The 56,119-nt window shown below is 46.8% G+C and carries 46 protein-coding genes, 2 rRNA genes and 1 other RNA gene; 45 read left to right on the forward strand and 4 right to left on the reverse strand.

Annotated elements, in window-relative coordinates; genetic code table 11:
- Together AB840_RS06555 and rrf are read left to right on the forward strand one after the other, a co-directional pair.
- Positions 1 to 190: ribosomal RNA gene (locus tag AB840_RS06555) — 23S ribosomal RNA — on the forward strand; the annotation flags it as partial.
- Positions 191 to 299: 109 nt separating this feature from the next.
- A 5S ribosomal RNA gene (gene rrf / locus AB840_RS06560) occupies positions 300 to 416 on the forward strand.
- A gap of 384 nt (positions 417 to 800) precedes the next feature.
- Here rrf and AB840_RS06565 read toward each other — a convergent pair.
- Together AB840_RS06565 and AB840_RS06570 are read right to left on the reverse strand one after the other, a co-directional pair.
- Positions 801 to 2,243, reverse strand: a complete 1,443-nt coding sequence (locus AB840_RS06565) for a sensor histidine kinase (RefSeq protein ID WP_048514040.1) — start codon at positions 2,241 to 2,243, stop codon at positions 801 to 803.
- Positions 2,227 to 2,910: a response regulator transcription factor gene (locus AB840_RS06570; RefSeq protein ID WP_048514041.1), complete on the reverse strand. Its 684-nt coding sequence runs from the start codon at positions 2,908 to 2,910 to the stop codon at positions 2,227 to 2,229. The genes AB840_RS06565 and AB840_RS06570 overlap by 17 nt, the downstream gene beginning before the upstream one ends.
- A gap of 539 nt (positions 2,911 to 3,449) precedes the next feature.
- Here AB840_RS06570 and AB840_RS06575 point away from each other — a divergent pair.
- From AB840_RS06575 to AB840_RS06730, 32 genes are all read left to right on the forward strand, one after another.
- Positions 3,450 to 3,614: a DUF362 domain-containing protein gene (locus AB840_RS06575; protein WP_048514042.1), complete on the forward strand. Its 165-nt coding sequence runs from the start codon at positions 3,450 to 3,452 to the stop codon at positions 3,612 to 3,614.
- Between the two features lie 135 nt (positions 3,615 to 3,749).
- Positions 3,750 to 4,187 carry a signal peptidase II gene (gene lspA / locus AB840_RS06580; protein WP_048514043.1) on the forward strand — a complete coding sequence of 146 codons (438 nt, stop codon included), beginning with the start codon at positions 3,750 to 3,752 and terminating at the stop codon, positions 4,185 to 4,187.
- 10 nt (positions 4,188 to 4,197) lie between these two features.
- Entirely contained in the window at positions 4,198 to 5,115 is a 918-nt protein-coding gene (locus AB840_RS06585; RefSeq protein WP_048514044.1) for an RluA family pseudouridine synthase, read from the forward strand.
- Between the two features lie 14 nt (positions 5,116 to 5,129).
- Positions 5,130 to 5,669, forward strand: coding sequence for a bifunctional pyr operon transcriptional regulator/uracil phosphoribosyltransferase PyrR (gene pyrR / locus AB840_RS06590; RefSeq protein ID WP_048514045.1), 540 nt, complete (start codon positions 5,130 to 5,132; stop codon positions 5,667 to 5,669).
- A 193-nt stretch (positions 5,670 to 5,862) separates the two neighbouring features.
- Entirely contained in the window at positions 5,863 to 6,852 is a 990-nt protein-coding gene (gene dhaK, locus AB840_RS06595) for a dihydroxyacetone kinase subunit DhaK (protein WP_048514046.1), read from the forward strand.
- A gap of 67 nt (positions 6,853 to 6,919) precedes the next feature.
- Positions 6,920 to 7,516, forward strand: coding sequence for a dihydroxyacetone kinase subunit DhaL (dhaL, locus tag AB840_RS06600; protein WP_171969755.1), 597 nt, complete (start codon positions 6,920 to 6,922; stop codon positions 7,514 to 7,516).
- A gap of 64 nt (positions 7,517 to 7,580) precedes the next feature.
- Complete coding sequence (dhaM, locus tag AB840_RS06605) at positions 7,581 to 7,958, forward strand: dihydroxyacetone kinase phosphoryl donor subunit DhaM (RefSeq protein ID WP_048514048.1); 378 nt, start codon at positions 7,581 to 7,583, stop codon at positions 7,956 to 7,958.
- 127 nt (positions 7,959 to 8,085) lie between these two features.
- Positions 8,086 to 9,036 carry an alpha/beta hydrolase gene (locus AB840_RS06610; RefSeq protein WP_048514049.1) on the forward strand — a complete coding sequence of 317 codons (951 nt, stop codon included), beginning with the start codon at positions 8,086 to 8,088 and terminating at the stop codon, positions 9,034 to 9,036.
- A 146-nt stretch (positions 9,037 to 9,182) separates the two neighbouring features.
- On the forward strand, positions 9,183 to 11,465 hold the full coding sequence (locus AB840_RS06615) for an adenosylcobalamin-dependent ribonucleoside-diphosphate reductase (protein ID WP_048514050.1): 2,283 nt from the start codon (positions 9,183 to 9,185) through the stop codon (positions 11,463 to 11,465).
- 364 nt (positions 11,466 to 11,829) lie between these two features.
- On the forward strand, positions 11,830 to 12,903 hold the full coding sequence (serC, locus tag AB840_RS06620; protein WP_048514079.1) for a 3-phosphoserine/phosphohydroxythreonine transaminase: 1,074 nt from the start codon (positions 11,830 to 11,832) through the stop codon (positions 12,901 to 12,903).
- Positions 12,904 to 12,937: 34 nt separating this feature from the next.
- Complete coding sequence (serA, locus tag AB840_RS06625) at positions 12,938 to 14,530, forward strand: phosphoglycerate dehydrogenase (protein WP_048514051.1); 1,593 nt, start codon at positions 12,938 to 12,940, stop codon at positions 14,528 to 14,530.
- A 9-nt stretch (positions 14,531 to 14,539) separates the two neighbouring features.
- Positions 14,540 to 15,184, forward strand: a complete 645-nt coding sequence (locus tag AB840_RS06630; protein ID WP_048514052.1) for a histidine phosphatase family protein — start codon at positions 14,540 to 14,542, stop codon at positions 15,182 to 15,184.
- A 55-nt stretch (positions 15,185 to 15,239) separates the two neighbouring features.
- On the forward strand, positions 15,240 to 16,523 hold the full coding sequence (gene serS / locus AB840_RS06635; RefSeq protein WP_048514053.1) for a serine--tRNA ligase: 1,284 nt from the start codon (positions 15,240 to 15,242) through the stop codon (positions 16,521 to 16,523).
- Positions 16,524 to 16,775: 252 nt separating this feature from the next.
- Complete coding sequence (gene glpX / locus AB840_RS06640) at positions 16,776 to 17,741, forward strand: class II fructose-bisphosphatase (protein ID WP_048514054.1); 966 nt, start codon at positions 16,776 to 16,778, stop codon at positions 17,739 to 17,741.
- A 238-nt stretch (positions 17,742 to 17,979) separates the two neighbouring features.
- Positions 17,980 to 19,254: a UDP-N-acetylglucosamine 1-carboxyvinyltransferase gene (gene murA / locus AB840_RS06645; RefSeq protein WP_048514055.1), complete on the forward strand. Its 1,275-nt coding sequence runs from the start codon at positions 17,980 to 17,982 to the stop codon at positions 19,252 to 19,254.
- Complete coding sequence (gene mreB / locus AB840_RS06650; RefSeq protein WP_290438990.1) at positions 19,220 to 20,308, forward strand: rod shape-determining protein; 1,089 nt, start codon at positions 19,220 to 19,222, stop codon at positions 20,306 to 20,308. The genes murA and mreB overlap by 35 nt, the downstream gene beginning before the upstream one ends.
- Before the next feature lie 16 nt (positions 20,309 to 20,324).
- Positions 20,325 to 20,618 carry a hypothetical protein gene (locus AB840_RS06655; RefSeq protein ID WP_048514056.1) on the forward strand — a complete coding sequence of 98 codons (294 nt, stop codon included), beginning with the start codon at positions 20,325 to 20,327 and terminating at the stop codon, positions 20,616 to 20,618.
- 18 nt (positions 20,619 to 20,636) lie between these two features.
- Positions 20,637 to 22,625 (forward strand): SpoIVB peptidase S55 domain-containing protein, encoded by a 1,989-nt coding sequence (locus AB840_RS06660; RefSeq protein ID WP_048514057.1) that lies wholly within the window; start codon positions 20,637 to 20,639, stop codon positions 22,623 to 22,625.
- A 306-nt stretch (positions 22,626 to 22,931) separates the two neighbouring features.
- On the forward strand, positions 22,932 to 23,696 hold the full coding sequence (locus tag AB840_RS06665) for an MlaE family ABC transporter permease (protein ID WP_048514058.1): 765 nt from the start codon (positions 22,932 to 22,934) through the stop codon (positions 23,694 to 23,696).
- A gap of 9 nt (positions 23,697 to 23,705) precedes the next feature.
- Positions 23,706 to 24,458 (forward strand): ABC transporter ATP-binding protein, encoded by a 753-nt coding sequence (locus tag AB840_RS06670; protein WP_048514059.1) that lies wholly within the window; start codon positions 23,706 to 23,708, stop codon positions 24,456 to 24,458.
- Positions 24,455 to 25,690, forward strand: coding sequence for an MlaD family protein (locus AB840_RS06675; protein ID WP_048514060.1), 1,236 nt, complete (start codon positions 24,455 to 24,457; stop codon positions 25,688 to 25,690). The genes AB840_RS06670 and AB840_RS06675 overlap by 4 nt, the downstream gene beginning before the upstream one ends.
- 48 nt (positions 25,691 to 25,738) lie before the next feature.
- The gene (locus AB840_RS06680; protein WP_078791727.1) at positions 25,739 to 27,322 is read left to right on the forward strand and encodes a TolC family protein; all 1,584 of its coding nucleotides are present in this window, start codon (positions 25,739 to 25,741) and stop codon (positions 27,320 to 27,322) included.
- 168 nt (positions 27,323 to 27,490) lie between these two features.
- Entirely contained in the window at positions 27,491 to 31,780 is a 4,290-nt protein-coding gene (locus AB840_RS06685) for a translocation/assembly module TamB domain-containing protein (RefSeq protein WP_048514061.1), read from the forward strand.
- 17 nt (positions 31,781 to 31,797) lie between these two features.
- Positions 31,798 to 32,433, forward strand: coding sequence for a sigma-70 family RNA polymerase sigma factor (locus AB840_RS06690; protein ID WP_048514062.1), 636 nt, complete (start codon positions 31,798 to 31,800; stop codon positions 32,431 to 32,433).
- 141 nt (positions 32,434 to 32,574) lie between these two features.
- Positions 32,575 to 33,183: a hypothetical protein gene (locus AB840_RS06695; RefSeq protein WP_048514063.1), complete on the forward strand. Its 609-nt coding sequence runs from the start codon at positions 32,575 to 32,577 to the stop codon at positions 33,181 to 33,183.
- Between the two features lie 12 nt (positions 33,184 to 33,195).
- The gene (locus AB840_RS06700; protein WP_048514064.1) at positions 33,196 to 35,508 is read left to right on the forward strand and encodes a BamA/OMP85 family outer membrane protein; all 2,313 of its coding nucleotides are present in this window, start codon (positions 33,196 to 33,198) and stop codon (positions 35,506 to 35,508) included.
- A gap of 27 nt (positions 35,509 to 35,535) precedes the next feature.
- A complete protein-coding gene (locus AB840_RS06705) occupies positions 35,536 to 36,819 on the forward strand; it encodes a hypothetical protein (RefSeq protein ID WP_234984885.1) in 1,284 nt (427 codons plus the stop codon).
- 21 nt (positions 36,820 to 36,840) lie between these two features.
- Complete coding sequence (locus AB840_RS06710; protein ID WP_048514065.1) at positions 36,841 to 37,326, forward strand: OmpH/Skp family outer membrane protein; 486 nt, start codon at positions 36,841 to 36,843, stop codon at positions 37,324 to 37,326.
- A gap of 10 nt (positions 37,327 to 37,336) precedes the next feature.
- Positions 37,337 to 38,269: an OmpH family outer membrane protein gene (locus AB840_RS06715; RefSeq protein WP_048514066.1), complete on the forward strand. Its 933-nt coding sequence runs from the start codon at positions 37,337 to 37,339 to the stop codon at positions 38,267 to 38,269.
- A gap of 16 nt (positions 38,270 to 38,285) precedes the next feature.
- Entirely contained in the window at positions 38,286 to 38,705 is a 420-nt protein-coding gene (locus tag AB840_RS06720; protein ID WP_048514067.1) for an OmpH family outer membrane protein, read from the forward strand.
- Positions 38,706 to 38,721: 16 nt separating this feature from the next.
- Positions 38,722 to 39,753, forward strand: coding sequence for a UDP-3-O-(3-hydroxymyristoyl)glucosamine N-acyltransferase (gene lpxD / locus AB840_RS06725; RefSeq protein WP_048514068.1), 1,032 nt, complete (start codon positions 38,722 to 38,724; stop codon positions 39,751 to 39,753).
- Between the two features lie 10 nt (positions 39,754 to 39,763).
- Entirely contained in the window at positions 39,764 to 40,681 is a 918-nt protein-coding gene (locus AB840_RS06730) for a lysophospholipid acyltransferase family protein (RefSeq protein ID WP_048514069.1), read from the forward strand.
- 47 nt (positions 40,682 to 40,728) lie between these two features.
- Here AB840_RS06730 and AB840_RS06735 read toward each other — a convergent pair whose 3' ends face one another.
- Complete coding sequence (locus AB840_RS06735) at positions 40,729 to 41,496, reverse strand: HAD family hydrolase (protein ID WP_234984884.1); 768 nt, start codon at positions 41,494 to 41,496, stop codon at positions 40,729 to 40,731.
- Positions 41,497 to 41,702: 206 nt separating this feature from the next.
- Between AB840_RS06735 and tkt the strand changes: the two genes are divergently transcribed.
- The 11 genes from tkt (at position 41,703) to AB840_RS06785 (ending at position 55,476) form a co-directional block, all read left to right on the forward strand.
- Positions 41,703 to 43,700 carry a transketolase gene (gene tkt, locus AB840_RS06740; RefSeq protein ID WP_048514070.1) on the forward strand — a complete coding sequence of 666 codons (1,998 nt, stop codon included), beginning with the start codon at positions 41,703 to 41,705 and terminating at the stop codon, positions 43,698 to 43,700.
- A gap of 154 nt (positions 43,701 to 43,854) precedes the next feature.
- A non-coding RNA gene (gene ssrS / locus AB840_RS16020) (6S RNA) lies at positions 43,855 to 44,034 on the forward strand.
- Between the two features lie 86 nt (positions 44,035 to 44,120).
- Positions 44,121 to 45,440 carry a replication-associated recombination protein A gene (locus AB840_RS06745; RefSeq protein WP_048514071.1) on the forward strand — a complete coding sequence of 440 codons (1,320 nt, stop codon included), beginning with the start codon at positions 44,121 to 44,123 and terminating at the stop codon, positions 45,438 to 45,440.
- Between the two features lie 19 nt (positions 45,441 to 45,459).
- Positions 45,460 to 47,952 (forward strand): FtsK/SpoIIIE family DNA translocase, encoded by a 2,493-nt coding sequence (locus AB840_RS06750; protein WP_048514072.1) that lies wholly within the window; start codon positions 45,460 to 45,462, stop codon positions 47,950 to 47,952.
- 78 nt (positions 47,953 to 48,030) lie between these two features.
- Positions 48,031 to 48,429: a helix-turn-helix domain-containing protein gene (locus tag AB840_RS06755; protein ID WP_234984883.1), complete on the forward strand. Its 399-nt coding sequence runs from the start codon at positions 48,031 to 48,033 to the stop codon at positions 48,427 to 48,429.
- 9 nt (positions 48,430 to 48,438) lie between these two features.
- Positions 48,439 to 50,316: a YgiQ family radical SAM protein gene (locus AB840_RS06760; RefSeq protein ID WP_078791726.1), complete on the forward strand. Its 1,878-nt coding sequence runs from the start codon at positions 48,439 to 48,441 to the stop codon at positions 50,314 to 50,316.
- A 15-nt stretch (positions 50,317 to 50,331) separates the two neighbouring features.
- The gene (locus tag AB840_RS06765; protein WP_048514073.1) at positions 50,332 to 51,375 is read left to right on the forward strand and encodes an ABC transporter substrate-binding protein; all 1,044 of its coding nucleotides are present in this window, start codon (positions 50,332 to 50,334) and stop codon (positions 51,373 to 51,375) included.
- A gap of 1 nt (position 51,376) precedes the next feature.
- Positions 51,377 to 52,711: a 30S ribosomal protein S12 methylthiotransferase RimO gene (gene rimO, locus AB840_RS06770; protein WP_048514074.1), complete on the forward strand. Its 1,335-nt coding sequence runs from the start codon at positions 51,377 to 51,379 to the stop codon at positions 52,709 to 52,711.
- 14 nt (positions 52,712 to 52,725) lie between these two features.
- Complete coding sequence (locus AB840_RS06775) at positions 52,726 to 53,979, forward strand: competence/damage-inducible protein A (protein WP_048514075.1); 1,254 nt, start codon at positions 52,726 to 52,728, stop codon at positions 53,977 to 53,979.
- 9 nt (positions 53,980 to 53,988) lie between these two features.
- Complete coding sequence (gene recA, locus AB840_RS06780) at positions 53,989 to 55,050, forward strand: recombinase RecA (RefSeq protein ID WP_048514076.1); 1,062 nt, start codon at positions 53,989 to 53,991, stop codon at positions 55,048 to 55,050.
- A gap of 3 nt (positions 55,051 to 55,053) precedes the next feature.
- Positions 55,054 to 55,476 carry a regulatory protein RecX gene (locus tag AB840_RS06785; protein ID WP_048514077.1) on the forward strand — a complete coding sequence of 141 codons (423 nt, stop codon included), beginning with the start codon at positions 55,054 to 55,056 and terminating at the stop codon, positions 55,474 to 55,476.
- Positions 55,477 to 55,792: 316 nt separating this feature from the next.
- On the opposite strand, the gene AB840_RS06790 is transcribed toward AB840_RS06785, so the two are convergent.
- Positions 55,793 to 56,119, reverse strand: a 327-nt coding sequence (locus AB840_RS06790) for an IS30 family transposase (protein WP_048514078.1), incomplete at its 5' end; no start/stop codon positions are given.

Raw genomic sequence — 56,119 nt, forward strand, 5'->3', positions numbered from 1 at the left:
TGCAGCTGGGTAGCTACGTTCGGGACGGATAAACGCTGAAAGCATCTAAGCGTGAAACCAGCCTAGAGATGAGGTTTCTCATTACGAAAGTAAGTAAGGTCCCATGAAGACGACATGGTAGATAGGCCGGGAGTGGACGTACAGTAATGTATGGAGCGGACCGGTACTAATAGACCGAGGACTTGACTTAAGCAAAGAAGCAATAGAAAGAACCATGTAGATGGTGTAAGAGTTAGACGGGTAGTTAAGGTCCGAAATACTTTTCGATGTAGTTGTCAGGATACGAATCCTGAAACGAATTCAGTGGTGATGGCTGCAGGGACCCACCTGTTCCCATACCGAACACAGCAGTTAAGCCTGCAAACGCCGAAAGTACTTGGGTGGAAGCGCCCCGGGAGGATAGGAAGCCGCTGATTCAGCAGAAAAGACACGCACAGTGATCATATTGTGCGTGTCTTTTGTTTTATGAAATATATTGGGAACATATACTATACTATACTATATTCCGGTATTTGCTTCCCGGCGAGGCTGCCGTAGGCGGCTCAGAATAGCACTCTGCTGTCAAAGGCACAGTATGTTGCTTTTTGATAGGGTGTATGGAGAGCTGATAGGCGTTTTTTTACGTTGCGGCAGTTGCGGTTCTGAAAAACGGTATCATACGAAACAGGAGATTCTTATGAAGAATCTCCTGTTTCGTATTTCATTGAGTACGTAGCTTCATAGGAAATACTGCCGATCGATATAGTGACCGGCAGTAATAAAAAATAGTATTCTTTTTCTTGGCACATAGCTTATATATTCTATTGTTTCTGCTCCGGTTTCTTTATCGGGAAGATTGCCATGATTGTTGTGCCCTTATGCAGTTCACTTTCTAGCTTGAGCTTGGCATTATTTCCTTTTGCAATGTATTTGGCAATAGACAGTCCCAAACCAGAACCGCCTGTTTCCTTGGCCCGGGATTGTTCGACTCTGTAAAAGCGTTCAAATACCCGATCCCAGTCTTTTCTTGGAATTCCAATTCCCGTATCGGTGATTTTATAATATACTTCTTTTTCGTGTATTTCACAGGATAAATAAATTTTTCCTTTGGGTGGTGTATATTTTATGGCATTATCAATAAATATACGCAGCATTTGTTTTACGCTGCCTGGTTCGGCATAAATTGTTTCTGATTCATTTTTTGTCACGATGATATCATGATTGGCGTCGATGAGGTTAATTTCATTATATACTTCCAGCAGCAGCTGGGCCGTGTTAATGTCCATAAAGTGCTTGGCGAGTGTGCCGCTGTTGGAGCGGGCAAAGAAAAGCAGTCGTTCAATAAGCTGACGCATGTATTCCGTTTCTGATTTTATAGCGGTAATTCCTTCTTGCAGCACTTCCGGGTCCTTTTTACCCCAGCGATCCAGTAAGTCTGCATAACCGGCGATTACTGTAATCGGGGTACGTAATTCATGAGAAGCGTCACTGATAAACTGCTGCTGCTGCTTATAGCCGTATTCGATACGGTCCAGGGCTTGATTGATGGTGACGGCTAAGTCGTTTAATTCATTTTTATTGTTTGATAAAATAATACGGCTGCCCAGTTTGTTGACTTCTATCTTTTTTACGGTGTCGTTGATAATATGCAGTGGTGCCAGTGATTTTTTCATCAGATACATACCGGTAAATACGGTAAGGATCAGGCTGATCAGAACAGATGCCAGCAGTTGTTTAGATAAAAGTGATACAAAGTTATTTTCTTTGTCCGGCTGGCGGGAGAAGCGGAGATAATAGATTTTTCCGTTTTTGTCGTACCATTTTTTATAGTATGAAAATTCAGATGCCTCATTACCTTGGATAATCGTGGGCAGAGGGGTGTCTTTTTCATTTCGTATATCATCGTCAATATAGCGGTCGCTCCATTTTTTAATAGTATGAGTAGGGCCGTTATCTAAAATTATTTTTCCGGCTCCGTCGTAAATTTGGAGATTTACGAAAGGTGGGAGATTTGAACGTATAAATACAGATGAATCTATTTTTCCATAAGAGTCCAAATAGCTGAGGGTAAGTTGTGCGCTGTTGTTTAAATCATCCTTTATCGAATCATCCATAATATAATGGACACTGGTTACTGTAATGACAGATACAATCAAAAGAATAAAAAACACAATGAATGAATACAGCAGAACCATTTTTGCAAATATCGGCAAGGGAGCTATTGTAGAATAGCGGACTAAAACACTTTTAATCTTTTGCCACATATCCAACTCCTCGGATTGTATGAATGTATTCCCGTCCTTTTTTTGAACCGATCTTACTTCGGATATACCGGATATAAACGTCTACCACATTGGTATCACCGACATAATCATATCCCCACACTTCTTCAAGAATACGGTCACGTGTCAGGACGATGTTTTTGTTGCGGATTAAATAGGTCAATAGCTCAAATTCTTTTTTTGTTAAAATTACGGTATGCTCTCCAACAGCAACTTCATGGCGCTCCAAGTAAAGTGTCATATCCTGAAGCTGCAGAAAATTTTCACCAGATGGCTTGATTTCCCGTTCCCGCAGGAGAACGCGGATGCGGGCAAAGAGTTCTTTGCTGTTGAAAGGCTTAGTTAGATAGTCGTTAGCTCCCAGATCCAGGCTGGTGACCTTTGTTTCAATATCATCTTTGGCAGACAGCATCATAATAGGAACATTTGATAGCTCGCGTGTGCGCTGGCAAATCGTTAAACCGTCCAGATCAGGGAGCATAACATCCAGCAGAATAAGATCGAAATGGTCTTGTCCGATACGATCCAGCGCGGCCGCTCCATTAGATTCTACGCTGCATTCATAGCCTTCATGCTCGAGTTCCATTTGAATGAAACGGGCGATTTGTTTCTCGTCTTCGACGATTAAGATTTGCGTTTTTTCAATCATGCAAAAATCCCCCTTGGTACAGTAAGTTTTGTCGTAACATTTTATCCTAGTTATTATTATACATTATCTATACTAATTTTTGTACTCATATTTGCGGATAAGGCATGAAAAGGGGATCTAAAATTTAATCTAATTTTAATCTAATTTTAATTTACTTTTAAAAATAACCTGCTATGATAAGAATGTAGAAAAGATCATCTACAAATGTTGAAGATATAAGTTGTTCATATACCCCTCGAACACCCCTATCTTATCATCTTCAACTATAAGGCATTGTCTTCCCCCGATAATGTCTTGCTATAAAAAAAAGGAGCCGGCTCCCCTCGCTGGCTCCTTTTTATACGTGTTCCCGGGAAATGCAGTAAATAATTGAGGAGAATTTTTTTCTGATAAATTTTTGACGGTAGGTCCTGTAAAGCCAGTAAATATCTATATCCTCACTGATTTAGTATTCATTGACATTTTTATATATTCGTGTAATAATGAGAAAGACAAAGGGGTCTTCCCCTTGAAACGTTGTGAGTTTGGAGGTGAAAACAATGCATGTAATTTCTGACGAATGCGTAAAATGCGGTTCTTGTGCTAGTGCTTGTCCTACAGGTGCTATCGAAGAAGGCGAAACGAAGTATGTTATTGGCGACGCTTGCATCGATTGCGGTTCTTGCGAATCCGTATGTCCTACAGGTGCTATTTCTGCTGAATAATATCAACGAGAATGTGATAAAAGGGAGACATCTATATGTCTCCCTTTTTATTTGAATTTTATAGAGTTCTATGATAGGATAAAAGCACTGTAAGAACTAATTATGCTTGATGATTAATGATTTAGGAGGCCTTTTGTGCAGGTTTTATATATTGCGTTTATCGTGGTTTTGTTGGATCAGGTCAGTAAATTGAGTATTCGGGAATGGATGATACTCCATGAATCAGTTCCGGTCATTCCGGGATTTTTTCATATTACATATATTTTAAATCGTGGCGCGGCATTTGGCATTTTGGAAAATCAACAATGGCTTTTCATGGTTATTGCTGTAATATTGTTTCTTTTATATGGGATTTTTAGAAAAAGAATACCCAACGATTTTATCGTGCATTGCGGTGTGGGAATGCTGTTGGGCGGGGCATTTGGCAATGCTCTGGATCGGGGATTGCATGGTGCCGTTACCGATTTCTTTGATTTCAGAATTTGGCCAGTGTTCAATATTGCGGATATCGGCATTGTTGTAGGCGTATGTTTATTGCTATGGTATAGCTGGACTCAGGGTTCAGAAAAATGAGGATGCTAAAATGGATGAAAAAATATTGCAGGTGACGGAAGAAGCGGCAGGTATGCGTGTAGATGTCTACTTGACCCAGGCACTGGATATTTCTCGCAGCTTTGCCCAGCAGATCGTACAGCGCGGCGAGGCACAGGTTAATGATAACATCGTGAAAGCTAAGTACCGCCTGCATGATGGTGATACGGTATGTATCCGAATGGAAAGTCCAAAAGAGTGGACCGCCGAGGCGGAAAACCTTCCTCTTGCGGTCATCTATGAGGATGCGGATATGATCGTTATCAACAAGGCGCGCGGCATGGTTGTCCATCCCGCAGCAGGAAATTATCGGGGCACCTTAGTTAATGCTCTCTTGTTTCATTGCAAGGGCGGACTTTCTGGGATTAACGGCGTGATACGGCCGGGAATTGTTCATCGTTTGGATAAAGATACCTCCGGAGTTATGGTAGCGGCTAAAACCGATGCGGCCCATCGGGGACTGGCGCAGCAGATTAAGGAGCATAAGGCACGGCGGACATACTGGGCACTGGTTCATGGCAATATTGCGGAAGACAAGGGTGTCGTTGATGCGCCGGTGGGCAGACATCCCAAGGATCGTATAAAAATGGCAGTGACCTTTAAGGGCGGCCGTCCGGCTGTTACTCATTTTAAGGTTTTAAAACGATATGGCGCATGTACTTGGATTGAATGCCGCCTCGAAACCGGGCGAACGCATCAGATTCGTGTGCATATGGCATATATCAATCATCCTGTCATCAATGATCCGTTATACGGATATAAAAAAGATGCGTTTCCCATTGAGGGACAGGCTCTTCATTCCCATTGTCTGGATCTGGTGCATCCCATCAGCGGACAGCAAATGCATTTTGAAGCGCCGTTGCCGCAGGATTTCCTGGATTGCCTGAAGCGGGCAGAGAAACATATCTAGGTGAGGTGTACAATATGTGGAAAGATAAGACACTTTTGATGGATGAAAAGGCAATGGGGCGGGCTATCCGGCGTATTGCTCATGAAATTATTGAACGGAATAAGGGCTTGGAGCATACCGTTCTCGTAGGAATTCATACACGGGGCGTGCCGTTGGCTCAGCGGTTGAGCAGGGAGCTGTCATGTATTGAGGAACGTTCTGTTCCGGTATATGACCTGGACGTTTCGGCATATCGGGATGATCAGAAGAAAAGCATGATTAATACTGTTGGCAGCGGACAAAAACGTTTTGATGCTGATGGCAAAACTGTCGTGCTGGTTGATGATGTCTTGTTTACCGGACGGACTGTGCGTGCAGCATTGAATGCAATTATGGAATTGGGGCGTCCCCGTTTTATTGAATTGGCGGTGCTTGTTGATCGAGGACACCGCGAGCTGCCTATACGGGCGGATTATGTAGGGAAAAATGTACCTACTTCACGGCGGGAGGATGTTTCTGTCCAATTGGGAGAAGTAGATGGTCTGGACCAGGTTATTTTACGAGAAGCGGAATGAAGGTCAATCTGCCGTTAACTGCCAGTGAATGCAGTTAACGGCAGATTTTTATGTTCGAGTAGAGAGTAGTTTTTGTTGGCAGGACGCAGCTGCACCTGTATAGTAAAGGTTCTTGAATTTTGTGGAATAAATGGTATATACTAAATGAAAATATAATAAACGTATGTATCGATGCAAATAAGGAGGGAATGCAATGAAGAAGATCATAAACGATGTGGCGTCCGTTGAAGAACAGATGATACAGGGGCTTGTCAAGGCCGCGCCAGATATGCTTCGCAAGTTGGAGTATGGGACGATTGTTGTCCGTGCGCAGCGAAAACAGGGACAAGTGGCATTAGTGAGCGGTGGTGGCAGCGGACATGAACCGGCTCATGCCGGGTATGTTGGCAAGGGTATGCTGGATTGTGCTGTGGCGGGAACCGTATTTACTTCGCCGACGCCGGATCAAGTGCTGGAAGGTATCAAGGCAGTGGCGACTGATCAAGGCGTATTATGCGTGGTCAAAAATTATACGGGTGATATCATGAATTTTGAAATGGCTGTTGAAATGGCCGCTGATGAAGGAATCAAGGCCGAATATGTTGTCGTCAATGATGATGTGGCTGTAAAGGACAGCTTGTATACAACAGGCCGGCGCGGCGTGGCCGGCACGATTCTCGTTCATAAAATTGCTGGTGCCAAGGCTGAAGAGGGGGCGGATCTGAAGGCGGTAAAGGAAGTGGCCGAAAAAGTTATTGCTAATGTCCGTACGATGGGGATGGCAATTGCGCCATGTACTGTGCCGGCAGCTGGAAAGCCAGGCTTTGAGTTGGCGGAGGATGAAATGGAAATTGGCATTGGTATTCATGGTGAACCGGGAACGCATCGGGAAAAATTGGCATCTGCTGATACGATTGCTAAAATGCTCGTAGATCATATTCTGGCGGATATAGATTATAAGGGGCAGGAGATCGTGCTGATTGTTAATGGAATGGGTGCGACACCGCTTATGGAATTGTATATTGTAAATAATTTTGTGCACGATTATTTGACGAAACAGGGAATTACCATCTATGACACAATGGTTGGAAATTATATGACCTCCATTGAAATGGCAGGCTTTTCGCTTACGCTGCTGCGGCTGGATGATGAAATGAAATCTTTATATGATGCAAAAGCGCATACATTAGCGTGGAAAAAATGAAAATACTGCTGTTTTTGTCAGAAGGGAGTGAGTTAAAACGATTGATGCAAAGAAGTTGATTGAAATCATGCAGGCTGTTGCGGTGAAGATTGAAGAAGAAAAGGACTATCTTACGGAACTCGACAATGTCATCGGTGACGGTGACCACGGAATCAATATGGCCCGCGGCTTTAAGGCGGTGGAGGAAAAACTGCCATCATTGGCAGGAAAGGATATTGGTATCATTTTAAAGGGCATTGGCCTGCAGCTGGTGTCGAACGTTGGAGGTGCGTCAGGGCCATTATATGGGACGGCTTTCATGAAGGCCGGAGCAGCTTGCACCGGCTTGGTATCAATGGATGCTGTAGCGTTCGTACAGGCCATGGAGGCCGCGGTCCAAGGGATAGAAATGCGCGGTAAGGCACATGAAGGAGAAAAAACAATGCTGGATGCGCTGTGCCCGGCTCTGAAAGCGCTGCGGCATGGAGTCGACAGCGGTAAGACTGCCAAGGCTGCGCTGGCTGATGCGGTGGCAGCGGCAGAGCAGGGCGTGGCATATACGCAAACGATTATTGCGACGAAAGGCCGTGCCAGTTATTTAGGTGAGCGTAGTCTGGGGCATCAAGACCCGGGCGCAACGTCGTCTTTATACATACTGCAGACTATACTGGCGCATCTTTCGTAAGCTTAGCATTAGAATAGGTGGGGCAGCTGTCCGGCTGCCCTGTTTTTTCATTGAGGAGGTTCGTATGGTAGGAATTGTCGTGGTGTCTCATAGCCAAAAGTTGGCAGAGGGAGTTGTCGAACTGGCTGGTATGATGGCGTCTGAAGTACCCGTTGCAGCCGCTGGAGGGCTTGATGACGGCGGTTTGGGAACGAGTTTTGAAAAGATAAGTAATGCCGTCAATAGGGTGTATTCTGATGATGGCGTGGCACTTATCATGGATATGGGAAGTGCTGTTATGACTGCGGAAATGGTCATGGAATCTATGGAGGACAGAAAAATAAAAATGATCGATTGCCCTATTGTAGAAGGCACTGTAATAGCCGCTCTGGAGGTTCTTAGCGGTACGTCGCTGGAACAGCTGCAGGAAAAAGTAGCAAGTGCGGGAGAGAAAAAATTCTGATTTAGGGACCATGCCGGGAAAATACATATCTTGACCTGGTGTACGATATAGGGTGTAGAATAGTATTTGTTTTGAAATAGGTATAGCAGGCATTGGCAGATAAAATGAAAAGAAAGGTGTGATCTGCGTGCTGCAGCGTTTTGTTACATGGATTATCCGATTATGCATCGTTTTGCTTATCCTGATTATAGTTGCCGGTTCCTATGTGGGAAATGTGGCCTATCAGGAATTTCGTACGGCCCAGTGGGATCATATATTGGGCATTGAAAATCATACCCGGGATGTTTCGGTTATACATCAATGGGAGGCTGCACAGGATTGGGAGGCAGTACATATTATGAGTACGGACGGCCTTGTTTTGAGGGGGACATACATTGAAAATTCTGTAAAATCCAGTAAAACGGTCATTCTGCTTCATGGCTTATATCAGAATCGTTCTATGTGTCTTCCCTATGTCTCCATGTACCGCAATCTGGGGTATAATGTACTGCTGATTGATCAGCGGGGACACGGAGACAGTGGCGGTGACCATACCGATTGGGGACTGAGTGAGGTAGATGATATTGCCGGCTGGGTGCAATGGCTGAAGCGCAGAAATCCCAATATGCAAGTCGGGCTGCACGGCATATCATTAGGCGCAGCAATGGCTTTGTTATATGCTGGCAGCAGCCATGGAAATTCTATTGCCTTTGTCGTATCTGACAGCGCCTATGGTAATATTATTTCATTGGGAAGGGAAAAGCTTTTCCATGTATCAGGCGATCAACAGGCCATCTGGGGTTACAATATATTAGATGTTTTTTTTCAGGGCGCCATGTTTTTTCATACGCATAAGCTGGTAACCGATATTGAACCAGCTCAGGCGGTACGGTCAGTTACGGTGCCTATCCTGTTTCTTCACGGTGCTGATGATCAACTTGTGCCGGTCAAAACGGCAAGAAGCTTATATGATCAATGCGGCAGTGCCGATAAGTACTTGCATATCTTTGCAGATTCCCCCCATGCTGTCGGGCTGGAGACAGATAAAAGAGAATATATTCATATTGTTACTGCTTTTTTGGAGCATGCTGAGCATTAGAGAATCCTTAAAGAGAGGTCTTGACGACTTTGATCTATCCTGTTATCATAAATTCAATATGTAATGAAACATACTATATGTAGTGATTTGTGAAAATATATATGCAACATTTAGAAGACAGGGAGATATTAAGGAGGATTTTCAATATGGATGAAAAAGAATGGCTGGGCGAACACAATCAACTTGGCATAGATATTTGGAAGCATAAGTACTGCAATAATGACGAAGATTTTGAACATTGGGTGAATCGGGTCAGTGGACATGATGCGGCAGTAGCAGCCTTGATAAAGGAACAGAAATTTTTATTTGGCGGACGAATTTTAGCTAATCGGGGATTGGAATATGAAGGAAAAAAAATTACCTTATCCAACTGTTATGTCATGACTCCGCCGGAAGATAATATTGAAAGTATTTTTGACCGCGCCGGGAAACTGGCGCGGACATATAGCTATGGCGGCGGCTGCGGCATTGATATTTCGGGCTTGAGTCCCAAGGGAGCGCGTATCAACAATGCAGCTAAAGAAACAAGCGGTTCAATTTCCTTTATGACGCTGTATTCTCTGGTAACAGAGCTTATCGGACAAAATGGCCGCCGCGGGGCGCTTATGATCTCCATCGACTGCTCACATCCGGATGTATTGGATTTCATTCGTTTAAAAACAGATTTGAATAAAGTGACGAAGGCAAATATTTCTATCCGCCTGAGTGATGAATTTATGGAGGCGGTTCAGAAGAAGGATCAGTTCCGTCTCCGATATACCAGGAAAGAGACCGGGCAGGTGGTGGAAAGTATGGTTCGGGCTGCCGATGTATTCCGGCTTATTGCCGAAACGAATTGGGATTATGCTGAACCGGGAGCGCTGTTTTGGGACCGAATTCGACAATGGAATTTATTGGCTCATACGAAGGAGTTTGCTTTTGCCGGTGTCAATCCATGTGCAGAAGAGCCACTGCCGGCGGGAGGTTCCTGCCTGTTGGGCAGTATCAACTTAGCCAATTTTGTCAATTCGCCTTTTTCGGCAGAAGCGGTCTTTGATTTTCCTGAATTTAAACGGTGTGTAACAGTTGCTGTGCGGGCTATGAATGATGTCCTTGATGAAGGGCTGCCGCTGCATCCTCTGCAGGAACAGCGGGACAGTGTCAAAGCCTGGCGTCAGATCGGTCTTGGCATTATGGGATTGGGAGATATGCTTATCAAGATGGGTATTACGTATGGCAGTGAACAGGCCGTCGCTTTTTGTCATGACCTTGGGTTTGCTATGGCGGATACGGCAATAGCGGCTTCCGCAGAATTAGCCGGAAGCCAGGGCTCCTTTGCCATGTGCCACGTTGATGAGATTATGAGTACGCCGTATTTTAAAGCCAACACGACAGAACAAACGGCTGCGCTGGTGCGGGGAAATGGATTGCGCAATTCTCAGCTGCTGACAATTGCGCCGACGGGAACGCTTTCTACCATGTTGGGGATTTCTGGTGGCATAGAACCGATTTATGCTAATTTCTACGAACGAAAAACAGAGTCTCTTCATGGTACGGATGTATATTATAAGGTATATACGCCGATTGTTGAACGATATATGAAGACCTATCACATTACGGATGATTCTAACCTTCCGGAATGTTTTGTAACTGCTCTTACGCTGGATTATCGTGAACGGGTAGAAATGCAGGCGGCATGGCAGCAGCATATTGATGCCTCTATCAGTTCGACGGTCAATGTGGCGAACGGCTTTACCGTAGAGGATACGGAACAGCTGTATCTGTTAGCTTATGAAAAGGGCTGCAAGGGACTCACTATCTTCCGGGATGGCTGTAAACGTGCCGGAATTTTGACTACTCATACTGATAAAAAAATGGTGCCGATTGCCGGAATGGGTCTGGAACGAGGTGAAATTGTCAGCATTGATGATAATGTCATCGGAAAAAAAAGAAAGCTGGTCACTGGCTGCGGCAGTCTGCACTGTATTGCTTTCTTTGATCCGGAAACAGGGGCACTGCTGGAAACCTATTTGAGCAAGGGATCGACTGGCGGCTGCAATAATTTTATGATTGGTCTGTCACGGATGATTTCTATCAGCTCCCGTGCCGGGATTGATATTTACACGATTGTTGATCAGCTTAATTCAACGGGGAACTGCCCGTCCTATTCTGTACGCCGGTCTACGCGCGGCGATACTAGCAAAGGAGCCTGCTGCCCTATGGCAGTAGGGAATGCGCTGCTGGATATGTATAATGAAGTGCAGGAGGAGCTGCGGCAGTCCTCTGCTGCCGCAGGCGGGGCTCCGCCGCTCAAAAAGATGCCGGCAAAACCGAAGGCGGATAAAAAAGTGACGGCAGAAAGTATTTTTTGTCCCCAATGTGGGGAACCTCTTGTTTTTGAGGGTGGCTGTAATACCTGCAAAAACTGCGGTTGGAGCAAGTGTAATTAGAGGAAAAAGCGGGTTTTAATAAATTTGTATAGAGAGAGGGCATAATCAAAATCAATGCAGTACATACTGATGGCCGGATGTTATGTCTTGACAGATTACAGAAAGCTGTTTATAATGAATCTAATTTTATAGAGTGCGATGAAGGAGAAGCAAATTATTCCTCTTTACAGAGAACTGCCGGCAGGTGCAAGGCAGTAAGAGGATAAAGCGTTCCGCTCCGGAGCGGCAAATGATGAATTTGACGGGTACGCCCGATACAGCGGTTCAAGTTGGCCGTATGGCAAGTTGGGTGGCAACGCGGGAGATATACTCTCGTCCCTTTGATGGGACGGGAGTTTTTTTTTTGTTGGAGGGGTGTGACGAAATGAAACGGGTTTATAATTTTAATGCAGGCCCTTCGGCTATGCCGTTAGAGGTGCTGAAACAAGTGCAGGAAGAGTTTCTTGATTTTGCCCACACAGGCATGAGCATTGTCGAAATCAGTCATCGCAGTGCGGCGTATCAAGCGATGCAGGATGATACTGTATGTATGCTGCGCCGGCTGCTGAGGATACCCGATGGGTATCATATTGTGTTCATTCAAGGGGGCGGCAGTATGCAGTTTATTATGCATGCAGCTAATTTTCTAAAACACCGCGGTGCGTATATCAATACCGGCGTGTGGTCTGATAAAGCGATGCAGGCAGCGGCCTTTTACGGAGAAACCTATGAAGCGGCATCTAGCAAGGCAGATCATTTTACATATATTCCCGAGGCCGGGTCAGCTGTGATAAAGCCGGATACGGATTATGTGTATATAACCTCAAATAATACGATTCATGGTACCGAATGGCATGATTTTCCTTCCTGTAACGTACCGTTGTTTTGCGACATGTCCAGTGACTTTTTAAGTCGGCCTGTTGATATTTCACGATTTGACCTTGTGTACGCAGGTGTTCAAAAAAATGTCGGTCCTGCCGGCGTTGTTGTAACCATTATCAAGGATAGCCTGCTGGTACAGGCTAATTCCCAGCTGCCGCTCATGCTTCAGTATAAAACCTACGTGGACCATGATTCGACGTACAATACGCCGCCGGTATTTAATATTTATTTTGTCAATAAAGTACTTCATTGGCTTGATGCGCAGGGAGGCTTGAAAGAAATAGAAAAGCGCAATATACAAAAAGCGCATATTCTGTATCAAGTCATTGATGAAAGCGATGGTTTTTACAAGGGGCATGCAGTGCCGCAGTCACGCAGCCGCATGAACGTGACGTTTAATCTGCCAACACCGGCATTGGAAGCAGAATTTGTGGCACAGGCAGCCGAAGCGTCTCTTATCGGGCTAAAAGGGCACCGTTCCATTGGCGGCTGCCGCGCATCTATTTATAATGCCGTAACAGAAGAAGGATGCCAGGCGCTGGCAGCTTTTATGATGAAATTTCAAAAGAACCATTAAACTATAATTGCAGATGATCTGGGAGGATATGCACATGAAAATTTTAGTCAGTGATGATGTTTCTGTAAAAGGGGTAGAACTGCTGCGGGAACATGGATATGAAGTAGATGTTAAGACGAATCTGGATGAAACTGGGCTGATCGAATGCATTGGTGAATATGACGGTCTGGTTACGCGGTCTATGACCCATGTGACGGCTAAAGTCATTGATGCTGCAAAAAAGCTCAAGGTAGTTGGACGTGCCGGTGTGGGTGTAGACAGCATCGATTTGAGGACGGCTACTTCCCGGGGAATTATTGTTGTCAATGCGCCGACGGCTAATACAGTTGCAGCAACAGAACATACCTGTGCAATGATTATGGCGATTACACGCCATATTCCGCAGGCCTATAATTCTCTCATGGCTGGCGAATGGCATCGCGAAAAATTTACCGGCATCCAGCTCAAGAACAAAACTATCGGTATTATCGGTGTCGGACGGATCGGTTCCCGCATTGCCAAACGCATGCAGGCGATGGAAATGCGTACTATCGGCTATGATCCTTATATTCCCGAAGAACGGGCGAAACAGCTTGGAGTTGAATTAGTGGATTTGGATACGCTGCTGCAGACTTCTGATTATATTACGATGCATACGCCTCTCACCAAGGAAACAAGGGGCATGATCGGGGCAGAGGAAATCGCTAAAATGAAGGACGGGGTCCGGGTTATCAATGTTTCCCGCGGTGCCGTTCTTGACATATACGCACTGGCAGAGGCATTGAAAAAGGGACATGTAGCCGGCGCAGCTATTGATGTATTCCCCAAAGAACCGCTGACCAAGGATATTAATCCATTTATCGGCATGGATAATGTCGTTATCACTCCGCATCTGGGAGCTTCGACGGTAGAGGCTCAGATAGGTGTTTCCGTGGACGTGGCAGAGGGTGTGATGGCTGCGCTCAACGGTGAACCCGTTGCTACGGCTGTCAACATGGCGCCAGTGCCGCAAAACGTATATAACGTGATTCATCCATATTTTGAGTTGATGGAACGAATGGGAATTCTGGGGGTATACTTGTCGGAAGGCCCTATGAATGAAATTCAGGTCGAATATACGGGCGAATTAGCGGAAACGGAAACACGGCTTTTGACGACGGCAGTTTTAAAAGGAGCGCTTAATCCGATCCTGCAGGATTCGGTTAATTTTGTTAATGCGCCGGAAGTAGCAAAATCACGCCATATCTCTGTTAAAGAAATCAAATCTCACGATAAAGGCTATTTTCTGGATGCTGTCACGGTGCGTATCAAGACGGCAAAGGGAGAACATTCTCTTGTGGGCATGCTGTTTAACAAATCAGAAGCTAAAATAGTTCAGATTGATGAATACCGTGTTGACTTTACTCCAGAAGGCTATTTGCTGCTGGCACCGCATATTGATCAGCCGAATATGATTGGCCAGATTTCCACTATTCTTGGACAAGCACACATCAATATTGCAGGCATGCAGGTAGGACGGATGACGAAGACTGGTACCAATATCATGGCTATTGCGGTTCAAGACGATATTCCCAACGATATTATGCTTAAGCTGCGGTCAATTAATGGTATTCTTGATATGAAGCTCATACACTGCGACATACACTAGGAGGTAATCATGGTACGTATCATACTTATTCGGCATGGCGAAACACAGTGGAATATTGAAGGACGGTATCAGGGACAGGAGGATACGCAACTGAGTGAAAGAGGAATATTGCAGGGACATATGGTAGCTGAAGGGCTGCGAAACATTTCTATTGATGCGGCTGTATCCAGTCCATTGGAACGCTCATATATGACCTGTTCCTTTTGCGCAGAACTGCATCATCTGACAGTCCAAAGAGATGAGCGTCTGCTGGAAATCAATCACGGTGCGTGGGAAGGTTGTCTGGCCGATGAAATAAAAGCTCGTTATCCAACTGAATTTCAGCAGTGGCACACAGCGCCGCAGCAGGTTACTATGCCGGGTAAAGGTGGAGAAAGTCTGGAGGACGTGCGGGTGAGAGTACGGGATGCTTTTAATGACTATGCGCACCGGTATGACGGCAAAACTCTTCTCGTAGCCGCTCATGATGCGGTCAATAAGGCTGTTATCTGTGATGTTATGGGGCTTGACATGAGCCATTTTTGGCAGATTAAGCAGGATAATACCTGCATCAATGTATTGGAATGCCAGCAGGGACAATGGCGTATTGTCTTATTGAATTCCACGAATCATATGGGGTATTTGTTCAGTGGTATTGAACAAAAAGGACTATAACGTGTATAATAAATAATACATCGCAGTATGTGTATTTAAGGAGGAGCGGAATCGTATGTTAGATACAAAATTTATTCGGGAACATATAAACGAAGTAAAAGAAAACGTCAAAAACCGGAATGCAAAAGCTGATATTGATGCCTTTGTTGAATGGGAAGGGCAACGCCGTCAGCTGTTGCAAAGGGTTGAAGCTATGAAAAATCAGCGCAATACAGTGACCCAGGAAATCAGCAGGCTTAAGAAAAACAAGGAAAATGCAGATGTACAGATCGCTGCCATGAAAACTCTCGGTGATGAAATTGATAGTTTGGACAAACAGGTCGGGGAAGCGGAAAAGGCCATGCGGAATATCCAGCTTATGATTCCCAATATGTGTCATCCTTCTGTTCCGGTGGGAAGAGACGATAATGATAATCCGGAAGTACGCAAATGGGGAGACTTGCCGGCATTTGATTTCCAGCCTCTCGAACACTGGGAAGTTGGTGAAAAATTGGGCATTCTTGATGCTGAACGAGCTGCCAAGGCAGCAGGGGCACGCTTTTATTACTATATGGGTGCCGGTGCGCGTTTGGAACGAGCTGTGTATAACTTTATGCTTGACCAGCATACGGAAAAGGATGGATACACAGAAGTCATTCCTCCCTATATTGTCAATGGTAATTCCATGACCGGGACAGGTCAGCTGCCAAAATTTCATGAGGATATGTATCGCTTGGAAGTAGAAGGCACGGAAATGTACCTGATTCCGACAGCAGAAGTACCTCTGACAAACTACTATCGCGGTGAAATCCTTGATGGCGCTAAGCTGCCTATATATTTTACAGCCATGACACCGTGCTTCCGAGCGGAAGCGGGATCTGCCGGACGCGATACGCGCGGGCTTATTCGCCAGCATCAATTCCACAAAGTTGAAATGGTCAAATATACAACACCGGAAACCAGCTATGATGAGTTGGACAAGCTGACCCGGAATGCAGAGGATATTCTGAAAGCCCTTAAGCTGCCTTATCATGTGGTCTGCTTGTGTACTGGCGACATTGGTTTTTCGGCAGCTAAGACTTTTGATGTGGAGGTATGGTTTCCGGCACAAGGGAAATATCGTGAAATTTCTTCATGCTCGAATACCGAAGACTTTCAAGCACGACGCGCCAATATTCGATTCCGCCGTACGTCAAAATCCAAACCGGAATACGTGCATACACTGAACGGTTCTGGGCTGGCGGTTGGCCGTACCGTAGCGGCTATTCTGGAAAATTACCAGCAGGCGGATGGTTCTGTCCTTGTACCGGAAGCGCTGCGCCCTTACATGCGTTGTGATGTGATCACCAAAAGAAAGTAGGTAGGTCTTTGCTGCTGATCTCGGCTATCTTGCAGCAGCGGGTGGTTCCGGATCCTTAAACCGCTGTCCTTCCGCTTTTGAAATAAAGTATACTACATATAAATCGTATATACGGCAGGATTTTTGCTGCTTTCTGTAGAAATATGTTGACATGAAAGCAGACAAAGGTCCTGCCGTTTTTTTACAGTTGGTTTGGATCCGGCGGCTGGTGACAAGAAATACCGGTCGGAAATTGAATCAGGAGGTGTAGCTATGGATCGTGTTTTGACATTGGAGTTTGTTCGGGTTACAGAAGCTGCTGCAGTCAAGGCGGGCCGTCTCATGGGCAAGGGAAATAAAATGGGAGCGGATCAGCTGGCAGTAGATGGCATGCATGCTATTTTGTCCAGTGTACCTATTGAAGGTACTGTTGTTATTGGTGAAGGTGAATTAGATGAAGCACCGATGCTGTACATTGGCGAACAAGTCGGAGCCGGCGGTACGCCTGTGGATATTGCCGTAGATCCGCTGGAGGGAACCAACCTTACGGCCAAAGGACAAGACGGATCGATAGCCGTCATAGCTATTGCCGGCAAGGGAAATCTTCTTCACGCACCGGATATGTATATGGAGAAGTTATGTGTTGGACCGCGAGCAAAAGGATGCATTGATTTGCAAAAGCCCATTGCTTATAATCTGAGCCGTGTTGCAGAAGCCTTGGAACGGAGTGTTGATGATCTGACCGTCGTTATACTGGATCGGGAGCGCCATCAGGAGATGATTCATGATTGCCGTGCTGCCGGTGCCCGCATTAAGCTGATTACAGACGGTGATGTATCTCCAGCCGTCGATGTGGGAATTGAGGGATCCGGGGTTCATGTATTGATGGGAATAGGCGGTGCCCCGGAGGGAGTGCTGGCGGCAGCGGCGCTGAAATGCCTGGGCGGGGATATGCAGGCCCGTTTGATTCCGTATACGGAAGCGGAACGGCAGCGGTGCTTTGAAATGGGAATTGCCGATTTGAATAAGGTAATGGGAATTGATGATTTGGTAAAGGGTGACGACTGCATCTTTTCAGCTACGGCGATTACCAATACACCGATGATGCAGGGGGTGCAGTATTTTGGCGGCGGTGCGCGTACGATGTCTGTTGTCATGCGGTATAAAAGCGGGACGATCCGATTTATTAATACCTTCCACCGGTTCCGTAAAGATGCAAAATGGAGTGTTCATTTGTAGAAAATCAGTAAATTATGCAGTTAATATACAGCAAAGCAGCAGCAGTTTCTTAAAAGAGCAGCTGCTGCTTTTGCCTGTCTTTGGTAAGCTGTCAATTTCGGACAGCCCCTTTTCGTTTTTTCTCTTTTATGGTACAATGACTTGATAGTAAATATAGTAAAACAGCTGGGTAAGGTCAGACTCATTCTTTGCTCAGGTTAACCATATAATATTCGAATTTTATTAGGAGGCACCAGAATTGGAGAAACTTGTTATTCATGGTGGAAAACCCTTAGAGGGTACTGTTCGCATCAGCGGGGCTAAAAATGCCGTGCTGCCTATCATTGTTGCATCTATGCTGGGAGGGGCGAAAAGCACGTTGACGGAAATACCGAAATTAGATGATGTGCATACTGTCTGTGATGTTATCAGCTCTTTGGGTGTTCATATAGAAAATCCTCAAAAGGGAACCTTAGTTATTGATGCACGTGATTTAAATGCTACTTCTGCACCGTATGATTTGGTACGCCGTATGCGCGCATCTTTTTTAGTTATGGGACCGTTATTGGCACGAAAGGGACGAGCGAAAATTTCATTGCCCGGCGGCTGCTCGATTGGAGCCAGACCTATTGATCTGCATTTAAAAGCTTTCGAAGCGATGGGAGCCGTTATTGATCTGGAAAACGGTGATATTGAAGCATATGTACCCAACGGTTTGAAGGGGGCTCAGATTTATCTTGATTTTCCCAGCGTTGGAGCAACGGAAAATGTCCTGATGGCAGCTTCTATGGCAGAAGGGCGGACTGTGCTGGAAAACGCGGCAGAAGAGCCGGAAATCGTCGATTTGGCAACCTATTTAAACAGTATGGGGGCCAATATCCGTGGCGCCGGCACCAATATTATCCGCATTGAGGGCGTCAAGGAACTGCACGGCGCTGTGCATTCCGTTATTCCCGATCGAATTGAAGCTGGAACTTTTATGGTTGGGGCGGCCATGACGGGCGGAAACATTTTTGTGGAAAATGCCTTATCAGAACACCTGAAGCCGATTATTTCAAAGCTGAAGGAGATAGGGGCTGAAGTGGAAGAAAGTATTGATGGTATTCGTGTTATAGGGCATGTCCCCCAGCATCCGACCGATATAAAAACACTGCCCTATCCGGGGTTTCCAACAGATATGCAGGCTCAGTTTATGGCGTTGGCGACGATCTGTCAGGGAACAAGTGTTATTACGGAAACGGTATTTGAAAATCGTTTTATGCATGTTGATGAATTCAAGCGCATGGGAGCCAAAATTCGTATTGAAGGGCGCAGCGCTATTGTGGAAGGCGTGTCCAAATTAAAAGGAGCAGCCGTTAATGCGACAGACCTTCGTGCCGGGGCAGCCTTGGTGCTGGCCGGACTTGTGGCAGAAGGCGAGACAGAGGTCGGGTATTTATATCATATCGACCGAGGCTACGACAATCTGGTATTAAAATTACAAAGGCTAGGTGCAGATATTGTTCGGGTCAATATTGACAAAAAAGAAAAATAAGAAAAAGATACATACAGATACCCATACTCATTCTTTTTTTCTGGCTGACTGGTTTGGCAGTGATATTGCAATTGATCTTGGTACGGCCAATATTATTGTATATGTGAAAAAGAAGGGGATTGTAGTCAATGAACCGGCGGTTATTGCTATTGATACGGATACAAACCATGTTGTGGCGATCGGCAGAGAGGCACGAGCTATGCTGGGGCGCACACCGCGGCACATTCATGCGTATCACCCGCTGCGGTACGGTGTTATTGCTGATTATGATGCGACAGAATATATGCTGCGGTATTTTATACGGAAAGCGATCGGCAAGGCCATGTTTTTCAAGCCGCGTATTATTATCTGCGTGCCCTCCGGTGTGACTAACGTAGAACGTCGTGCTGTTATTGAAGCGGCTATGCAGGCTGGGGCACGAAAAACTGTCGTGATGGAGGAACCGCTGGCAGCTGCGATTGGTGCCGGTCTTGATATTGCCAATTCCAATGGTTCCATGGTTATTGATATGGGCGGTGGCACGACTGATGTAGCAATTCTCAGCCTGAGCGGCATTGTCATCAGCGAATCGCTGCGGATTGGCAGCAATACTTTTGATGAAGCTATTATCCAATATTTGGAAAAAATTAAGCATGTAACAATTGGAAGTCATACAGCTGAAGAACTGAAAATTCTAATAGGCACGGCGATGACAGGCGGGCGCAGCCTTACTGCGGATGTGTGCGGCCGCAGTACAGAGACCGGTCTTCCTGTTATGGTAGATATTGATTCACAGGAAATTCGCAAAGCACTAGAAGAACCAATTCAGCATATTTTACGCACTATTGTTTCCATTTTGGAAAAAACGCCTCCTGAATTGGCGGCAGATATTTCTGATCATGGCATTGTTCTTACTGGCGGCGGTCTTCTTCTCGATGGATTTGATCGTCTTATTGCCGGCACAACAGGCATGGCAGCATATCTTTGTGATCAGCCGTTATTGTGTGTCGCTAACGGTGCAGGAAAGGCGCTCCGTGAAATGAATCGGTTGAAGGATAGTTTTGATGATTTATGATAAGGAGGGAATCGTCATGAAAAAATTTCGAAAACTGGCAGCCGTATTGACTGCGTTGGGCATATTGACCGCAATCCCTGTTCTGGCGGCGGATGTTCAATATACGACCGTGCTAAGCGGCAGTGTTGTCAGTGTTGTTCCCGTGGGAGCACCCGTTAAAGAGGGCGATGTCCTTGTGACTGTTAATTCCCTGGCCGGCCCTATGCCGGCAGCCCGGGCATCATCGACCGGTGTTGTTAAAGCTGTAACAGTCAGTCCCGGCGTACAAGTGCAAAAAGGGACTGTAGTGGTTGTTGTTGAGACAAAATAAAAAGGAATCAGAAATCTTATGATTAAGCTAAATAAATTACGGCGTATTGCCGTTCGGGCCTGTCTGGCGGCTGTCTGCTGTGCCATCTCCTTTTCCGTTTATGCACAGGAATTTATGAATGTCAGTGAAGTTCGTACTGGCATGACCGGATATGCTAAGACAGTCGTTCAAGGGACAAAAATAGAAACTTTTCCAGTGGAAATTCTCGGTGTCATGAAAAACAGCGGCCCGTCAGGCGACTTAATATTGGCCAAATTTTCGGGTCCGCTTATTGAACAGACCGGCGGAATTGCGCAGGGGATGAGTGGCAGTCCTGTGTACATTGACGGCAAGCTTTTGGGAGCTGTGGCTTATGGCTGGTCCTTTACGAACTCGAAGGTCGGTATGATAACGCCCATCGGAGATATGCTCAAACTTTGGAATGTGCCGTCAAAGGAAGAAATACGGCCATTTAATGCCCGTGAATCTTCTTTGATTCCGATTGCAACCCCGCTTATGACCAGCGGTTTTGATTCTGTATCGACAGCTTGGATGCAAAGTAAGCTGCCGGAATATAATTTCAATCCTGTGGACACGGCGTCCGCTTCGGATGATGATACGGCCCGTCCTTTGGAACCGGGAAGTTCTGTAGCGGCAGCTCTGGTCAACGGAGATATGAAGATGGGCGCTATTGGCACGGTTACATATGTGGATAATAATAACATTGTTGCCTTCGGGCATCCTTTCCTGAAAAAGGGAAGTATGAATTATTTTATGCATAATGCCTATATTTTTACTATTGTCAATAATCTGGCCAGTTCTTTTAAATTAGGGTCAGTCGGAGCTGAGATTGGCAAGATCAATCAGGATCGGGGCGCTGGAATTGCCGGTCAGTATGGCTATCTGGCACCGGGTATTCCGGTTATTATTAAGGTGCATGATACGGACACAGGCGCAGCGAATATAAAACGAGTCAAGATTGTTGAGGATAATGAACTGACGCCGGTGCTGGCAGCTACGGCTGTGTATAATGCGGTCAATAAGACGATTGATCGTTCTGGTGGAGGAACGGCAACATTGACGTATACTATTCGCGCTTCCCAGGGGCGGGATAAAGACGTGACACGTCACAATATGTATTACTCTGAGGATAATATCAATGAAAAAAGTATTGATGAATTATACAATGTCCTGGATATTTTAAAGCACAATGAATTTATTGATTATCCCATCTTGGACATTAATATGTCTGTCGATATTACCCAGGCTAAAAAATCAGCTCGGATTGTCGATGCGTCGGCAGCTCCGGTGGTTGTTAGCCCGGGAGATACGGTATACTTTAAGGTGACGCTGCATCCCTACCGCGGTGTTGATGAAGTCAAGACTATGAGTTTTGTTGTTCCTAAAAATCAGCCTTTTGGAGATGCCGTACTGGAAATTCGCGGCGGTGGAGTAATTCCCCTGCCATACCTTATTGAAAAGCAAAAGTATAATCTGACCGACGAAATTATTGAACGACTGCATCAGTATAAAGATTTTAATGCATTGAAAAAAGATATTGAAACAGAAGATGCGAATAATGATTTGGTTATTGAAATTCTCAATCAGAATGTAAGTATGATCAGTGGGGGAAATGAAAAAATAAAGAAAGAAAAAATTCGCGGCAAGGAACCCGTTGTTGATACACAGGATGTTGTCAAAACCAATAAGCATGGTCTGTTGGAAGATACGAATGAAACTGCAAAATCATCTATTACAACGCCATATATCGTCAAGGGTGACGGACAAATTACGATCAAAGTAGTGCCGGAGGCAAAGAGAGATGCTTATATGGCAAAAAATCACCGGATTAATGAAGCCAAGGCGGTGATTAGTGAAGATGCCGCTGCTACCGGTGATACAGTTCAGGATAATCAGAAGGCTTCCAATGATGATAAGGAAGAAAGTTTGTCAGAAAAACGGCAGAGTATATCTCCCGGAGTGGAAGAAACGATTCACGCTGTTGATTTGACGGCTCAGATCAATTGAAAATAGCACATCTGTAAAGCGAACGGGCAGTGCCGGTACTTGACGCGCAGGCGTTCCATTACAGATGTGCTATTTCTATTCCTGTGCGGGCGTGATGCGGTGTTTCTTTTTTCTTGTATTCATTGGACAGGTTCTTGCCATTTTTATGATAAAATGCTATTATCTTAGTTGTGGAAAACTCAAAATGATTTTTCAGTTTTCTTACAAATTTTTAACAATTTCAGGCCCATGTTTTACAGACCCATATAATAATGATATAGTAAAGTGAACGATTTTTTTTTATGTAGTGTGGAAGAGGTGTTGTGAGTGCAGGACGTATTGGAAAAGATAGGCCGGTTTACCCTCCACATATTTGAGCAGGTTGGAGTTTTAGCCGTTTTATTTGTCCGTACCTTGCGTCAGCTTCCCAAAATCCAAGTCAAAAATACAATTATTCAAATGGCACATTTAGGAGTCGATTCACTCCCGATTGTCAGCTTGACGCTGCTCTTTGCCGGCATGGTTATGACGCTGCAGATTGTTGATATATTGATGCGCTATGGCGCACAGTCTACGTTAGGGGGCGTCATGTCGATTGCAATGGGGAGAGAATTGGGCCCTATATTGACCGGTGTTGTTGTTGCCGGGCGTGTGGGAGCTGCCATGACGGCTGAAATTGGGACGATGAAGGTTACGGAACAAATTGATGCACTGCGCTGTATGGCTGTCGATCCGGTGGCATATCTTGTCGTGCCTCGCTTTGTCGCTTGTGTGGTGATGGTGCCTTTTCTGGCCTTTTACGGATATCTTATTGGTACGGGCGGTGGTTATGCCGTAGCTACTTTGGGAGCCGGGCTGACTCATTTTACTTATGTCAATTCCATTGAATTGTTTACAACCGTAAGTGATGTAGTGTATGGTATGATTAAGTCTATGTTTTTTGGCGGCATTATTGCACTGATTGCTTGTCATGAAGGGATGAATGCACAGAGTGGCGCAGAGGGTGTGGGACAGGCGACAACGCGATCCGTGGTGACATCCATTATTTTTATTTTTATCTGCAATTATTTACTATCCATTATTTTGTACTAGGAGAAACACATGATTCGTTTGCAGGATGTGACCGTAGCTTACGGGAACAGGGTCATTTTAGACCATATCAATTTAGATATCAGAGATGGTGAGACGTTGACGATACTAGGTGCCAGCGGTTCCGGCAAAAGTACGATTTTGCGTCTTATTATAGGCCTGCAGAGACCGACAGACGGAAAAATTCTGATTAACGGAGAAGATATTACGGTATATCAGGAAAAACAATTGGATGAAGTACGCATGCACATGGGCATGGTATTTCAATATTCCGCCCTCTTTGATTCAATGACAGTCGGCGAAAATGTGGCTTTTGGATTGCGTCAGCGTACGCATAAAAGTGAAGAGGAGATACAGCGTATTGTTTGGGAAAAGCTGCATCTTGTAGGACTGGATGATAGTATGGCAATGCTGCCGAATAATCTATCGGGCGGCATGAAAAAAAGAGTCAGTCTGGCCAGGGCGATTGCCATGGATCCGGAAATAATTTTATATGATGAACCGACAGCAGGACTGGATCCTTTGCGATGTATGGATATCAACCGTCTTATTCTGAGCATGCAGCGGCATTTTGGAGTAACTTCTGTTGTTGTGACGCACGATATGACGTCGGCATTTTATATATCCGATCGGCTGGCTCTTCTGCAGGACGGACGATTCCGCCTGGTCGCACCGAGAGAAGAATTTAAGAATACAGATGACCGGGAGGTTCAGCGATTCATCCATGGCGGAGAGTTTCCCGAGGAAGGAAGGAAAGCTACATGAAGTGGAGTGCAGAAGCAAAAGTCGGTCTCGTGACGATCATAGGCGTACTGTTATTTACCTATGTTGTGATTACGCTGGCTCATGCAGAAATATTTGGTAAGCCCGGATTTGAAATTTATACACGATTTCAGGATGCCAATGGCTTGCAAAAAGGGAACTCCGTCCGTTATGTAGGAGTCCATGTCGGTAAGGTTGAGAGCGTTACACCCTCTCGGGAGGGCGTCGATATCAAAATGAAACTGGACAAGGGGACAGAGATTCCCAGAGACTCTAAAATTTCCATTACTACAGATGGTCTGCTAGGTGAAAAAATACTTGCTATTGTGCCGGGGACAGATCGCGAACATCTTTTAAATGATGGAGATCGCATCGAAAGCAGCCAGGGCAAGAGCATGACGGATATGATGGACAGCGCTAGCCAGCTTGTGGGTAACGCGAATGCCATGGTACAAAATATCAATGCCGTTGTTGGTGATGCCGATACACAAAACGCCATGCGTCGTTCGATTCAGAATGTGGAATCCATGACAGATAAAACTAATGGCATGCTTGATGCAAATGCGGCAAATATTCAACAGATTACGGCCAATATGGCATCTATGACCAGTCAAATGAACACCTCGCTGCAGCGGATTGATGGAGATGGCGCGACTTCGGATAATGTTCGAAATATGGCGGCCAATATGAAAAACATAACGGACCGGTTTGATAATATAGCCCGGTCTCTGGAAAAAGTGACAACAGATCAGCAAAGCCAGAATGATATTCAGACCACGCTGCATAATACGGCGCAGATTACTGACAAGGTAAATAAAATTCTTGGCGGTGAAAGTAAAATAAAGGTACAAGGCGAGGCTGGTTTGTTGTATAATGATACTAAAAACGAAAGTGGTGCCAATGTAAATTTTAGAGTGTACCGGAACAATACTTTTGCTCTGATTGGGGCAGAAAATATTGGTAACGGTACGAATTTTAATTTACAGTATGGCCGGCATGGGGATGTATTTGACAGCCGTTTTGGTTTAATTAATGGGGAATTGGGTGCAGGGATGGATTTTTTTGTTGATGGCCCATTCCGGCTTTCCCTGGAGGGGTATGATCCGGACAATTGGCGTTATCGTATCAAGGCCCAGTATCGCATCCATCCCGACGTGTATCTTTTCGGTCAGTTTACACGTCCTATGGAACGGCACGACGGCGGTAATTATTATGGTGTTAATTATGCATTTTAAGTTAGGTGCATTAAGAATATATAGAGACTAATGATGGGGGTACCCAAGATGAACAAACATTTGTACAAGAAAATTGTCATTGCCATGATGATCACTACAATTGGAACTGTAGCGGCATCGGCAGCAGAACCGGAGGCCAAGGTGGTTCCTGTAGACCTGACGCAGGCAGAGCAGCATACGGATAAAAAAGTTGCGGTTTTGTCCCCGAAGAAACAGGCGGCTAAAGCGACAGCAAACCAGAAGGTACGTCCCGTCGATGTTACACCTGAACTGCGGGAACAGCTTGCCCAGCAGATTGCCGGGGACGCTGAAAAAAGCTCCCAAAAATGGGATGCTAAAAATGTGGAGGATCCGGTGCTTGTTATCGGCAAGGTAGCATCTAATCAAAACGTGGATCTGACACTTCCTAAAACGGTACAGATGGCTCTCGATTACAACCGGAGCATAAAAATTGCACATTATGATTTGAAGAGTGCTGAATATGCTATTGATGAAGCTCGCGCCGGCAAGATGCCTCAGGTGGATTATACATTCAATGGAGGCCGTGGAGTTACGACGCACGGGCTGAGTGCTGCCAATTCTTTCAGTAATGGTCTTTCCATCAATATCCCCCTATATACCGGCGGAGAGGTGGAAGGCGCTATTGCCAAGGCGAAGATAGGTAAGACAAGTGCGCAGGAAACCATTCTTCAAGTCGAACAGGCAACCAAGCTTTCCGCTATTGAAGGCTATTTTGGCTTATTGGCATATAAGGAATTACAGGATGTGTATCATGAAGCGGTGGATAATTTACAAGGGCATTTAAATAATGTTCAAGCTCAGTATCAAGTGGGAACGGTTGCTAAATTAGATGTGCTTACGTCAAATGTTTCATTGGCTAATGCTAAGACGACAGCCGTTACATCTGATACCAATGTAGCGACTTCGGAGGCAAATTTAAATAATATTCTGGGGTTGCCGCTGCAGACTAATCTTGTTTTGACGGATCATCGGCTGCCTTTTGATGCGTACAATATTTCTCTTGAAGAAGCTATCGATTATGCCATGAAATACAATCCGGAAGTGTTGCAGGCAACACTGGATGTACGGACTGCGGAAGAAAATATCGGCATTGCTGAATCTGGCAATCGTCCGACAGTCTCCGTCGGAGCATCCAACGGTTGGTCTGATGATAGTTTCCCCGGTGCCGAAAACCGGACGTGGAAGGTTATTGGCAGCGTAACTTACAGCTTTTATGATGGCGGCGCTACAAACGCAAAAATCAAGTCGGCTAAGCAGTCTCTTTTGGCGGCCCGTGAAACGGAGCAGCAAACAAGAGAATCCATACAGCTCACCGTCAAGCAAACCTATTTAGATCTCAATGGTGCGGCCCAAAAGGTACAAGCTACACTGGCTTCAGTAGATGAAGCCGAAGAAGCCTTTAAGATTGCCCGGGTCCGCTATCAGGCTGGAGTTGGTATCAATCTGGATGTCCTTGATGCGCAGTTGGATCTGAATGAAGCAAGAACCAATTATATTCAGGCACTTTACGACTATAACATTGATATTGCCAAACTGGAACAGGCTATGGGTGTTGACGTTCGTTCCGGAGTAATTCATCCGTCCTTAACGGCAGCAAATACGAATGGATAATGGGAAACTTTACGTCACAGTATTTTAACAATTTGTAAAGAGTACATTCGATTTTCATATATTTCTTGCTTTTAAGCTCATGCATAGGTAGAATAAAGAGAGAACTATCAGTATTATTAGTTCTTTTCTTTATTCTGCACTATGCATTTTTTTTAAGGGAGATCGACGGTGAAAAAAAATTGGATTGCCCTTTGTATGATAGTCTTTATTCTGTCTGCGTTTCTTGCGTTATGGATGGAACGGCCAGTATTGATGCAAAAAATGACAGATACTGTTACGACGACCATAAATGATAAATTAAATGGAACTATGGCATTTTCGGGAATGGATATATCGTTGACCGGGTGCGTGACGTTGTCCGATCCGGTTGTTAAGGATAATCAAGGGCGTATTGTTTTGACCGGACAGGAAATTCTTGTTCATGTTAATCCGTGGAAAGCTTTGCAAGCGTTGGGAGATGCTAAGCTTATGACGGCGGTTGATTCCATTGACGCAGAAAAGCCGGTGCTTCATATATGGGAAAATAAATCGGATAATACATGGAATATAGCTTCGCTGGTTAAGCCGAGTACAGATAAAACCGATAGTGGATTTAGGGCGGCTGTGCGTATTCACGGCGGCACGGTTCGGGCAGCTCTGGCAGATGGGACTGTTATTGTGGGCAGTGATTGCAGTGGCTCTGCTGATTTTTCCTCTTACCCTGAAGTTGCTGTTACTGCAGATATGATGGTTGATCAGAAACGGCTTACTGCATCCGGCCGCTATACGTCTTCACGGAATTTCAATGTAATTGTAAATGGTGAAGCCGTGAAGGCTGTGTATGCATCCGGTTTCCTGCCTGATTCCGTTGATGTGGCGCTTCATGACGGAGATGTAACGAATATCAAAGTTCGTGTTTCTCAAAGTCAGCAGGGCCTGACTTTGTCGGGTCAGGCAGACATAGAACACGGTTCAGTTACGGCATATGGGTACGATATAGAAGGTCTGCAAGGTCATGTGGATGTATCTACGGACGATATTACATTGACTGATGTAGAAGGCGCTGTCAATGGACAATCTTTTAAAGCAGACGGGATCATTAAAACGAATACCCTGACTCCGGTGTTTAATCTGCATATTAAAGCACCGCATATTGAACTCAGTGCGCTGCCGCAGCTATCGCTGCCGGTGTCGGGTACCATTGGTATACAAGGCACTATATGGGGCACTGTAGATGATATAAGCGGTAAGGGTACAGTAACGGTACCGTCATTGAACTATGATGGAATGACTATAACTGATGGAAGTATAGATCTTTCATATGTGGATCATATTATCAATATAGAGTCGGCATCAGGTCATGCCGCGGACGGTATGATTACGGCATCTGGCGACTACAATACGGATACGGGAGAGTATGCGGTACAGGCACAGGCCCAACAAGTGCGTCTGGAACAACTTCCTAAGATGCCAGCTGCAGTGCTGGGATCCGTTTCAGCGACTATACAGGCAGAAGGAAATGCCAATACAAACCTTATTGCAGCTAAGGGAAGAGCATCTGCATCGGGACTGTCATACAATGGCATAGAGGCCGATCAGGCAGACTTTGATTTTGCCTATGACAGTGATGTTGTGACGGTTATGAATTTGAAAGCGTCTGTTGCCGGCGGAACCATTCAAGGCGGCGGGACGTATAATATTGAAACCAATGTACCGGATATTTCTTTTACGGCAGAAAAGCTGCCAATGGATATGTTCAGTTCCTATATATCAGTACCGATGAGCGGGACTGTATCGGCAGCGGGGCATATTACAGGGGCCTCTCTGACTTGGGATTTGTTAGTAAACGCTTCATCAGGAAGCGTTAAAGGAATGCCTTTTGACAGCATTGATGGTACGCTTCGCGGTACGGGCGGGCATATTGATATTCCGGCGCTGTATTGGCGCTATGTGGATGGACAGCATACTGTCAAGGGAAGTATTGATCTGGACCGCCGCATGATTGATCTTAATATTAATACCGATCATATGCGTATCGAACGGCTTTTACCCGCAGCTGGAAAAGAAGATATACCTTTGACAGGATGGATTGACAATAGAGTTACTCTCAGCGGTTCACTGGATAATCCGTCTGCTGACGGATCTTTTCATCTGACCAAAGGTTCTTACAGTGGGTATTTGTATAAGAGTATCAGTGCTGATTATCATTTGGATAACGGAACCGTATATATTAGTAATGGCGATATCTCCTCATATAATGCGTCACTTTCTGTTCATGGATCCGTTGGGCAAACGCTTGATTTGTATATAAATGGGAATCAGCTGGATATTGCAAGAATTATGCCATCTAATAAACTTCCGAGGAGTGGCTTGATTGATATTAATGCGCATGTCGGGGGCACAATGGATAGTCCCACCGCGTTTGGCTCTCTCAATGCCGCAGCGCTGAATATCAACCATATGGCGCTTACCGAGATTCATGGTGACTTTGGCTATTATGACGGCATCATACGCTTGACTGATCTTCGGCTGAAGCAGAATGGCGGTGCCTATGACGGAAATATCCTGTTCAATACGGCCAATCAGCGAATTATGGGACGGGCTTCTGTGAGCAGCGGAGATATTGCTGGCATTTTGCAGATCGTCGGTGCCCCTGTTCAAAATATCAGCGGGCGTATTGACGGAAATATTGTTGTGGATGGTACGACTGATAATCCACGGGCCGGCATTACCGGTCAGATTACGCAGGCAGTCCTTGACGGGCAGGCTTTTGAACCCGCGGATATTGATGCACAGTTTGAAGATGGCGTTGTGAAAATCAACAAACTGGTATTGAAAACGGGAGACAGTTTGTTGGCGGCCAAGGGAACGTATGCCCTGCACGGCCCGGTGCATATGCAGGTAGCTGCGCGGAATTTCCCGGCTCGTATTTTGACTTCTGTCTTTGGTATGGAAAAGGCCGTTGTAGACGCTCCCATTGATTTTGCCGCTGAACTGAGCGGTACGGGAGATGATTTAACTGCAGATATATCGGCGCAGCTGAACGGCGGTATGATAAATGGAGTCACGTTTACAAGTGCCTATGGCCTGGCCAATGTTCATGACGGCATTATCCATGTCAATCAGGCATACATTTCGCGAGATTCCTACAAAGCCAGTGCTTCTGGAACTATTCCAGTCAGTGCTTTGAGCGGCGGCAGAACGGAGGAATCCATGGACGTGACGCTGAAACTCGATCATGCCGGTCTGGATGCACTTACCTTTCTTACTCCCTTAGTCAAGTCGGCGCAGGGAGGAATCGAAGGAGATCTCAAGCTGACGGGGACGTTGGCAGCGCCGGTGTTGAAGGGAAGTCTGGGTGTACAAAACGGAATTATTCAGTTTCAGAAGGTACGCTATCCTCTTAATAATGTCAACGGCACGTTGCATTTTAATGGATCTGATATGACTATCAGTGTCAGCGGTACTATGGATAAAAAAGGTAAAAAAAATCCGGGATCCGTCTCAATACAGGCTGACGCCGGTTGGGATGGACGGCAATTAAGCCATTATGATGGCACCATCGATATGGATCATCTTCTCATTGACTGTGATTACTTTAAAGGACCGCTTACTGGTCATTTGGCATTGTCCAAGGAAGACTATGCTCCTAAAATCAGCGGCATTGCTGAAATATCTGATACGGTTCTGGATATCCCCTTAGCTCTCACGTCTGCGTCGGAGCCGCCTGATGTAGAACTGGACTTCACGGTTTCATTAGGAGAAAAGGTGCGGTTGTATAATCCGGTCCTGTATGATTTAATGATAAACGGATCAGCCAATTTTAAAGGGACAGCAGCACATCCCCGCCCGTCCGGGCGTTTTGAAGCCAGCCGGGGAACGATTCATTATTTGGATACGAATTTTAAAATATCTAAAGCCAAGGCTGATTTTTCTCTCATGGATTCATTCCTGCCGGTTATGGATGTGGAAGGACAGACACGGATCGGGCAGTATTCGGTCTTATTGACACTGCGTGGCCCGGCTGATAATATGAATATGATTCTGCGGTCCAATCCGCCGCTGACTAAACCGCAGATTGTTTCGCTCATCACATTGCGCAACAGCGGTAAGCAGCAGAGTTCGTCCCTCAACGAAGAAGATGTGGATAAGCTCATTGGGTCAGGTATTCGTATGACTCTTAACAGTATGGGTATTACTCAGGAACTGGAAAAAGTATTATCACTGGATATGCTTACTGTTACGAATGGCTCTTTGAATTTGAATGATAAAAATACAGATATAAACCAGAACTATTATAATATAGAAATGGGTAAATATCTCTTTACCGATTTTATGGTCACGGCTGCCTTTGGATTGAATCATGACGACAATCGATTTGGAGCGCAATATGATCTGAGCAGCAAGTTCAGTCTTAATGCCTGGAAATCTGATGAATCCTCGTTTATAGGCGGAAGTTATAAATATTCATTTTACTAGAAGCTGGAGGGGTTAGGTTGCTTGAAACGTATTTGGAAGAATTGAAGCATATCTCGTTACTGAAGCCTGAAGAAGAACAGGCGCTGTGGATTGCATACAAAGATCACGGTGATCTGGCAAGCCGCAGCCGTATTATCGAACAGTATCAGCCTCTGGTATTTAAAGAAGTGATGCGGTGGCATATCCGTAAGGATATGCTGCCGGATACAATTCAAGAGGGAACATTGGGGCTGATCGAAGCGGTGGAACGATTTGACTACACTCGCAATATAGCATTTCCTCTCTTTGCCGTTCACCGTATTCGTGGCGAAATAGTTGACTATCTGAATAAAGAAGGCCATGTAACCTCGCTGTCTTTGGACGAACCCAACGAAAATGGCCTGACGCTGCGAGAACTTCTTCCTGACGAAGGAGTGGATATTGCAGAGCAGACCGGCCAGCGGCTTCTTTTTGAACATGTAGCGAAGGTATTGGAACGGCTGCCGAAAAATGAACAATTAGTAGTGGAAGAGGTATATTTGAAGGATAAGCAGCAAAAACATATTGCTCGTGATATGGATGTAAGCCTGCCCTATGTGTATCGGCTTCAAAAACGCGGTATCCGCAGAGTACGCGGCATGCTGAGCCGTTTTATTCATGAAAGCAAAATGTAAGAAATTTCGATACTTGATAAAGAAAAATGGAGAAATATACTGTATTTTGAACCTTATTGAATGATTTTGGCCGATTTTCTTTGTTACAAAAGACCTGGCGTTTGAGGATACTATAAATATGCTCGGAAAGGAGTTTGTCTTATGGGAAAATCAGATAAAAATATGGCAGAACACGTTCGTTCTGTTAAGATGTGGCTGGAACGGGCTGAAAAGTCATATGACCACAAATCTGATATTCAGGGAGAATTGAATCTGATGCTGGCTGAAGCGGAAATGAAGAATCTGCGGAAAAACCATATGACTAGTCAGGGGATTATGAAAATCGTTGCTGCGGTTACGGCTGTCATGCTTTTTGGCGGCGCATGGTATGCTGTCAGCTTTCAAAATCCTATGGCTCATGCTCCCGCTGCCGATGCAAAAAATATAGCTTCAGGGCAACGAACATATATCCATTCTACCATGGAGACTGTTCCAGACGTGAAGGAAACGATAGCGCAGTCAGTCCGGCAGGAACCTATGAAAATGGACAGCGAGACGGAAGGTACGACTTCTTCCATGCCGTTGCCGGATCGGCAGGAGCAACAGAAACGACAGGCTGATGCAGTGCCGTCTGCGGAGGAATATACCCAGACAGTATCTGTTCAACATAATATACCTGAACCAAAAACAGTCCTAACGGATCGGCAGGTGCAAGAAGCCGTTCAAGATGCGCGCCACAGCCTGCGCGGAGCGGCAATACAGAATAAATAACGGAGGTTTTTTATGAATACGCGGAAAAAGAAACTCCTCGTCCTGATGATAACCAGTGCGATGATGACCTGCCCGGTTTGGGCAGATGATGAAACGGCAGCAGCAACGACGGCTGCTGCTGCAACGGGATATGAGCCTTTGGATACTGTCAATACCGCAGCCACTTCGACGGCCGCAGCTGCCAAAACCGATGCGGCCAATGAAAAAACAGCAGTGAATGCGACGGTTACACCGCAGGCCGATACGGTTACCGTATCGACGATGCAAGCTGCCAAGTCGGGCTTGACCGGTTATGAAACAGACGAAGAACTGGCAGCGATTGAGGCAGGAAAGAGTCCTGCCGAGGTTCACAAGGAAGCGGAAAAAGCCTCCAAAGAAAAAACGGCACAGGCATCACCTGAAACCGGTACTGGCTATGAAGCGGGTGCCGCGTCTTCATCAAGCGCCCCTGACGTTGAAGCGGCAGCGCCTGCCGTACCCGTTCGGACATTGCCGGGCGCGCCGGTTAACTACACGTCGGATATGGGAAATTTTCAGATTGATACGACGGTTCCCAACTATCCCATGGCTGTGTTCCCGCAGGGACAAGAAGGAAATTTTGCATATGGCAGTGCTGTTACGGACAGTGAAGTAGCTCCCTATGTCGGAAAAACCGCAACTAGTGTTACTATCAGTCCTGTTCCGGATAAAAAAATCGAAACACAGCTTCTGCCGAGCCTGGCTATGCGCGTTGGGGATGCGGTCAATATAGACTATATCCGTCACGACCTGAACGTTATCGGAGCGACAGGGCTTTTTTCGACGGTTAAACCGGCATTTACCGGTGTACCAGAGGGGGTGGAACTGAACTATACCGTGCAGCTGAATCCCATTGTAAACGGCGTGGAAATTACAGGAAATGAATCGATGAAAACGGAAGATTTGATGAAATTGGTGACGGTTACACCGGGAACGGTTCTCAATACGACGCTGATCAGCAAGGATGCTGCTAATATTAATACTGCCTACGGCAATGCCGGCTATATGCTCAGCCGCGTATCTGAAGTTAGCTTAGATGACAAGGGAATTCTCCATATCGGGATTTCTGAAGCCCATGTTGAAGATATTACTCTTAAAGGCAATACCAAAACAAAAAATCGTGTTATTATGCGGGAACTGAGATTTAAAAAAGGCTCCGTATTCAATAAGAATTTAGCTAGCCGCAGCATTCAGCGCGTATATAACACCGGCTATTTTGAGGACGTTAACGTCCGGCTGCTGCCAGGTAAAAAGAATCCCAAGGACGTTATTGTCGAAATTGATGTGGTTGAACAGAAGACCGGTTCTATTACAATTGGTGCCGGATATTCCGATTCGGACGGGCTTGTCGGTATTCTGGGACTGAGTGAAACAAATCTGCGCGGTACCGGTGATAAGGCCAGTATCAACTGGGAATTCGGAGGCAATACGGATTCCAATAAAAACTATATTTTCTCATATACCCATCCGTATTTGAATGATCAGGGAGATTCTATTGGGTTCAGTTTATTTGACCGTGAATCGGAGTATGACGATTATAATCAGGATGGCGATTCCGTGGCGGAATATGATAAACGGACGACGGGCTTCAATGTTACGTATGGCCGTGTGCGCAGTGAATATGTCAGTGATTATGTAACGCTGGAAACGAAACAGACGAAATATACTGATTATGAAAGTGGCTATAACTATCGGGAATGGGCCAATGACGCATCGGCACCTGACGCATATAGAAATTACCTCAAAAATAACTTTGGCCGGACAAACAGTGTAACATGGTCCCATGTATTCGATAACCGGGATAATGTTTATGATCCGACTAAGGGCAAGCGATTGTCCTTTACCGGCACATGGGCTGGCAATGGTCTGGGCGGTGACTTTGATTATTTCAAATTTATCGCTGAAAACCGGTTATATTATAAAGTAGGCAGGGCACATGTCATTGCGGTACGTCTTATGGGCGGCATCGCGACCGGGGATATGCCGTACAACGACTTATTTACGTTGGGCGGTGCGGATAATCTGCGTGGTTACGAAGATGATGAATTCCGGGGTGACAAGATGTATGAAGCTACTGTCGAGTACCGGTATCCGATTGCTAAAAAAATTCAAGGGGTTGTTTTTGTCGATGTCGGCAACGCGTGGGGCGGTACGGAAAATGTCCCCTGGTATGACAGCAATAATGAGCTCCATTATGCCGGCGGTATTGGCTTCCGTATTACTACACCGATCGGCCCGATCCGCCTCGACTATGCTGAAGGACAGAATGGCGGTAAGTTCCACTTCAGCTTTGGAGGCAAGTTCTAATGCGGGATGATGACAGGCGGGATAGCTATGATTCGTTTTTCTTTATTGACGGCGCTCTGCGTCTGTGCTAGTCTTAGTAGTGCCATGGCAGCATCTGTGGAACATGTCAGTGTCCATGTTGCTTCTGTACAGGAGGCGATGCCTCCTTTGGTACAGAAGCGAATTGCTGCCAGCATCCAAACTGTAGGCAATCACGTCTTTCTTCATCACGATGATGCCGATATCCGATCCGGTGCGGAGGCATATACGTATGCCGTTACGGATATTATCAACAGAGTACTGATCGGGTATACGGTGGAGACTATTCAAATTACGCCTGGACCAGATACCGTTCTTAATGTGCAGATTCGCCCTTGGGGTGAAACGATTCGTTCTGTCCGCCTAGCTGTCGACTATGGGGCACTTCCGGAAATGGGGCGCCGTATGGCGGATGCTGATTTAAAGGGAGCACAGCCTATTGTGGAAAATCTGCTCGTGGGATTGCCGGTCGATGCGCTGGACTGGGCCAATGGTGCTGTAAAATCCGTTATGGAAAGCGAATTGCAGGAGCTGCTTCCCGAATTTTATCCTCATATTGTTATTGAGCCGGGGAAGGATGCTTCCGTTAATATATATCTGCTTCCAAAACTGCCTGTTGTTCGCAATGTGGATATTGATGTGGATGCGGAAAATCTTCCTAAGATTATTTTTCTCAGCACGCGCAAGCATATGGAACAGCGTTATGCCGGTCTGGAAGGTCTGCCGGTATCCTTCGTGCGGCGTCATGAACAGGATATTCAAGCAGATTTGCAGAAAAACCTTGCTGATCAATGGGTTATCAAAGAATACAAGCTCCACGTGCAGCCGACACTATCCATCGGTGAAAATACGGAAATACATCTGCTGTCCCAAACTGATTTTTATGATATACAAGCCGGGGCATATATGGATGTAGGACGCGATAAGGATAAACATGACAGCAATGATGATACGGTCATCAAGGCCCACTTGGGACGCAAAGTAGGCAGTCATCACGAGTTTTATAGTGAAGTGGAATTTATGCCTGGTTCTGTGAAGTGGAATGTGATCCCCGGCTATTTTTACCGGTGGGGAAAATACACCCAGATGGGGTATCAATACGAAACGACGGATAATAGCAATCATTTGTGGCTGCGCCAATACTGGGGCAAACGATGGATGCTCCGCTTTGATCGGGATTTGACCAATCAGGATGATGAAGTAGGCTTGACATATCGTATTCACGAATATGTTGGTTTGGAATATATTGTATCCGACCATGATCAATGGCTTCGGATTATCGGTTACTTATAAAGACAAAGGAGTAATGTCAAAATGATGTCAGAATTGGGTAAGAAAAAAAATGTTAAGATTTTTTCGGCAGCTGTAGCGCTGATCTTCGTACTCAGTATTGCTGGCCTTGCCGTCATGCAGATGGGAAATCCTGTTAATGCGGCTCCATCCAGCAACATTGGGGTTATTGATATGAGCAAGGTAATTACGCCGGACAACCAGGATGCCGTCGATGCCCAAAAACAGTGGCAGCAGGCAGGAGAAGATATGCAGAAGCAATTTGAAGAACAGTCTGCGAATATGACGGATGATCAGAAACAGGAATTATTCCAGAAAATGCAGGGGGATCTGGCTAAAAAGCATGACGAAATTTATAAAGGCGTGAAAGATAAAGTCGATTCGGCTATCAGTAGTGTAGCCAATACGAAGAGCCTCAGTCTTGTTGTCGATAAACGAGTCGTTCTGTACGGCGGTACGGATATTACCGATCAGGTAACAAAACAGTTGGGCGATTCTCAGTCCAAATAGGAATAATGCCATGAAACGGATATATGCGGCAGCTATTGGCGCAGTGATTATTGCTGTGTGCATCGGCATGGGCCTGTGGATTATGCATAACAGAGGCCATAAGCCGGCAGCACCAGCGGCTCCTGTGTATGCGTATGCTGATTTGGAACATGTCATCATGAGTCACCCCAGGTATAGCACGTATCATCATCTGGAGCTGGAATATAACGCTATGATTGCCCAATATCAGTTTGAACAATGGAACTATTCCCGTCAGGCAGAGGTGGAAGGAAAGGCAGCGAAAAACTTTGCCGTATCTGATGCGATTGGTACCGATGCTATGAATCAGGAATTAAAAGCCAAGGTTGCTCTCAAAGAAAACGAATTGAATAATGGTCTGCAGCAGCAATATGAGCAGCTTCTTCAGGAAAAGAAAAAGACCTATCCGGTCATTTCCAGTGAAGATAATCTCAAAATTGTCAATTTGCAGCTTAAATTGCGTACACTGGTTCTTAGCGACGAGGAACGGAAGGCGGCGCAGGAACAGCTCCAGACCCTCATGCGTTCTGTCGGGACAGCATCCGGTACGGAACAGACGACGGCAGAAATTGCGGTGGCTATGGCACCGTATCGCGAAAAAGCAAAGAAAGAACTGGCTGCGTATGCCCAACAAGTTAAAACAGATTTGGAAGGGCGCAGACAGGATAGCCATACTGCCTTTCAACAGCAGCTGAGCGGCCTTCAAAACCGGCCGGCCCCAGAGGTTTGGAATAAAGAATGGAAACAAAAGCTGGATGCAAAAGAAAATGAAATGAAACAGGTTAAAGAAGAAATAATATCGGACATCCGTGAAAAAGCGGCAGCAGTTGCGCAGGAACAGGGGATCGATATGATTTTTGGTGAATATGCCGGTGTCGGTACTGCTGTTGATGTAACGGACGATATTATTGCCAAGTTGGCATGACAGGAGGCTTTACAACATGATAAAAGTATGGAAGCGTGCAGTTGCTGCAGCAGCTATGGTTTTTGCCATAGGAATGCTTGCCGGTTGCGGCGGTGAAGATAAAGTAGGGATTGTTGATATGACGCGGGTACAGCAGGAAGCACCGCTTGTACAGCAGTACAAGCAAAAGACAGAAGAAAAGCAGAAATCAATAGAACAGGAACTGCAGCAGGCAAAGCAATCCATGTCGGCTGAAGATTTTCAGAAAAAACAGCAGCAGTCGCAGCAGGAGCTCAATATTTTTGGTGCCAGCATGCAGCGGCAGTTTATGTCTGAAATTCAAAGCAAATTAGGTGAGATCGCCAAGGAAAAGAAGGTCGGTATCGTAGTAGTGAAAGAAGCTGTTCCTCAGGGCGGCATCGATGTAACAGACGATTTGATTGCTAAATTGCAGTAAAAAGGGGTTGTATATTGTGAAAAAAACAGTACAAGAACTAGCGGCTGTTCTAAACGGTACCGTTATTGGTAATGGAGAGAGTATTATCGAAGATGTAAAAGGGCTGGCAGAAGCAGGTATGCAGGATATTACGTTTGCTGTCCAGCCATATACAGAATATCTTCCGCAGGTCCATGCCGGTGCCGTGATTGTAGAAGAAGAAGTGCCTGCCGGCGACAATACCCTTATTGTTGTTGAAAATCCACGGCTGGCATTTTCTCAGCTTCTTGTTCTGTTTCATCCCCGACAGTCTGTTCAGGCAGGGATTCATTCCACCGCTGTGATTGATGACAGTGCCCGGATCGGTGCCAATACGGCGGTAATGGCCTATGCGGTTATTGGAAAGCATGTGGAAATAGGCGAGGGCTGCACTATTTATCCTTATGTTTTTCTTGGTGATAATGTGAAGATCGGCAGCGGATCAACTATTTTTCCCGGTGCTGTCATTCATGAAAACTGCCGTCTTGGCGAACGAAATGTGATTCGTGCCCATGCCGTTATCGGTGGTGAAGGGTTTGGATTTGCCACAAAGGACGACGGAACGCATGCCCGTATTCCGCAAATAGGAAATGTGGAAATCGGAGACGATGTGGAAATTGGTTCCGGGACGTGTATCGATAATGCGACGCTGGGGTCTACTACGGTCAAAAAGGGCACTAAAATTGATAATCTTGTCCATTTGGGACACAATGTCCAAGTTGGTGAAGACTGCTTTATTATTGCCCAGACCGGTATTGCCGGCAGCACCAAGGTGGGTAATCATGTTATTTTTGCCGGACAGACCGGTTGCACCGGACATATTACGGTTGGCGATAACGCTGTCTTTGCCGGTAAATCAGGAATTACAGGGAATATCGAGGGCAATCAGATTTATGCCGGATTCCCGGCACGCCCTCATATGGAATGGAGCCGTATGCAGGTATATCTGAAACGGTTGCCGGTTATGGCGAAAACCATAAAAGCGCTGGAAAAAAAGATTGCCGAATTAGAGCAGCAAACGGGAAAATAAGAGGACGTGTATGTATACTTTTTTGAAGTGCCTGAGTTTTATTATCTGCCATATCTCCGAAGGGATGCGGCACCGCGCGGGGAACTTTCTGGGCTGGATTTTCTGGATATTTGTACCCAGAAAGCGTAAAATACTGGCGCAGAATCAAATTCTTTCCTGTGGTATTACGGCTGACCCGAAACAGGCCATGGCCATTGCCAAAGCCAGTTCAGTCCGCTTCGGTCCCATGATTGTAGAAGTTCTGTCATTTCCTTTATATACGCGGGAAAGCTTGAATGAAAAAGTGACTCTGCGCGGCAAGGAATATTTGGATGAATTGAAACAAAGCGGCGAAGGGGCTATCGTTCAAACCGCGCATATCGGAAATTGGGAACTAATTGGGGCAGCATTGCCTATGAATGGATATCCTTTGGTATCGGTGGCACAGGAGCAGAACAGTAAAAGTGCCGATACCTTTATTAATGAATACCGGGCTATGATGAAGGAACATGTTACCTATAAGACCGGTATTCGTGATATGGTGCGCCTGCTGACGGATGGACATTATATTGGTCTTTTAATGGATCAGGACCCCGGTTATGCAGGTATTATGGTGAAATTGTTCGGAAAAGATACATTAACGCCGGATGGTCCGGCTAAACTTGCCGGTATACAGAATTACCCTATCATGACGATTTTTATTCATGAAGACCGTCCCTATCATCACATTATAGATATTCAGCCGCCGCTCAGGCCATATGCTTCTGATGTCAAACTGTCAAAGGAAGAACGGAAACGTGTCATGTATGATTTGACCCAGACGCTCAATGACCGTCTGGAAGAACGTATCCGCCAGTATCCGGAGGATTGGTTCTGGCTTCACAACAGGTGGAAATGGACGCGTCGGTATAAAGAAAAAGAAGCGGCAAAGAACGCGCAGAAATCATAAGTAATAGAAAAGACGGGACGCTTCCGGTGAGCGGCCCGTCTTTTCTACTATATCCAGCCAAATTTTATGCAGGCATGAAGAATGCCGCCCTTATCGTTGTCATCCGTAATATAATCGGCCAGTTGTTTTAATTCTGGCTGTGCGTTGCCCATGGCAACAGAGAAGAAAGGCTTGCGAAACATGCTGATATCGTTGAGCCCGTCACCAAAGACGACTACCTCGTCGGGATTGCCGCCAATGCGGTCCAGCATGCGCAAAATACCGTCTCCCTTATCGACAGGCTCAATGAGCCAGGTATTGTCCAGATAAGGGAGATGGGGCAGACCGTATTGCTCCTGACGTGGTTGTCCGCTGTCCTGGCGGACGTAGGTGATTTTATAGATAACTGTCAGTGCATTGATCGGTACAGGTTGGATAACGGTTTCCATATAGTTGTGCGGGTCAGCGCGGGGAAAATTTTCATATGGCGAATACCGGCGCAGCGTATTATCGGTTACGACAGCCCAAGGGATACAGCGTTTGTCCAGATCGTGAAGCAAGGCTTTGCAGGAATCCAGCGGCAGGCCATTCATTTCCAGAAGCTGGCCTTGTACCGTCAAGCTGTTGCCGCCGTCAGCAACGATGTCATCAATATGATGCTGCTCTGCGAAACGCCGGGCATCGCACTGTAAACGGCCTGTCGCGATCGCGACCAAATGATTCTGCCGCTGCAGCTGTCTGAGACAATAGCTTGTGTCAGAGGGGACTCGTTCGGATATGTTCAATCCCAGCGTACGGTCGATATCAAAGAAAAAAAACTTTTTATTCATCATCATAGAAGTCCTTTCATGAGGAAATGTATATTAACGATTTATATTTATTATAATCTATTCCGGCAAGCAATTCAAAATAGAATGGGACATATAATGCCCTGCCATATAAAAGGAGACGGTAATAAATGGAAAATCCCCATTTCAGCATTGACAGAACACCATCTTGTTATTCATAATAAAGGAAGACATCAATAAAGGAGCGATAAATAATGAGTACAATTGATACAACCTGTGTAAACGCAATTCGTGTACTTTCTGCTGATGCTATTGAAAAGGCTAACTCCGGGCATCCCGGACTCCCGCTGGGAGCAGCGCCGGCAGCGTATGAGCTTTGGGCGCATCACATGAAACATAATGCAACCGATCCTAAATGGGCCAATCGCGACCGGTTTATTCTCTCCGGCGGACATGGGTCCATGCTGTTATATTCTCTTCTTCACCTTTATGGGTATGGACTTACGATGGACGATATCAAGCAATTCCGGCAATACGGGTCATTGACGCCGGGACATCCGGAATATGGTCATACGACAGGCGTGGAGGCCACGACGGGACCGCTTGGAGCCGGTATGTCCATGGCTGTCGGTATGGCTATGGCAGAAGCGCATCTGGCAGCTCTGTTCAATAAGCCAGGATATCCGATCGTCGATCATTATACCTTTGCGCTTGGTGGTGATGGCTGCATGATGGAAGGGATTTCTTCGGAGGCCTTTTCTTTGGCGGGGACACTGGGTCTTTCCAAGCTGGTTATTCTGTATGACAGCAATAAAATTTCAATCGAAGGCAGTACGGATCTGGCCTTTACGGAAAATGTCCAAAAACGGATGGAAGCTTTTGGGTTTCAAACGATTACCGTAGAAGACGGCAATGATTTGTCAGCAATCGGCAGCGCTATTGAAGAAGCGAAGGCAGATACGCAGCGTCCTTCCTTTATTACGATCAAAACACAGATTGGCTATGGCTGCCCGGCTAAACAGGGAAAAGCTTCGGCACACGGTTCGCCGCTGGGAGCGGAAAATATTATTGCCATGAAGGAAAATCTCGGCTGGCCGAAGCCGACAGAGTCTTTTTATATTCCAGAAGAAGTGTATGCTCATTATGGTGAATTGAGCAAACAGGCCGGTGCGGCAGAAGCAGCATGGCAGGAACTTCTTGCCGCATATACGGCGGCGTATCCTGAATTGGGCGAACAGTGGCTTGCGTTCCATCGTGATGTGGATGCGGACGCTCTTCTTCATAATGAGGAATTCTGGTCCTATGCTGACAAGCCGCAGGCGACACGAAATCTTTCCGGCATTATGATCAATCGCTTGAAAAATCTCATGCCGCAGCTCATGGGTGGCAGCGCCGATCTGGCGCCGTCCAATAAAACCCAGATGGATGGTGAAGCATCCTTCTGCAAAGACGATTACAGCGGTCGTAATATCCATTTTGGGGTTCGTGAATTGGCGATGACGGGTGTTACTAATGGGTTGGCGCTTCATGGCGGTATTCGCCCTTATGCAGGGACTTTCTTTGTTTTCAGCGACTATATGAAGCCCATGATCCGTCTGGCTGCGCTGATGAAATTACCGGTCACGTATGTATTGACGCATGACAGCATCGGTGTTGGCGAAGATGGGCCGACACATGAACCGATTGAACAGCTGGCCATGCTGCGGGCGGTTCCTAATCTTAATGTTTTCCGCCCGGCTGATGCTAAAGAAACAGCTGCCGGATGGTATCTGGCTGTCACAAGTAAGACAACGCCGACGGCGCTGGTACTGACGCGTCAAAATCTGCCGCAGCTATCTGGAACGGGCAGAAATGCTCTGAAAGGCGCCTATATTGTTTCCGAATCGGGCCAGGACGTACCTGACGCTATTCTTATAGCCAGCGGCTCTGAAGTATCTCTGTCTATTGAGGCTAAGGTATTACTGGAAAAAGAAGGAATTCATGTACGCGTTGTCAGCATGCCCTGCATGGAACTTTTTGAAAAGCAGAGTGATGACTATAAGGAACACGTACTGCCCAGAAGCGTTCGAGCCAGGGTAGCCGTTGAAGCGGCCTCCGGTTTTGGCTGGGGCGCTTATGTAGGGATTGACGGCGCGACAGTTACCATGCCCGGCTTCGGAGCCTCCGGATCGGCAGGAATGCTGTTTAAGAATTTTGGATTTACAGCAGAACATGTAGTTGAAACGGTAAAAAAGGTAACGGCTGAGGTATAATACCGATAAGGAATAGAATTGCCGTGCGCTTTCCTATGATAGCGGCAAGGCGGCCGTGAGTTGCCATTGACATAAGAAATATGTGTGGAACGACTGTAAAAATATTGTCAAGGCTTGATTTTTTCTATATATTTTATTATACTAAGGTCAAGAGAAAGCCCTACTGTGTGCGTAAAATGGTCTCGATGTTTTGAACCAACATCTTTTACATTGGGAGTTCGGACTCTGTGTCTGCAAAGCAATGCCTTCACTGGACTGCTGAACGTCATAGGAGAACACCCACCTGCTTAGGCAGGCTCAAAACTCGATTTATAAACGGCATAGTGGGGATTCTTTTTCTTGTTTTTTATAATTTATTCTGATGTACTTTCGCCGCTAAGATACCTTGGCGGCGTTCTATTTAATCTGGGGAGCAAACAAATGAACGGAGACGATCTTTTTTCCATAGCTGATGAACAGCAGGGCAGCCGGTTTGAACCACTGGCCGTGCGTATGCGTCCCAAAACGCTGGATGACCTGTATGGACAGGAGCCCTTAGTAGGACCGGGGAGCTTTCTGCGATCAATGATAGAACGGGATACGATCCCGTCCTTATTATTGTATGGCCCGTCCGGTGTAGGCAAGACGACACTGGCTCATGTGATTGCGGCGGAGACGCACAGCCGGTTTGTCAGTGTCAATGCCGTGGCGGCCGGTACGGCAGAGCTGCGCAAGCTGATCCGGGAGGCTCAGGATGCCGTTCATTTGTATCAAAAACGAACAATTTTATTTATTGATGAAATTCATCGTTTCAATAAAGGCCAGCAGGATGTATTGCTGCCTTATGTAGAAGATGGCACGGTTATCCTCATTGGTGCAACAACAGAAAATCCATATTTTGAAGTCAACCGGCCCCTGCTGTCGAGGCTTCGCATTATGCAGCTGGAACCGCTGACGGAAGATGCTGTGGCTGCCGTGCTAACGCGGGCGCTTGGCGATGCTGAAAAGGGCATGGGCAGACTGCGTATTACGGCTTCGGAAGATTTGATCCGCACGCTGGCACGGTTGGCTGGCGGAGATGCCCGCATAGGGCTTAACCTGCTGGAACAAGTCTGCATGATTGTCCCTGCCGGAGGTGCGCTGACACATGAAGATGTGGAAAAGGTCGCCGGGCACCGGGTTTATACGTATGATAAAAAAGGGGATGCCCACTATGATACGATTTCGGCATTTATCAAAAGCATGCGCGGCTCCGATCCCGATGCGGCTCTTCACTATCTGGCACGTATGATCGAGGCAGGGGAACCGCCATCCTTTATTGCCCGGAGGCTGGTGATTTGTGCTGCTGAGGATGTGGGTCTGGCAGATCCGCAGGCCCTTGTGATTGCCAATGCGGCCGCTCAGGCAGTACAATTAGTCGGTTGGCCGGAAGGACGTATTATTTTGTCAGAGGCGGTTATTTATGTGGCTTGTGCCCCTAAAAGCAACAGTGCCTATATGGCTGTTGACGCAGCTATCGGCGATGTACGCCGCGGCGGCTGCGGTGATATACCGCCTTATTTACGGGACAGCCATTATACTGGTGCAGCAGACTTGGGACATGGCACGGGATATCAGTATCCGCATTCATTTCCTGATGGATGGGTAGCGCAGCAGTATTTGCCGGAGCCGTTGAAGGATAAAATATATTATCAAGAGGCGGCATACGGAAAAGAAAAAGAAATGACTGCCCAATGGCATAAGCGCCGGGGCGGCAAGTAAGCAATAGAAGGTGAATAGATTGGCACAACGAACAACTCGCAGGACGGCACGTCCGCGGACAACTGCCGCACATAAAAAAATACGGACAAGTAAAAAAAATGCCCCCCTGTTGAAATTTGAAATCATTGGACTGGGTTTTATCTTTTTGGGCATTTTTGCAACGATAGGAATTATCGGCGTGGATACAGGCAGTGTAGGGAATGGTATAGATGATATATTGTCATATGGCTTCGGTATGGGGCGGATTGCTGTATCACTGGCACTTATTGTGCTGGGACTCAAGTATATTATGCTTCGCAAAGCCATGCCTCTCACGAAAAGCTGGGCTGTCGGTGCCTGGGTATATGTCGTATTGCTGAGCATTGTTCATCTTTTCAGCATTCCTGATGGAGCGGAATTTGTGCCGGTCAGCCTGCGTGCCGGCGGCGGGGTGCCGGGAGCGGTTATCGCTTCGGTGACGCGGGAATTTTTCGGACAATTCGGTGCCGTACTAGTATTGTTTATTGCGTTGGCAGCAACTATACTAGCTTGGAAAAAATGGTCTATTTCCAAGCCGGTAACGATGGTATCTGATAAAGCCTCCGAGGAAGTATCGAGAATGTCCGGACGGGCTGTTGAGGGGCTTCAGGAAGCATCACACTCTATTCGAGAATGGCACGAACGGCGTCGTATCTTTGATCTTCAAAAGGAAGAAGCCAAGGCTGCTCTTGCTTCTTCACAGGTCGAGGAGGGCGTCGAGGAAATACACATTGATGAAGGCCGAAAAGCAGCACCGCCGCAATGGGAACCGGCAGACGAAGAGCCCATCTATAATGAACAAGAAACGACTCCCTATGCGGAATATACGGAATCAGAGGCCGTATTGGATACTGCCTCTGACGAGGCAATCGTTTCAAGGCCGGAAGAAGATATATCGGAAAGCGACATATCTTCTCAGAATAAGGCGGCCGGTGCGGTCTCTCTTGCAGAACAACAAGATGTTATGAATGAAGAATTGGCCGATTTAAAACCGGTGGAAATAGAAAAAACGTCTACGGCCGTTGAAGTCGGCAAGACCGGCATGAGTGCTGTACCGAAAGCGCAGGGGGAACATACCTACCGTCTGCCGCCTCTTGCCATTCTGAAGCCGGGTAAGGAACACGCTGCCGGCATCAGTGACGAAGTGCGGCAGAATGCCCGTATACTGCAGGAAACCTTGCAAAGCTTTAATATCGACGCCAAAATGATGAATGCCAGCCAGGGACCGTCGGTCACAAGGTATGAATTAGAACCGGCAGCTGGCGTCAAGGTTAGCAAAATTGTTCATTTAGCGGATGATATAGCGCTTAAACTGGCAGCAACGGATATTCGCATCGAAGCGCCTATTCCCGGAAAAGCCGCGGTCGGCATTGAAGTCCCGAATAAAAAACTGACCGGCGTCAATCTCCGCGATGTCCTTGATACAGACGAATTTAAATTAGCGGCGGGGGGTGTTCCCGTCAGTCTCGGAAAGGATATTGCAGGCAACCCGGTTATTGCCGATCTGACAAAAATGCCGCATCTTCTGGTCGCTGGGTCTACCGGGTCCGGTAAAAGCGTATGCATAAACACCTTTATTGCCAGCATGCTTTTCAAGCAGCGTCCGGAGGACGTTAAACTGATTCTTATTGATCCCAAGGTTGTGGAACTGTCCAATTATAACGGCATTCCACACCTGCTGACGCCGGTCGTAACAGATCCTAAAAAAGCAGCCAGTGTCCTTCGCTGGGCCGTCCGGGAAATGGATGACCGGTACAAACGGTTTGCCCTTACCAAGACGCGTGATATTTCCCGCTTTAACGAACTGCATCCCGATGAAGCCATGCCATTTGTTGTTATCATTATCGACGAATTAGCGGATTTGATGATGGCGGCTTCCAGTGATGTGGAAGATTCGATCTGCCGGCTGGCACAAAAAGCCCGGGCCTGCGGTATGCATCTGGTTCTGGCGACGCAGCGTCCGTCGGTAGATGTACTGACAGGCTTGATTAAAGCCAACGTACCGAGTCGTATTGCTTTTGCCGTATCGAGCCAGATTGATTCACGCACGATTCTTGATATGGCCGGTGCAGAAAAGCTTATTGGGAAAGGAGATATGCTTTTTTATCCCATGGGAGCTTCTAAGCCGCTGCGCGTACAGGGCGCTTTTATTTCGGATTCGGAAATTGATCAGATGGTAGAATTTATCAAACAGCAAGGAAGGCCTCACTATGACGAAGCCGTCCAAAAAGCACAGGCGGAAGCACAAGAGGGCGGCGGCACCGATTTTTTTGAAGACGATCTGATGGCCCAGGCCATTGATATGGTATTGGAAACAGGTCAGGCTTCTGCCTCCATGCTGCAGCGCCGTTTTCGGATCGGCTATACGAGAGCGGCTCGTATGGTAGACACGATGGAAGCTATGCATATCGTAGGACCGAATAACGGCAGCAAGCCCAGGGACATACTGATGTCGGCTGAAGAAGTGCAGCAGACGTATTTAGCGCATTCGTAATATGTAATAAGAGCCTTACTTTCACCTTTCCTCTATATGTTATATAATAAAGATTATATATCCGAAGGGGGATGATTTTTGTTGGCATCTGTAGGAGAGATGTTGCAGGAAGAGAGGATACGGCAGAAGCGGACGCTAAAAGAAATTTCCGATGCGTTGAATATAAGACAGAACTATCTGGAAGCGGTAGAGGCGAACCAATATGCCATAATTCCCGGCTCTGTTTTTGCCAAGGGATTTATTCGAAACTATGGGAATTATCTGGGGCTGGACGGCGCGGCACTGGTGGATGAATACAAGGCATCTGTTGAAGAGAAGACACCGCGGCCGGAAGTACGTACGGTCGTTCTGCCAAAGAAAAAAAAGGAACGGCGTGTTGAATCAAAAAGGAAAGGGAGGCAGGGAAAATGGCCGGAAATTACTATTATTGCCGGTGTTGTTATTTTTCTTCTGCTTATTCTGTGGATTTTATTATAAAGGAGTATTATGGCCAACAGATTTTTAGTAACCAGCAGAGAAGATATGAAAAGCCGCGGCTGGGATCAGCTTGACTTCGTCTACATTAACGGCGATGCTTACGTCGATCATCCCGGCTTTGCCGCTGCCGTAATCGGACGCGTTTTAGAAAGCCGTGGCTATCGTGTTGGGATCATTTCTCAGCCGGACTGGCACAGCGCAGAACCCTTTAAGGTATTGGGAAAACCGCGTCTGGCAGCTCTTATTACAGCGGGCAATCTTGATTCTATGCTGAACGAAAAAACTGCGGCCAAAAAATTCCGCAGCCGGGACAATTACTCGCCCGGCGGAGAACCGGGACATCGTCCTGAACGAGCGACTATTGTGTATGCCAACCGTATGCGTGAGGCCTATAAGGACGTGCCTATCGTTATTGGCGGCATCGAAGCCAGCCTGCGTCGTTTTGCTCATTATGATTATTGGTCTGATACGGTACGGCATTCTATTTTGCTTGACAGTAAGGCTGATATATTGAGCTATGGCATGGGGGAGCATTCTGTCGTCGAAATCGCTGATGCGCTGGCAGAAGGTAAAACGGTGCCTGAAATGTATAATATCCGAGGTATTTGTTACACGGCAAGCCATGCGCCTATATCAGAGCATACGGTTCTCTGTCCGTCCTACGAAGAAGTTAAGGCAGATAAAAATGCGTTTTCCAAAGCGTTTAAAATGCAATATGAAGAACAGGACCCATATTATGGAAAAACGGTTATCCAGCCTTCAGAAAATCGCTTTGTCGTACAGACTCCGCCGGCGCTGCCGCTGACGACGGCAGAAATGGATGCCGTGTATGAACTGCCCTTTCAGCGGCGCTGGCATCCTGATTATGACCAAGCCGGCGGCGTACCGGCTCTGCAGGAGGTTCAATTCAGTCTGACGAGTCAGCGCGGCTGCTTTGGCAACTGTCATTTTTGCGCGATTGCCAGTCATCAGGGACGTATTATTCAGCACCGCAGTCATGAATCACTGCTGCGGGAGGCAGAAAAAATGACGAAGCTGCCTGAGTTCAAGGGATATATTCATGACGTGGGAGGGCCGACCGCCAACTTCCGTCATCCGGCTTGTGCCAAACAGCAGAAAGTCGGAGCTTGCCGGAATACGCACTGCATAGGCAGTGCGACTTGTCGCAATTTGGATACATCACATGAGGATTATATGCGTCTTCTCAAAGAAATACGCAGTGTTCCGGGCGTGAAAAAAGTGTTTGTCCGCTCCGGCCTGCGCTATGACTATGTATTGGCGGATCATAACAAGAAATTTGTTGAAGACCTCTGCCGGTATCATGTGAGCGGACAGCTCAAGGTGGCACCGGAGCACGTCGTCAAGCACGTAACGGATCTCATGGGTAAAGCCGATATACAGGCTTTTTTGAAATTTAAGGATTGGTTTGATGAGGCCAATCGTAAAATCGGCAAAAAGCAATATCTTGTGCCGTATTTTATGTCCAGTCATCCGGGCTGTACCTTGCAGGACGCCGTGGCTTTGGCAGAATTTCTGCGGGATATGCATATGCACCCTGAGCAGGTGCAGGATTTTATTCCGACGCCGGGCAGTCTGTCGACGGCGATGTATTACACGGGGCGGAACCCGCTGACGGGACAATCGGTGTACGTGGCCCGGCGGCATGAGGACAAGGAAATGCAGCGGGCCCTGATGCAATATTACAACCCGGCTAATTATGATATCGTCTATAAGGCGTTGTGCCTGGCCGGAAGGCGTGATCTTATCGGCTACAGTACGAAGTGCCTGATCCCGCTGCGGCGCCGTCAGAGCGCCTTTCAAAGAGGAAAAACGGCACTTCCGGATCATAGACCGCGCCGTCCGGTGACAAAAGGGAAAAAACGTTAAAATAAGGTGAAGGAAATGAAAAAATATTTGCCTATTGTGGCCGTAATTATATTTATTCTGGCTCTGCTGGGATTTAGCAATCATGTCATGGAACAGCAAAAACTGCAGGAGGCACAGGCCGCATATGAGGAAGAACGCCATCTGCTGGTCTATTCTGATATGCCCGATGATGTCAATGCCGGATTGGCACAGGCATTTTACAAGCGGACGGGGATGCGTGTCCAGATACAATCCAAAACAGACGATCAAATCGGAGATCTGCTGGGGAGCGCGGCGGAACGGCAGCCGGATGTGATTCTGGCTTCGGAACCGATGCTGCGCCGGCTTCAGAAACAAGAAATCTTAAAACCCTTTGCGTCGGAGCAGACCGAGACGGTTCCGTATGCCTTTAAAAGTGCGGATGGGTATTGGACAGGTTTGTGGCTGGATCCCATCGTTTTTGTTGTCAGTAAAGAGTATTATGCCCAAAAAGGGCTCCATATACAGAATTGGGATGATTTGCTGACGGATCCGATGCTGCGGCTTGCCTTTCCCGATCTGGCTTCGATGGATATGGCAGGTGATTTTTTGTGCTCCTTTGTGGAAATGAAGGGAGTCGATGCGGCAGGTCTGTATCTGCGGGCTTTGCAATCTCATGTGGCGGCATATTCTAAATCCATGTCGGTCAGTGTGCGGCGTGTGGCCAGCGGGGAGGCTGATATTGGTGTCGTCGACGCCGCTATGGCCCGTCAGTACAAGCACGACGGCGCACCCTTGTATATCCTGTATCCCCAGGATGGGACCTCCTATTGGCTGACCGGCGCCGCTGTGACGCAGTGGTGCGCAGAGGATGAACTGGCAGCTTCCTTTATGAACTGGCTTTTTTCGGCAGATGTAGAGGCGATTCTGCGCCGTAATCATATTTTTCTGACCTATGCCAGTGAGACAGCACCGCAGGAAGCGGATGCCAAGGGGCAGAAGCTGGTGCTCTTCCCTGTGAAAAAACAATATACGGATGCAGGCCGCAAGGAACTGCAGGATTGGTGGATCAAAACCATTCGATTCGGAAAGGAACAATAAATTGGAAAAAATCGGCTTTGTCAGCTTAGGCTGCTCTAAAAACCTGATAGATACGGAAGTCATGCTGGGAATTCTGCGCGACCGCCACATGGAAATTACAGAAGACCTGTCTGCTGCGGATATTATTATCGTCAACACCTGTACTTTTATTGAAAAGGCGAAGCAGGAATCGATCAATACCATATTGCAGGCGGCCCGCTATAAAGCAGAAGGCCGCTGCGGCATGCTTATCGTTACAGGCTGTCTGAGCCAGCAATATAAGGAAGATCTGATGAAGGAAATGCCTGAAATCGATGCCCTTTTGGGAACCGGCTCATGGGATCGTGTCTGGGAGGCCATTGGTACGGTTCGCAAGGGGCGTAAAGCTTGTTTTATGGATAATGTAAGCCATCTATATGATCAAAAAACGAGCCGCCTTCGGATGACCCCAGCGTATAGTGCTTATGTCAAAATTGCTGAAGGCTGCAACAACGGCTGTACCTTCTGCATCATTCCGCAGGTGCGCGGGCGTCTGTACAGCCGGTCTGTCCCCTCTGTTGCGGAAGAAGTCCGCATGCTGGCGGCCGACGGCGTTCAGGAGATCAATCTGATTGCCCAGGACACAACCAGCTATGGTGTTGATACCGCTGGTCGGCCCTTGCTGCCGGAGCTGCTTCGGGAACTGGTCCGAATCGACGGAATCCGTTGGATACGGCTTTTTTATTTATATCCTCATTATTTTACAGATGAATTGATGGACCTTATTGTGACAGAAGATAAAATCTGTCCCTATGTGGACCTTCCGCTGCAGCACATTTCACAGACGGTGCTGCGGCGGATGAATCGCCGTGACACGAAGGAAGACATACTGAATTTGGTGAAAAAACTGTGTGCTCATGGCCGGAAACTGACACTGCGGTCTACGTTTATTGTCGGGTTTCCCGGCGAAACAGATGAAGAATTTCAGGAATTATGTGATTTTGTAGAAGCCGTAAAATTTGATGATGTCGGTGTCTTTACCTATTCACGCGAAGAAGGAACCGCGGCAGCACAGATGTCTGAGCAGATTCCGGAAGAAGTAAAGGAAGAACGGTATCATACGCTGATGGCGATTCAGGCCAAGGTATCAGAGCAGCGCAATCAAGAACTGGAGGGCTCTTTGCATACCTTTCTTGTCGAAAAAATAACAGAAGAAGACGGTGTGCGTCAAGCGGCAGGACGGATTGAGGTGCAGGCTCCCGAGGTCGATGGGCTGACCTATCTGGAGGATGCGGGCAGCCTTCAGCCGGGCGACATGGTTCCGGTCCGTATTGCTCAGGGTTTTGCTTACGATCTGGTTGCTGAGCTTGCAGAATAACGAGGTGAAGTCATATGTTAGTTGAAATCGTGACGACAGGGTCAGAATTGCTTCTGGGTGAAATTGTCAATGAAAATTCACGGTATTTATCACAAGAACTGAATACCCTGGGCTATTCTGTCGTGTATCATACTACGGTCGGAGACAATCCGGATCGCATGGAGCAGGTACTGCGCACGGCCCTGGCTCGTGCCGATATGGTGATCACTACCGGCGGTCTGGGGCCGACGCAGGGCGATATGACAAAACTTATCGGGGCTAAGGTAATGGGGCTTCCCATGGAATATCATCCCGAAATATCGGCAGCCATTCGCCAATGGGTACATGAACATCATCCAGAACGTGATATGACAGCCAATCAGGAGCGGCAGGCCATGATTCCGGCCGGGGCGGCATTCTTTTCCAACGAAGCAGGCACTGCCCCCGGCGTTGCCATGCAACATGGCGGCAAGATGCTCGTACACCTGCCGGGACCACCGCGGGAAATGCGCTGGATGTATGAGCAGCGGCTCAAACCATACCTGCTCAGAACCTTTGGGTCCCAGGGCTACATCAAGTCTGTATACGTCAAGATCTATGATATGGGTGAAGCCTTTATCGAAGAAAAATTGATGGATTTGGTGCAGCATCAGTCCAATCCGACCTTGGCTATGTATGCCCGGCCCGGTTTTGTGGAAGTGCGCATTACAGCCAGAGCCGCAACGGAAGCCGCCGCTGCCGTGCTGCTGCTGCCTCTGGAAAAAGAACTGCGTCAACGTCTGCACCGTACTGCCGTAGCCTATGATCAGGAGACGATGGCCGATGTATTGGGCCGGGAGCTGCTCAAACGCGGCTACACGATCAGCGCTGCCGAATCTTGTACGGGCGGTCTGGTTGGCTCACTCATTACGGATGTGCCTGGGGCATCTGCCTATTTTCGCGGCTCTGCCGGTACATATTGTGATGAAATGAAACAGCATATACTTGGTGTTGCCACAGAGACATTGCGTACTTATTCAGCAGTCAGTCCGCAGACGGCCGGTGAAATGGCCCAAGGCAGCCGCCGTCTCTACCGTGCTGATATAGCTGTCAGTACGACAGGGCTTGCCGGCCCGGACGGTGGGACGGCGGAACAGCCGGTAGGACTTGTGTATACCGGTATAGACGGTCCCTGGGGCACGATCGTGCGCAAGGACATATATCCGGGCGATCGCACGGAGATCAAACGCCGTGCGGCAGCGCGGGCTTTGTATTATGTAGTTCAATATCTATTAGAAAACACAAAATAGGAGATACTTATGGAAGCGAAACAAACTGCACTTGAAAATGCCATGCGTAAAATCGAAAAAGATTTTGGCAAGGGCGCGATTATGCGTCTCGGTGATATTGCTGACAAAATGAATCTGGAAGTCATTTCGTCAGGCTCCCTGGCTGTCGACCTGGCAGTCGGTGTCGGCGGCTATCCCCGCGGCCGGGTCATCGAAATCTACGGACCGGAATCTTCCGGGAAGACAACGCTGGCTCTCCATGCCATCGCATCGGCACAAAAGAGCGGCGGGATTGCCGCCTTCATCGATGCGGAACATGCCCTGGACCCGGTCTATGCCCGTCATCTTGGCGTGGACACGGCAGAACTTCTTATCTCGCAGCCGGATAACGGTGAGCAGGCTCTGGAAATAACGGAAGAATTGGTGCGCAGCGGTGCCGTGGATATTATTGTCGTCGACTCCGTGGCGGCGCTGGTCCCGAAAGCTGAAATTGAAGGCGAAATGGGGGACTCCCATGTGGGTCTGCAGGCCCGGCTGATGAGTCAGGCGCTGCGGAAGCTGACTGGGATTATTTCCAAATCTAAAGCGATTGTCATTTTTATCAATCAGCTTCGTGAAAAAGTCGGCGTCATGTTTGGCAATCCGGAAACAACGACAGGCGGCCGGGCGTTGAAATTCTATGCATCCATCCGCATCGACATTCGCAAGGGTGAGGCGATCAAATCAGGCGGTGATGTTTTGGGCAACCGGGCCCGTGTCAAAATCGTCAAAAATAAAGTAGCCCCTCCGTTCCGGAACTGCGAAGTAGATATTATGTATGGTACCGGGATTTCCCGGGAAGGGACCATTCTGGATCTGGCTTCGTCCATGGAGATCATCGAAAAAAGCGGTACATGGTATTCATATAAAGGAGAACGGCTGGGACAGGGAAAAGAAAACGTCAAAGCTTTCCTGAAGGATCATCCGGAAATTTCCAACGAAATTGAAAAGATCATTCGGGATACGCTGGCGGCCGAACCGGAAAAATTTGAGGAAGTGATGGTGGAAGCGCCGCAGACGGAAGAACTGACGCCGGAGCTGCCGGAAGCCTAACCTATGAATCGCCAGGAAACATATGCGCAGGCGCTGCGCCTTCTTAACATCCGGTTTCTCAGTGAAGGTGAGCTGAGAAAAAAGCTGTGTCGCAAGGGGGCGGATGATGAGAACATCAGAGATGTAATGGAGCTGCTCAAACGAGAGCATTTTATTGACGATATGCGGCTGGCTCGCGATGTGTATCGCTATTATGCCGCCAAGGGGCAATACGGGCATCTGTACATTACAGGGCGCCTGCAGCGGCGCTGTCTTCCCGTACCGGAGGATGTTGAGCGGCCCGATGAGTATGGCGCCGCCGCGGCATTGGTAAACAAGCGTTTTTCCGGAAATAATACAGACAAACGAAAAATAGCCCGGTTTCTGCAATATCGGGGATTTTCTGTGTCAGTTATACGAGATATACTGATGCATGATGACGAATAAACGTGTAATAGGCACGAAAGAAGAATTGTCAATATAAGGCAGCCCTTCTTTCGTGTCTTTTTATGATTTTATCGGAGATACGGCTATGTAAGTATGGAAAATACATGGGCTCCTAATGAGGATGCGGCACGCGATGTTTCATTCTCTGGATTTCAAAAAAACTTGATGTTCTCAAAATGAAATATATGCGGCATATGATGTGTGTTCGGATAATATAATTTTGAAAAAATGTCCGAATGGATCATTTTTATGTCTGAATGGAATAGAAGGAATTCTAAAATTGCAAGTTCAAATTGAACACCTTTAACCAAATAATTTAAGCTGCATAGACGGTATCTAAATAAGCTTCAAATAAATCATCAGGCGTATCATACTCAAGGGACTTTCTAGGTAATGAATTCATATCCTCTGCAAACCAGAGAATCTGCTCAGCAGAGTAGTTTTCGATAGACTTTCCTTTAGGTACGTACTTTCTGAAAATGCGATTGTGACGCTCATTTTGAGCTCTCTCACAAGAGCTATATGGATGAGCAAAATATACCATTATACCATATCGTTCTAACTGAGATAATTCCGCAAACTCAGTTCCGTTGTCTGCTGTAATTGTTTTAAATACAGTAGCAAATTGTGATCCATAATATAT

Source organism: Megasphaera cerevisiae DSM 20462 (assembly GCF_001045675.1).
GTDB classification, from domain to species: domain Bacteria; phylum Bacillota; class Negativicutes; order Veillonellales; family Megasphaeraceae; genus Megasphaera; species Megasphaera cerevisiae.

Bases quoted from the DNA above. Each gene is read 5' to 3' on its own strand.
- AB840_RS06565 (WP_048514040.1), bottom strand. From the start codon at position 2,243: ATGTGGCAAAAGATTAAAAGTGTTTTAGTCCGCTATTCTACAATAGCT.
- AB840_RS06570 (WP_048514041.1), bottom strand. From the start codon at position 2,910: ATGATTGAAAAAACGCAAATCTTAATCGTCGAAGACGAGAAACAAATC.
- AB840_RS06575 (WP_048514042.1), top strand. From the start codon at position 3,450: ATGCATGTAATTTCTGACGAATGCGTAAAATGCGGTTCTTGTGCTAGT.
- AB840_RS06585 (WP_048514044.1), top strand. From the start codon at position 4,198: ATGGATGAAAAAATATTGCAGGTGACGGAAGAAGCGGCAGGTATGCGT.
- pyrR (WP_048514045.1), top strand. From the start codon at position 5,130: ATGTGGAAAGATAAGACACTTTTGATGGATGAAAAGGCAATGGGGCGG.
- dhaK (WP_048514046.1), top strand. From the start codon at position 5,863: ATGAAGAAGATCATAAACGATGTGGCGTCCGTTGAAGAACAGATGATA.
- dhaL (WP_171969755.1), top strand. From the start codon at position 6,920: ATGCAGGCTGTTGCGGTGAAGATTGAAGAAGAAAAGGACTATCTTACG.
- dhaM (WP_048514048.1), top strand. From the start codon at position 7,581: ATGGTAGGAATTGTCGTGGTGTCTCATAGCCAAAAGTTGGCAGAGGGA.
- AB840_RS06615 (WP_048514050.1), top strand. From the start codon at position 9,183: ATGGATGAAAAAGAATGGCTGGGCGAACACAATCAACTTGGCATAGAT.
- serC (WP_048514079.1), top strand. From the start codon at position 11,830: ATGAAACGGGTTTATAATTTTAATGCAGGCCCTTCGGCTATGCCGTTA.
- serA (WP_048514051.1), top strand. From the start codon at position 12,938: ATGAAAATTTTAGTCAGTGATGATGTTTCTGTAAAAGGGGTAGAACTG.
- AB840_RS06630 (WP_048514052.1), top strand. From the start codon at position 14,540: ATGGTACGTATCATACTTATTCGGCATGGCGAAACACAGTGGAATATT.
- serS (WP_048514053.1), top strand. From the start codon at position 15,240: ATGTTAGATACAAAATTTATTCGGGAACATATAAACGAAGTAAAAGAA.
- glpX (WP_048514054.1), top strand. From the start codon at position 16,776: ATGGATCGTGTTTTGACATTGGAGTTTGTTCGGGTTACAGAAGCTGCT.
- AB840_RS06655 (WP_048514056.1), top strand. From the start codon at position 20,325: ATGAAAAAATTTCGAAAACTGGCAGCCGTATTGACTGCGTTGGGCATA.
- AB840_RS06660 (WP_048514057.1), top strand. From the start codon at position 20,637: ATGATTAAGCTAAATAAATTACGGCGTATTGCCGTTCGGGCCTGTCTG.
- AB840_RS06670 (WP_048514059.1), top strand. From the start codon at position 23,706: ATGATTCGTTTGCAGGATGTGACCGTAGCTTACGGGAACAGGGTCATT.
- AB840_RS06675 (WP_048514060.1), top strand. From the start codon at position 24,455: ATGAAGTGGAGTGCAGAAGCAAAAGTCGGTCTCGTGACGATCATAGGC.
- AB840_RS06680 (WP_078791727.1), top strand. From the start codon at position 25,739: ATGAACAAACATTTGTACAAGAAAATTGTCATTGCCATGATGATCACT.
- AB840_RS06695 (WP_048514063.1), top strand. From the start codon at position 32,575: ATGGGAAAATCAGATAAAAATATGGCAGAACACGTTCGTTCTGTTAAG.
- AB840_RS06700 (WP_048514064.1), top strand. From the start codon at position 33,196: ATGAATACGCGGAAAAAGAAACTCCTCGTCCTGATGATAACCAGTGCG.
- AB840_RS06705 (WP_234984885.1), top strand. From the start codon at position 35,536: ATGATTCGTTTTTCTTTATTGACGGCGCTCTGCGTCTGTGCTAGTCTT.
- AB840_RS06710 (WP_048514065.1), top strand. From the start codon at position 36,841: ATGATGTCAGAATTGGGTAAGAAAAAAAATGTTAAGATTTTTTCGGCA.
- AB840_RS06715 (WP_048514066.1), top strand. From the start codon at position 37,337: ATGAAACGGATATATGCGGCAGCTATTGGCGCAGTGATTATTGCTGTG.
- AB840_RS06720 (WP_048514067.1), top strand. From the start codon at position 38,286: ATGATAAAAGTATGGAAGCGTGCAGTTGCTGCAGCAGCTATGGTTTTT.
- AB840_RS06730 (WP_048514069.1), top strand. From the start codon at position 39,764: ATGTATACTTTTTTGAAGTGCCTGAGTTTTATTATCTGCCATATCTCC.
- AB840_RS06735 (WP_234984884.1), bottom strand. From the start codon at position 41,496: ATGATGATGAATAAAAAGTTTTTTTTCTTTGATATCGACCGTACGCTG.
- tkt (WP_048514070.1), top strand. From the start codon at position 41,703: ATGAGTACAATTGATACAACCTGTGTAAACGCAATTCGTGTACTTTCT.
- AB840_RS06745 (WP_048514071.1), top strand. From the start codon at position 44,121: ATGAACGGAGACGATCTTTTTTCCATAGCTGATGAACAGCAGGGCAGC.
- AB840_RS06760 (WP_078791726.1), top strand. From the start codon at position 48,439: ATGGCCAACAGATTTTTAGTAACCAGCAGAGAAGATATGAAAAGCCGC.
- AB840_RS06765 (WP_048514073.1), top strand. From the start codon at position 50,332: ATGAAAAAATATTTGCCTATTGTGGCCGTAATTATATTTATTCTGGCT.
- AB840_RS06775 (WP_048514075.1), top strand. From the start codon at position 52,726: ATGTTAGTTGAAATCGTGACGACAGGGTCAGAATTGCTTCTGGGTGAA.
- recA (WP_048514076.1), top strand. From the start codon at position 53,989: ATGGAAGCGAAACAAACTGCACTTGAAAATGCCATGCGTAAAATCGAA.
- AB840_RS06785 (WP_048514077.1), top strand. From the start codon at position 55,054: ATGAATCGCCAGGAAACATATGCGCAGGCGCTGCGCCTTCTTAACATC.